The organism is Belliella alkalica (assembly GCF_022549785.1).
Lineage (GTDB): Bacteria > Bacteroidota > Bacteroidia > Cytophagales > Cyclobacteriaceae > Belliella > Belliella alkalica.
Genome location: NZ_JAKZGO010000018.1, coordinates 1 through 57,671 on the forward strand (window position 1 = coordinate 1; position 57,671 = coordinate 57,671).

General features: G+C 36.7%; 42 protein-coding genes and 1 tRNA gene (1 of these 43 running past the window's edge). 27 read left to right on the top strand and 16 right to left on the bottom strand.

Annotated features, from left to right (window positions below; genetic code table 11):
* Window positions 1–663 precede the first annotated feature (663 nt).
* From rfbA to MM213_RS16895, 7 genes are all read left to right on the top strand, one after another.
* Entirely contained in the window at window positions 664–1,542 is an 879-nt protein-coding gene (rfbA, locus tag MM213_RS16865; RefSeq protein ID WP_241414070.1) for a glucose-1-phosphate thymidylyltransferase RfbA, read from the top strand.
* A gap of 218 nt (window positions 1,543–1,760) precedes the next feature.
* Window positions 1,761–2,915: a glycosyltransferase family 4 protein gene (locus tag MM213_RS16870; RefSeq protein WP_241414071.1), complete on the top strand. Its 1,155-nt coding sequence runs from the start codon at window positions 1,761–1,763 to the stop codon at window positions 2,913–2,915.
* Window positions 2,916–3,175: 260 nt separating this feature from the next.
* On the top strand, window positions 3,176–4,324 hold the full coding sequence (locus MM213_RS16875; protein WP_241414072.1) for a DegT/DnrJ/EryC1/StrS family aminotransferase: 1,149 nt from the start codon (window positions 3,176–3,178) through the stop codon (window positions 4,322–4,324).
* Window positions 4,317–4,925 carry a sugar transferase gene (locus MM213_RS16880; RefSeq protein ID WP_241414073.1) on the top strand — a complete coding sequence of 203 codons (609 nt, stop codon included), beginning with the start codon at window positions 4,317–4,319 and terminating at the stop codon, window positions 4,923–4,925. Before MM213_RS16875 ends, MM213_RS16880 begins: the two co-directional genes overlap by 8 nt.
* A gap of 18 nt (window positions 4,926–4,943) precedes the next feature.
* Window positions 4,944–5,537, top strand: coding sequence for an acetyltransferase (locus MM213_RS16885; RefSeq protein WP_241414074.1), 594 nt, complete (start codon window positions 4,944–4,946; stop codon window positions 5,535–5,537).
* Between the two features lie 109 nt (window positions 5,538–5,646).
* Window positions 5,647–7,530, top strand: a complete 1,884-nt coding sequence (locus tag MM213_RS16890; protein WP_241414075.1) for a polysaccharide biosynthesis protein — start codon at window positions 5,647–5,649, stop codon at window positions 7,528–7,530.
* A 194-nt stretch (window positions 7,531–7,724) separates the two neighbouring features.
* The gene (locus tag MM213_RS16895) at window positions 7,725–8,126 is read left to right on the top strand and encodes a hypothetical protein (protein ID WP_241414076.1); all 402 of its coding nucleotides are present in this window, start codon (window positions 7,725–7,727) and stop codon (window positions 8,124–8,126) included.
* A 149-nt stretch (window positions 8,127–8,275) separates the two neighbouring features.
* On the opposite strand, the gene MM213_RS16900 is transcribed toward MM213_RS16895, so the two are convergent.
* Window positions 8,276–8,884, bottom strand: coding sequence for an alpha-ketoglutarate-dependent dioxygenase AlkB family protein (locus tag MM213_RS16900; RefSeq protein ID WP_241414077.1), 609 nt, complete (start codon window positions 8,882–8,884; stop codon window positions 8,276–8,278).
* Between the two features lie 300 nt (window positions 8,885–9,184).
* Window positions 9,185–10,285 (bottom strand): peptide-methionine (S)-S-oxide reductase MsrA, encoded by a 1,101-nt coding sequence (gene msrA / locus MM213_RS16905; protein ID WP_241414078.1) that lies wholly within the window; start codon window positions 10,283–10,285, stop codon window positions 9,185–9,187.
* 424 nt (window positions 10,286–10,709) lie between these two features.
* Between msrA and MM213_RS16910 the strand changes: the two genes are divergently transcribed.
* Complete coding sequence (locus MM213_RS16910; RefSeq protein WP_241414079.1) at window positions 10,710–13,406, top strand: M14 family metallopeptidase; 2,697 nt, start codon at window positions 10,710–10,712, stop codon at window positions 13,404–13,406.
* 900 nt (window positions 13,407–14,306) lie between these two features.
* On the opposite strand, the gene MM213_RS16915 is transcribed toward MM213_RS16910, so the two are convergent.
* Window positions 14,307–15,152, bottom strand: coding sequence for an OmpA/MotB family protein (locus MM213_RS16915; protein ID WP_241414080.1), 846 nt, complete (start codon window positions 15,150–15,152; stop codon window positions 14,307–14,309).
* Between the two features lie 329 nt (window positions 15,153–15,481).
* Complete coding sequence (locus MM213_RS16920) at window positions 15,482–18,358, bottom strand: triple tyrosine motif-containing protein (protein WP_241414081.1); 2,877 nt, start codon at window positions 18,356–18,358, stop codon at window positions 15,482–15,484.
* A gap of 245 nt (window positions 18,359–18,603) precedes the next feature.
* Between MM213_RS16920 and MM213_RS16925 the strand changes: the two genes are divergently transcribed.
* Genes MM213_RS16925 through MM213_RS16940 form a run of 4 tightly spaced genes read left to right on the top strand, consistent with a single transcriptional unit; the run spans window position 18,604 to window position 25,787 of the window.
* Window positions 18,604–21,684, top strand: coding sequence for a SusC/RagA family TonB-linked outer membrane protein (locus tag MM213_RS16925; protein ID WP_241414082.1), 3,081 nt, complete (start codon window positions 18,604–18,606; stop codon window positions 21,682–21,684).
* Window positions 21,685–21,689: 5 nt separating this feature from the next.
* On the top strand, window positions 21,690–23,162 hold the full coding sequence (locus tag MM213_RS16930; protein ID WP_241414083.1) for a RagB/SusD family nutrient uptake outer membrane protein: 1,473 nt from the start codon (window positions 21,690–21,692) through the stop codon (window positions 23,160–23,162).
* Window positions 23,163–23,172: 10 nt separating this feature from the next.
* Window positions 23,173–24,654, top strand: coding sequence for a PKD domain-containing protein (locus tag MM213_RS16935; protein WP_241414084.1), 1,482 nt, complete (start codon window positions 23,173–23,175; stop codon window positions 24,652–24,654).
* A gap of 11 nt (window positions 24,655–24,665) precedes the next feature.
* Entirely contained in the window at window positions 24,666–25,787 is a 1,122-nt protein-coding gene (locus MM213_RS16940; protein ID WP_241414085.1) for a glycoside hydrolase family 16 protein, read from the top strand.
* A 72-nt stretch (window positions 25,788–25,859) separates the two neighbouring features.
* On the opposite strand, the gene MM213_RS16945 is transcribed toward MM213_RS16940, so the two are convergent.
* Window positions 25,860–26,336 carry a DUF4199 domain-containing protein gene (locus MM213_RS16945; RefSeq protein ID WP_241414086.1) on the bottom strand — a complete coding sequence of 159 codons (477 nt, stop codon included), beginning with the start codon at window positions 26,334–26,336 and terminating at the stop codon, window positions 25,860–25,862.
* Between the two features lie 186 nt (window positions 26,337–26,522).
* Here MM213_RS16945 and MM213_RS16950 point away from each other — a divergent pair, with 186 nt between their 5' ends.
* From MM213_RS16950 to MM213_RS16970, 5 genes are all read left to right on the top strand, one after another.
* On the top strand, window positions 26,523–28,211 hold the full coding sequence (locus tag MM213_RS16950) for a potassium channel family protein (RefSeq protein ID WP_241414087.1): 1,689 nt from the start codon (window positions 26,523–26,525) through the stop codon (window positions 28,209–28,211).
* A gap of 93 nt (window positions 28,212–28,304) precedes the next feature.
* Window positions 28,305–29,462: a glycosyltransferase family 4 protein gene (locus MM213_RS16955; RefSeq protein WP_241414088.1), complete on the top strand. Its 1,158-nt coding sequence runs from the start codon at window positions 28,305–28,307 to the stop codon at window positions 29,460–29,462.
* Between the two features lie 37 nt (window positions 29,463–29,499).
* A complete protein-coding gene (locus tag MM213_RS16960) occupies window positions 29,500–30,552 on the top strand; it encodes an NAD-dependent epimerase (RefSeq protein ID WP_241414089.1) in 1,053 nt (350 codons plus the stop codon).
* Window positions 30,553–30,638: 86 nt separating this feature from the next.
* The gene (gene rfbB / locus MM213_RS16965; RefSeq protein ID WP_241414090.1) at window positions 30,639–31,685 is read left to right on the top strand and encodes a dTDP-glucose 4,6-dehydratase; all 1,047 of its coding nucleotides are present in this window, start codon (window positions 30,639–30,641) and stop codon (window positions 31,683–31,685) included.
* A gap of 165 nt (window positions 31,686–31,850) precedes the next feature.
* Window positions 31,851–33,713 carry a M1 family metallopeptidase gene (locus MM213_RS16970; protein WP_241414091.1) on the top strand — a complete coding sequence of 621 codons (1,863 nt, stop codon included), beginning with the start codon at window positions 31,851–31,853 and terminating at the stop codon, window positions 33,711–33,713.
* A gap of 134 nt (window positions 33,714–33,847) precedes the next feature.
* Here MM213_RS16970 and MM213_RS16975 read toward each other — a convergent pair whose 3' ends face one another.
* Window positions 33,848–34,024 carry a BF3379 family histone-like protein gene (locus MM213_RS16975; RefSeq protein ID WP_241414092.1) on the bottom strand — a complete coding sequence of 59 codons (177 nt, stop codon included), beginning with the start codon at window positions 34,022–34,024 and terminating at the stop codon, window positions 33,848–33,850.
* A 100-nt stretch (window positions 34,025–34,124) separates the two neighbouring features.
* Window positions 34,125–35,375, bottom strand: a complete 1,251-nt coding sequence (locus MM213_RS16980; protein ID WP_241414093.1) for an aminotransferase class I/II-fold pyridoxal phosphate-dependent enzyme — start codon at window positions 35,373–35,375, stop codon at window positions 34,125–34,127.
* Window positions 35,376–35,559: 184 nt separating this feature from the next.
* Between MM213_RS16980 and accC the strand changes: the two genes are divergently transcribed.
* From accC to MM213_RS16995, 3 genes are read left to right on the top strand one after another with little or no spacing between them, the layout of a single operon-like run.
* Window positions 35,560–37,062 (top strand): acetyl-CoA carboxylase biotin carboxylase subunit, encoded by a 1,503-nt coding sequence (accC, locus tag MM213_RS16985; RefSeq protein ID WP_241414094.1) that lies wholly within the window; start codon window positions 35,560–35,562, stop codon window positions 37,060–37,062.
* Window positions 37,062–38,363 (top strand): DUF1015 domain-containing protein, encoded by a 1,302-nt coding sequence (locus MM213_RS16990; RefSeq protein ID WP_241414095.1) that lies wholly within the window; start codon window positions 37,062–37,064, stop codon window positions 38,361–38,363. Before accC ends, MM213_RS16990 begins: the two co-directional genes overlap by 1 nt.
* Window positions 38,360–38,950, top strand: a complete 591-nt coding sequence (locus MM213_RS16995; protein WP_241414096.1) for a Maf family nucleotide pyrophosphatase — start codon at window positions 38,360–38,362, stop codon at window positions 38,948–38,950. Before MM213_RS16990 ends, MM213_RS16995 begins: the two co-directional genes overlap by 4 nt.
* Before the next feature lie 7 nt (window positions 38,951–38,957).
* Here MM213_RS16995 and MM213_RS17000 read toward each other — a convergent pair whose 3' ends face one another.
* The 4 genes from MM213_RS17000 to sdaAB form a co-directional block, all read right to left on the bottom strand.
* On the bottom strand, window positions 38,958–39,698 hold the full coding sequence (locus MM213_RS17000) for an energy transducer TonB (RefSeq protein ID WP_241414097.1): 741 nt from the start codon (window positions 39,696–39,698) through the stop codon (window positions 38,958–38,960).
* A 227-nt stretch (window positions 39,699–39,925) separates the two neighbouring features.
* On the bottom strand, window positions 39,926–41,221 hold the full coding sequence (locus MM213_RS17005) for an efflux RND transporter periplasmic adaptor subunit (RefSeq protein WP_241414098.1): 1,296 nt from the start codon (window positions 41,219–41,221) through the stop codon (window positions 39,926–39,928).
* Window positions 41,222–41,229: 8 nt separating this feature from the next.
* A complete protein-coding gene (locus tag MM213_RS17010; RefSeq protein ID WP_241414099.1) occupies window positions 41,230–42,579 on the bottom strand; it encodes a TolC family protein in 1,350 nt (449 codons plus the stop codon).
* Window positions 42,580–42,582: 3 nt separating this feature from the next.
* Entirely contained in the window at window positions 42,583–43,260 is a 678-nt protein-coding gene (gene sdaAB, locus MM213_RS17015; RefSeq protein WP_241414100.1) for an L-serine ammonia-lyase, iron-sulfur-dependent subunit beta, read from the bottom strand.
* Window positions 43,261–43,450: 190 nt separating this feature from the next.
* Here sdaAB and MM213_RS17020 point away from each other — a divergent pair, with 190 nt between their 5' ends.
* Together MM213_RS17020 and MM213_RS17025 are read left to right on the top strand one after the other, a co-directional pair.
* Window positions 43,451–44,245 (top strand): aminotransferase class IV, encoded by a 795-nt coding sequence (locus MM213_RS17020; RefSeq protein ID WP_241414101.1) that lies wholly within the window; start codon window positions 43,451–43,453, stop codon window positions 44,243–44,245.
* Between the two features lie 9 nt (window positions 44,246–44,254).
* Window positions 44,255–46,141 carry a DUF4153 domain-containing protein gene (locus MM213_RS17025; RefSeq protein WP_241414102.1) on the top strand — a complete coding sequence of 629 codons (1,887 nt, stop codon included), beginning with the start codon at window positions 44,255–44,257 and terminating at the stop codon, window positions 46,139–46,141.
* A 37-nt stretch (window positions 46,142–46,178) separates the two neighbouring features.
* Here the strand turns inward: MM213_RS17025 and MM213_RS17030 are convergent, their stop codons facing one another.
* Window positions 46,179–46,973, bottom strand: coding sequence for a thymidylate synthase (locus MM213_RS17030; RefSeq protein WP_241414103.1), 795 nt, complete (start codon window positions 46,971–46,973; stop codon window positions 46,179–46,181).
* Window positions 46,974–47,078: 105 nt separating this feature from the next.
* On the opposite strand from MM213_RS17030, the gene MM213_RS17035 reads away from it, so the two are divergent.
* Entirely contained in the window at window positions 47,079–49,397 is a 2,319-nt protein-coding gene (locus tag MM213_RS17035; protein ID WP_241414104.1) for an efflux RND transporter permease subunit, read from the top strand.
* A gap of 825 nt (window positions 49,398–50,222) precedes the next feature.
* On the opposite strand, the gene MM213_RS17040 is transcribed toward MM213_RS17035, so the two are convergent.
* Window positions 50,223–51,434: an exo-beta-N-acetylmuramidase NamZ family protein gene (locus MM213_RS17040; RefSeq protein WP_241414126.1), complete on the bottom strand. Its 1,212-nt coding sequence runs from the start codon at window positions 51,432–51,434 to the stop codon at window positions 50,223–50,225.
* 40 nt (window positions 51,435–51,474) lie between these two features.
* Between MM213_RS17040 and MM213_RS17045 the strand changes: the two genes are divergently transcribed.
* Window positions 51,475–52,692, top strand: coding sequence for an ABC transporter permease (locus MM213_RS17045; RefSeq protein WP_241414105.1), 1,218 nt, complete (start codon window positions 51,475–51,477; stop codon window positions 52,690–52,692).
* On the opposite strand, the gene MM213_RS17050 is transcribed toward MM213_RS17045, so the two are convergent.
* Window positions 52,679–53,425, bottom strand: coding sequence for a polyprenol monophosphomannose synthase (locus MM213_RS17050; protein ID WP_241414106.1), 747 nt, complete (start codon window positions 53,423–53,425; stop codon window positions 52,679–52,681). The two genes, MM213_RS17045 and MM213_RS17050, sit on opposite strands and share 14 nt — an antisense overlap.
* Before the next feature lie 99 nt (window positions 53,426–53,524).
* Between MM213_RS17050 and MM213_RS17055 the strand changes: the two genes are divergently transcribed.
* The 3 genes from MM213_RS17055 (at window position 53,525) to MM213_RS17065 (ending at window position 55,434) form a co-directional block, all read left to right on the top strand.
* Window positions 53,525–54,430: an ATP-grasp domain-containing protein gene (locus MM213_RS17055; protein ID WP_241414107.1), complete on the top strand. Its 906-nt coding sequence runs from the start codon at window positions 53,525–53,527 to the stop codon at window positions 54,428–54,430.
* 508 nt (window positions 54,431–54,938) lie between these two features.
* Complete coding sequence (locus tag MM213_RS17060) at window positions 54,939–55,160, top strand: hypothetical protein (protein ID WP_241414108.1); 222 nt, start codon at window positions 54,939–54,941, stop codon at window positions 55,158–55,160.
* Window positions 55,161–55,349: 189 nt separating this feature from the next.
* Window positions 55,350–55,434, top strand: a tRNA-Ser gene (locus tag MM213_RS17065).
* Between the two features lie 173 nt (window positions 55,435–55,607).
* On the opposite strand, the gene MM213_RS17070 is transcribed toward MM213_RS17065, so the two are convergent.
* Both MM213_RS17070 and MM213_RS17075 read right to left on the bottom strand, forming a co-directional pair.
* Window positions 55,608–56,963: a sensor histidine kinase gene (locus tag MM213_RS17070; RefSeq protein ID WP_241414109.1), complete on the bottom strand. Its 1,356-nt coding sequence runs from the start codon at window positions 56,961–56,963 to the stop codon at window positions 55,608–55,610.
* Window positions 56,953–57,671 carry the 3' portion of a sigma-54-dependent transcriptional regulator gene (locus MM213_RS17075; RefSeq protein WP_241414110.1) on the bottom strand. Its footprint extends 670 nt past the window's final position, so 719 of the gene's 1,389 nt are visible here — the last part of the coding sequence; the start codon falls outside the window, past its right edge; its stop codon occupies window positions 56,953–56,955. Before MM213_RS17075 ends, MM213_RS17070 begins: the two co-directional genes overlap by 11 nt.

The window sequence follows — 57,671 nt, forward strand, 5'->3', positions numbered from 1 at the left end:
CTTTACGGTGTTAGTTTTACCATAAAGCAAACGATAACTGATAAAATAATAGTGGTCAAAAATGTCATTCTGACAATACTGACCACTATAATAAAATGGTCAACATGGTCAGATTGACAGTGGTCAACATCACCGGAATCTTAACCCTAGATTACATTAACCTTCATTTAACGGGGTGGTCAACATCATCAGAAAAAAGTGGTCAACATCACCGGAATAGGTGGTCAAGATGGTTCGGAATATACAGTTAATCGTTAATCGTTAATCGTTCAGTCGTTCAACGTTAATACAAAAACCTCTATTAACGCTTAACGCTTTTAACGCTTAACGCTCTTAACGCTTAACACTTAACCATCAGTTCAGTCGTTCAACGTTAATTCAACAACCTCTATTAACGCTTAACGCTTTTAACGCTTAAAGCTCTTAACGCTTAACGCTTAACCATCAGTTCAGTCGTTCAACGTTAATCGTTCATCGTTCAACGTTCAGTCGTTCAACGTTAATTCAACAACCTCTATTAACGCTTAACGCTTTTAACGCTTAAAGCTCTTAACGCTTAACCTTAACGCTTAACACTTAACCATCACCTCCTCTCTTTTTCCCCAAAAAATGCTTTCATTTAAAAATAACCCTTTTGTATTGATTTGTTTTTAAATTTGTGGAATGAAAGGAATAGTATTAGCAGGTGGGTCTGGAACAAGACTCTACCCGATTACCAAAGGAGTATCAAAGCAACTTTTAGCTATTTATGACAAACCGATGATTTATTATCCGTTGTCTGTATTGATGTTGGCAGGAATCAAGGAAGTCTTGATCATATCTACCCCTCAGGATCTGCCAAATTTTATGAATCTGCTAGGTGATGGGTCGGAATTGGGAATGACCTTTGCGTATAGAGAGCAGCCTAGCCCTGATGGTTTGGCTCAAGCTTTCTTGATAGGAGAGGAGTTTATAGGAAATGATGATGTCTGTCTCGTGTTGGGGGACAATATATTTCATGGGCATGGGCTCACACAAATGCTGCAAAATGCTGTAAGGACTGTCAAAGAAGAAAAAAAGGCGACTGTCTTTGGTTACTATGTTCAGGATCCCAATCGATATGGAGTAGTGGCCTTTGATCGATCTGGGAATGTGTTGAGTATTGAAGAGAAGCCGGAGGATCCCAAAAGCAGTTATGCTGTGGTAGGGCTTTATTTCTATCCAAATTCCGTCATAGATATTGCCAAAGGTATCAAATCAAGTGAGCGAGGAGAGTTGGAAATCACTTCAGTGAACCAAGCTTATTTACAAGCTGAAAATCTTAAAGTGGAACTGATGGGAAGAGGCTATGCATGGTTGGATACAGGTACACATGAGTCTATGATGGAAGCTTCGAACTTTATCCATACAATAGAAAAGCGTCAAGGTTTGAAAGTAGCTTGTTTAGAGGAGATTGCATACGAAATGGGATATATCAGCGATGAAGAGCTATTAGCTTTGGCAGAACCACTGAAAAAGAATGATTATGGAAAATACTTAATCAAAAAAGTAGGTAGGAAATAATAAAAAATTGAATTTTTTATCTAATCTCATTATTATTAGTTCTTGGTACAAAGTCCCTGTAATTGCATTTGTAATGCATTTTAAATGATTTATTGCAATAGATAGATTTTTTTTCACTTTAAATAAGTAATTTTTGAGTACTATTGATTTGGATGTTTTTGTGATTTAATTTTGAATTTTAATTGGCTTCTGTTTACCTTTGTTTAAATTAGCTTTTTATGGTGACTTTTCTAGCAATATGCACGGCTTTCCTGATCGGGTTTTTAATTACTCCGGTTTTGATCCTTATACTGAAGAGATTAAATCTCATCGATGCTCCTGGGGGTAGGAAAATACATAACGGTTTTATTCCATCTATGGGAGGTATTAGCTTCGTTGTAGGATCAATTATATCTATACTGGCCTGGTTTTCCATGGAGCAGCTTATAGAAATAAGGTTTTTTCTAACGGCATTTGGCTTGGTTTTTATGCTTGGACTCAGAGATGATATGGTAGATCTCTCTGCCTGGCAGAAAATAGGTGGACAGTTAATAGCCGCTTCGATCGTAGTAATTTTTGGTGATATAAGATTCTCAAGTTTATATGGGTTTATGGGTATTTATGAAATACCAGATATCATCAGCTATATCATCAGTATCTTTACGATAATCGCTTTGACCAATTCTTTTAATTTGATAGATGGTTTGGATGGTTTGGCAGGTTCTGTAAGTGTGGTCACCTTTTTGTTTTTGGGATGGTGGTTTATGCAGGCGGGAATTGTTAGTTATTCGATGTTCGCATTTATATTGGTTGGTGCTGTGCTATCCTTTTTGATTTTCAATTGGCACCCAGCAAAGATCTTTATGGGAGATACGGGTTCACTGAGTTTGGGCTTTGCCCTCTCAGTCATGACGATATTTTTTGTAGATAGCAATGGTACTATGAATGATTATGAAGGGTGGAAATTTAGTRCCCCTATTGCTTCAGGTATTGCGCTTTTGATCATTCCAATTTATGATACCTGTAGAATTTTCACTAAGAGGACAATGAAGGGTAAATCACCTTTGGCAGCTGATAAAAGTCATATCCATCATTTTATGATGAGGATGGGGTTAAGACACGATCAGGTCACACTTACAATTGTGTTGATCAATACATTTTTTATATCGATAATATTCCTTGGCTCAAACTTGAATGATCACCTTCTTGTGCCAATTATAGCAGTAATTGCAGTAATACTGGGGCTGAGGCTAGATGTAATCACGCTTAGTAGGGTCAAAAAAATCCATAGACAAACACCACCTATTCTGTCATTGAGAGAAAGGAAGAAAAAGGTGGTTAGACCTACGGTAAACAGGGAGTTGCTCGAGAAGGTAAATATGACTCAAAATTAATTTCTCTTTAATAGATTCGTGGTTTTTACATTTTTTCAGTTACATTAGATTGAAAATACAGTATCTACAAAGTATAAGCAAACCAAATTGTTAATAGATTGACTTTCAAATAATTCTTTTCCTGATTTTTGATTGTGGTATTTCAATCATTTTCAAAAAAAGAAAATTTCTTTGTTGACAAAAGATAAGAGTGTCAAACTGTTAGTTTTGATTATTGCAAAATTGTGGGTAGTTCCTGAATTGTAAATCACCCAAATTAAATGTCGAAGCCTATTCTATTGTCCTCACCAAATCTGGAAGGGAATGAAAAGAAATATATTGAGGAAGTGTTACAGTCACCTTTTCTAGCTGCAGGAGGCTCTTTTTTGGAGAAGTTTGAAAATGGATTTTCCCCAATCATTTCACCTTACAATCTTATCGCCTTGAATTCAGGGACATCTGCTATACACATGGCATTGGTTCTTTTGGGGGTTTCAGCCGGTGATGAAGTGATTTGCCAATCATTTACATTTTGTGCCTCTGCTAACCCAATTATCTATCTTGGAGCAAAGCCGGTTTTTGTAGATAGTGAAGAAGATACCTGGAATATCTGCCCAATTGCTTTGGAGGAAGCGATAAAGGACAGATTGAAGTTAGGAATCAAGCCAAAGGCAATCATCGTTGTAGATCTTTTTGGGATGCCGGCGAAATATGATGATATATGTGCTATTTCTGAGAAGTATGAAATTCCAATTATAGAGGATGCTGCCGAGTCTCTTGGTTCTAGCTATAGAGGGAAATCTTGTGGTACTTTTGGTAAGCTGGGGATTTTTTCATTCAATGGCAATAAAATCATCACTACGGGAGGCGGTGGAGCGTTGATTTCTGATGATGTGAAATTACTCGAAAGAGGGAAGTACCTAGCAACTCAAGCAAGAGAGAAAATTCACTATTTTGAGCATCATGCTATAGGGTACAATTACAGAATGGGGAATGTCCCTGCAGCAATGGGGTTGGGTCAGTTAGAATTGCTTGATGAAAAGGTTTCAAAGAGAAGATCTGTTTTCACAAACTACGTCAAGTTATTGCATTTGTGTACTGGTCTTTCTTTTTTGGAAGAGATCGAAGGAGCTTATTCAAATCGTTGGTTGACGACGATTCAGATAGATGAGGAGGTTTCAGGATTTGACCGTGAGATGTTGAGAACTGCCTTGGAAAGTGCGCAGATTGAAAGTCGTTATCTTTGGCAACCTCTTCATATGCAATTGGCTTATAAAGGGATTCCGTATTATGGTGCTGACAATGCAGAAAATATTTTCAAAAAAGGTTTATGCCTTCCTAGTAGTGCTCATTTGACTTTGGAAGATCAGACAATAGTAGCCAAAGTGATCCTGAATCTCTATCAAAAAGCTTCTATATCAAATGTATAAGTTGTACGGCAAAAGGGCTTTAGATCTTATTATGGCGATCTTTTTGTTCCTGATATTCTCACCAATATTTGTTTTGATCTTTTGTTTGTTGTTTTTCACAAACAAAGGGGCTGTATTTTTTTTTCAAAATAGACCTGGTTTGAAAGGTGAAGTATTCAAAATCATTAAATTCAAAACCATGAAGGACGGGATTGACAAAGATGGAAATCCACTTTCTGATGCTTTAAGAATTACTAGAATTGGGTCATTGGTCAGAAAAACATCATTTGATGAATTACCACAATTGTTTAATGTGATTAAGGGGGATATGAGCATGGTAGGGCCAAGGCCTTTATTGGTAGAGTATCTACCTTTATATAACAGTAGTCAATTACAAAGGCACAATGAGAAGCCTGGAATTACTGGATGGGCACAGATAAATGGGCGCAATGCCATATCGTGGGAAAGAAAGTTTGAGTTGGATATTTGGTATATTGAGAATGTTAATTTTTTCTTAGATTTGAAGATTCTATTGTTGACATTTGGTAATGTGATAAGAGGAAAGGGTGTCTCACAACAAGGTCACGTGACAGTAGGGCGATTTTTGGGAAGTGAAAAATGAATAACTAAATCAGCAGATATGTATATCTATGGTGCATCGGGACATGCAAAAGCAATTATTGATTTACTGGAAGATCAGGATTTAGTCAAAGGAGTGTTTGATGATGATGATAATAAAGTCAGTATTCTCAGTTATGCCGTAAAACAACCAAAAAATGAAACATTGCCAGTTGATTACCCTTATGTAATTGGGATAGGGGACAATAGAATACGGAGAAGAATAGCTGTTGAGAACCTTGAAGGTAAAAAATTTTCAAGTGTTTTTCATAGTTCGGCAAAAGTGTCAAACTCAGTCAAAATAGGTGATGGGACTGTATTGATGGAGAACTCCATTGTAAAAATTGATAGTATAATTGGAGAACATGTCATTGTAAATACAGCATCTACAATTGATCATGATTGTGAAATAGGGGATTATGTCCATATTGGTCCAGGAGTGACTTTATGTGGTGGGATTTCAATAGGTGAAGGAACTTTGGTAGGTGCCAAGTCGGTGGTATTACCAGAAGTTACTATTGGAAAATGGTGTTTGATTGGTGCCGGTAGTATAGTGCACAAGGATGTGCCAGATGGGGCTGTATGGATAGGTTCATCCATCAAGCCTGCACTTTGATTATTGTCAATATTGTAAGAAGTTGAATATATTGATTATATTCAAAGGATCAAATACAGTCTATATTTGAATGATTAGAATGAAGGTGAATTTCAGAAATTTAAGAATCATGCCTAAGTGGGTGATTTCAATTCTTGATGCTTTCGTATTAGGTCTGTCAGCACTATTGGGATTTCTGATTAGGTATAACTTTGATTTTACCATTGCAGATATATTGGAGAATGCATTTGGGATTTTTGTCTTTGTGGTATCTGGTGTTTTTGTATCCTTGATTACCAAAAGTTATGATGGGATAGTCAGGCTAGTCGGGATCAAAGATGTTGTGATTTTGTTCAAAACCATAGTGTTAAATATACTTTTAATAGCGGGTTTGAATCTTTTTTCAGAATACTTCCTCAACGCAGAATATTTTGTTCCTACAGCAGTATTAATTATCGCCTCTTTACTTTCTCTGGTTTTTTTGGTGATATACAGATTCTTGTTTAAAGAGTTGTTGGTGTATTTAAAGACAGGGAGTAATGAAAAGAGCGACAGGGTTGGATTGATTTTTGGGGCCGGGGAAGCTGGTACGATTACCCTTGAAGTAATCAAAAGAGATAGCAATACCAATCTTTTTATTCATGGTTTTTTGGATGATGATCCAAAAAAAGAGGGTAAACAAATCGACGGGAAAATAGTATATAGAGGCCTTAGTAGACTAGAGGAAATTGTAAAAAAGTATAAAGTCACTGAGCTAATTATCGCGATTCAGGACCTTTCAGTCCAAAGAAAAAGAGAGATTACAGATGAATGCCTTAAGTTAAATCTGCATGTCAGCATAGTTCCGCCTATCAAGCATTGGGTGAATGGTGGGTTGCAATCACAAGCAATAAGAGATGTGAAAATTGAAGACCTTCTTGGTCGTGATCAGATTTCTTTGGATAAAAACAATGTTAATGAAGATTTGAAGAATAAAGTGGTCTTGGTGACGGGGGCAGCAGGTACAATAGGTAGTGAATTGGTTAGGCAGATTGCATATTATCAACCGAAGTTATTGATTTTATTGGATCAGGCAGAGTCACCTTTGTATGAGTTGGAGCAGGAGTTAAAGCAAAGCATGTTGGGACTTAAGTATGTGGCTATACTATCTGACGTGAGAAATAGGAGAAGAATGAATTTTGTATTGCGGACATATTTGCCAAATGTGATTTTTCATGCAGCAGCTTACAAACATGTGCCTATGATGGAAAATTATCCTGAGGAATCCATTAAGTGCAATATTTTAGGTACGCAAATTTTAGCTGATTTGGCGGTAATCATGAAGGTTGAAAAATTCGTACTCGTGAGTACAGATAAAGCTGTGAATCCAACTAACGTAATGGGTGCCACCAAAAGGGCAGCAGAGATTTATGTACAGTCATTGAATACATATTTGGAAGAAAACCATAAACAGCATTATACGAAGTTTATTACCACTAGATTCGGCAATGTGTTAGGCTCCAGCGGTTCTGTGATTCCTTTGTTCAAAAACCAAATTTTGAGAGGTGGTCCAGTGACAGTAACGCACCCTGATATTACCCGATATTTTATGACTATACCAGAAGCCTGCCAATTAGTATTGGAAGCTGGTGCTATGGGTAGTGGAGGAGAGATTTTTGTTTTTGACATGGGGCAACCCTTGAAAATTTTAGATTTGGCAAGAAAAATGATACAGCTTAGTGGGAAGAAAAATTATGAGGAAATAAAAATAGAGTTTACAGGTTTGAGAGATGGAGAGAAGTTGTTTGAGGAATTGCTCAATGATTCTGAGACTGTTAGAATTACACACCATCCAAAGATCCTTATTGCCAAGGTAACTCCAGTGAATTTTTCTAAAATAGAAGGGCAAATCTTATTATTGAGCAAATTGATTGAAAGTAGTTCAGAAAATGACCTCGTTTCACATTTAAAAGCCATAGTTCCAGAATATGTGAGTAGTTCTTCTAGATTTGAAATCCTTGATAGAATGAATTGATAGTTCGAGTATCCGTAAAGACTCACCTTGAGTAAGGGGAGGCTTCAAAATTTACAGATACTTGGTCATCTTCACCACATCGCACAATCGAATACAGCTGATTGAAATGTACTTTACGAAATTATAATTGCTACAGGAAATAAAGGGGACACACATAAAAAAAACCTAAAATAGACTCTTTAAAAAAAGAAAGTATGAACAAATATGTAAAAATCGGGATTTTCGTCTTAGTCGTGGTGCTTTCAGCCGTCGTTTATTGGAGATACTTTTTTGTCTTTAGTGAAGGGGTAAAGGCTGGGAATTTAAATTATTTTGAGAAAAAAGGTTTTGCTTTCAAAACATGGGAGGGAAGATTGGTTCAAGAAGGTTTCCAAAGTCCTACTGCCGGTGCTTTACAAAGCAATGAGTTTAGATTCAGTGCACAAGGTGATGAAGTAGCCCAGAAATTGGAAAGGGCAAGTGGGAGATTTGTAGAACTTCGCTACAAAGAATATCTTCACCCAGTTCCTTGGAGAGGTGCAAGCAATTATGTAGTGATTGAGGTTTTGGACATTTCGGAATCCAAAAAAGGAACTGAAGGAGCTCCATTTAATTAGGTCAAATTGAAATTCAAAAATGATGGGATTCAGTTGTTTCCCTCAATTGGATTTCTTTTCGCAGATATGATAAAGTGTGTCAGCTTCAGATAAATCTGCTGTGATGTAAGCTTAATACATAGTGGATATGCTTATGGTATTTAGCCAAATTATCCAAGAATCTTTCTGAAAGTCAGATTGATTCTTGGATTTTTTATTTTTTTGCTTTTGGGCAACTGATGTTCCCAATACTGCTGTGTATCTCCTTGCATCAATAGTAGAGATCCATGCGCTATATTTATAGATTTTTTGAGCTGCTTTTCATCATATTTTCTAAGCTGAAACTCCCGGGTAGTCCCAAAACTTACTGAGGCTATCAGTGGTCTATTGCCCAAAGACCTTTCGTTGTCTCGATGCCAACCCATGCTGTCTTGCCCATCCCTGTAATAATTAAGCAAAACATGTGAAAATTCAGTTTGACAAAGTTCTTCAATACTATTTTTTATCTTTATCAGGTGGTGATTCCAATCTTTGGCTTGCATTTCTATTCCTGAATATTTGTACGCTATTTTTGGATCTCCATAGAGGGCTGTTAATCTTGGTTGCATGATCTTTTTACCAAACATCCAAATGGGTTCTTGAATCCATTCAATGTCTTCTTGTAGTGCTAAAAACAGTTCATTACTTAAAGAATCGGGAAAGAAGTTTGGGTAATAGATAACGTCTCCCTTATTTTTAATCACCTCAATAGGCTGTCTGTCGTTAAATAAACTATTCATATATGTTTTATATGTATATCCGTTTTCATATCAGTAGAATCTAAATAATTGAATTAACCTGTGATTTCGAACCAATATCAATAAATATCTATTAGTATCAGTTTGCCAAAAAACAATCATTTAATTGATTAGTGGCATGATTGCGGATAATCATAATGTTTTAATATGTATTTCATTTTAAAACAAGTAATTAGATTTCATTCGGAAAATACCTTGAATTAAGCTGCTGTCCACAGTCGTCAGCAACGTAATTTTATCTGAAAATCTACCTTCTGATGTCATTGCAGGTAATCGTAAAATTTAATCTACCAACCACAGATATTGTCCATAGCCTTCTGTTTCCATATTATCTTTTGCGACAAAACGCATTGCAGCTGAGTTCATACAGTATCTCAAATTCGTTGGTTTTGGTCCATCGAAAAACACATGACCAAGATGTGAGTCACCAAGCTTACTTCTGACTTCTACTCTTATCATCCCATATTCTCTATCTGTGGGCTTGTCAATCAATCTTGCATCAATAGGCTTTGTAAAGCTTGGCCAACCTGAATAGGACTCGTACTTGTCAGAAGAACTGAAAAGTGGTGCTCCCGATACTATGCACACATAGATCCCTTTTTCTTTATTTTCATTGTAAAGGTTAGAAAATGAAATTTCAGTCGCATTGTTCATTGTTACTTCATACTGAAGTTCATTGAGTGTCTTTTTTAATTCGGCTTTAGATGGTCTTGTATATTTTTCCTCTGGCTTTGAAGGCCAATGTTCAGCTATGAACGCATCCCTTCCAGATCCTTTACGATAAGCATAGTATTCCTCTGGATTCTTTTTGTAATAGTCTTGGTGATATTCTTCAGCTTCATAGAAAGTGTCAAATTTCACAATTGGCGTGACGATTGGTTTTTTGAAAATTCCTGATTTATCAAGTTTTTTCTTAGAGTCTTCAGCTACTTTTTTTTGTGTAGAATTATGGAAAAATATTGCTGATTCGTATTGGGAGCCTCTATCATAAAAAGATCCACCTGCGTCAGTAGGATCAAATTGCTGCCAAAAGATATCAATAATCTCTGAATAACTGATTACTTCAGGATTGTATGTGACTTGTACAGCCTCTTTGTGACTTGTTTTGCCTGCGCTGACATCAGCATAAGTAGGATTTTTTTCTTTTCCGCCAGTATATCCTGAAACTACTGAAACTACACCCGCAACATTTTCGAATGGAGCTTCTATACACCAAAAACAACCACCTGCAAAAGTTGCCAATTCCACAGGGCCTTTGAATTTTTCTTCCAAATCATTATCCTTTTCCTTCACTGAACCATTTTTGGCTTCAGAACAAGAGGCTAGAATCATTGTAAATGAAATTGTGAGAAAGAATATAAATTGATGAATTGTATTTTTCATAAAAGGAATAGATTGATTAGTTATGGTAATTCTTAAGTTTTTTCACTTACAAGTTACAAACAGATAGTTCAGCTGAATTGTTGCAAAAGGATATCTCAATATACGTTCCTTCATACAAAAAGAGATCTAATCACGGATAATAGGACCCTTGGTCTGTGTCCCCAAAGACCAAAAAATGACTCTCAAATACCTTGGTCTGTGTCCTCACAAACCAAAGAATGATTCCCTCAGTCAGTGTCCTCACAGGTCAAAATATTTAAATTAAAATTTGCTAACCTTATACCAAAACTTAAGAAAGCAATTTCCTTGACCTTCAAGCAAGTTTATTCCATACCAATCAAACCTAATTAACTCCGATTATAGATGGGCGTTTTGATGTGGAGGATTCAGCCTGTATTTTTAGAATAGCAAATAAAATAATACTATGAGAAAAATATACATCCTGTTGATTTTTGTGATGATATCTGTTACTGTGAGCAATGCGCAGCAGATTCCTACACCCAAAGAGCATTTTGGATTTGAGATTGGCGATGACTATCAGCTTGCAACTTATGAAGCCACAGATGCTTATTTTAGAAAAGTGGCTGCGATCTCAGATCGGGTTAAGTTTGTCGAGATCGGCCCTACAGAGGAAGGCCGTCAGATGCCAATGATGATTGTGACTTCTCCAGAGAACCATCAAAAACTGGACAGATATAAAGAAATCTCCCAACTCCTAGGTCGTGCGGAAGTGTCTGAATCAGAGGCAAAAAAACTTTCAATTGAAGGAAAACCGGTAGTTTGGATAGATGGAGGATTACACTCCACAGAGACTGTTGCTTCACATCAGTTGATAGAAACTTATTATCAATTAGTATCCAAAGATGACTCTGAGACACTACAGCTTTTGGATGATTTGATCATTCTTTTGGTGCATGTAAACCCAGATGGCCAAGAGATTGTGACCAATTGGTATATGGGACAAGAGGATTTGGAGAAAAGGAATATGAGAAGTCCATACATGTATCAAAAATATGTAGGACATGATAATAACAGAGATTTTTTCATGAATAATATGAAAGAATCAACGAATATTTCCCTTCAGCAATACGTAGAATGGATTCCTCAGATTATCTATAATCACCATCAAACTTCTCCTGCTGGCACTGTAGTGGCAGGACCTCCTTACAGAGATCCTTTCAATCATGTTTTTGATCCATTGATCATGACAAGTTTGGATGGGGTTGGTGCTGCAATGATCAATCGCTTGAATGCAGAAGACAAGCCTGGATATACAAGGTTGAGCGGTTCTGTATTTTCTTCTTGGTGGAATGGTGGGTTGAGAACGACTCCTTATTTTCATAATATTATAGGTATTTTGACAGAAACTACCGGAAGTCCTACACCTTCCAATATTCCACTTGTACCAGATAGGTTGATACCAACCCATGCTACACCATTTCCAATTGAGCCTCAGCCTTGGAATTTCAAAAAATCCATAGACTACTCAGTTTCGATGAACTATGCTGTATTGGATTATGCCAGAAGAAATTCGGACGCACTCTTGTTCAACATTTATAAAATGGGAAAAAATGCGATAGACAAGGGGAATACCGATTCTTGGACAAAGTACCCAAAAAGAGCTGCTGCGATCACCGAAGCATATAATGCCGATAAAGATTCAGAATCAAACAACTTCAGGAGAGGAGTGATGCCAACTGAATATTTTGATAAAGTATTTAAGGATCCCACATTACGAGATCCGCGTGCTTTTATTCTTTCATCAGACCAAAAGGATTTCCCTACAGCAGTCAAATTTATCAATGCTTTGATAAAATCTGGGGTAATGGTTCATAAGGCTTCTGCAGATTTTTCACATAATGGTAAAAATTATCCAGCAGGTTCATACATCGTCAAGACGGCTCAGGCCTTCAGGCCGCATGTATTGGATATGTTTGAGCCCCAAGACCATCCAAATGATTTTCAGTATCCAGGAGGACCTCCTGTAAGGCCTTATGATGCCGCAGGATGGACACTTGCATTTTCTATGGGTGTTGAATTTGATAGGATTTTGGATGATTTTGAAGGATCTTTTGAGCAAGTTCCCTATGGTGAAATCCAATCCATGCCAGCCCAAAAACTGGCTGATGGATCAGGATATTTGATTGATGTAAGAGTCAACAATTCATTTATAGCTGTCAATGATCTTTTGAAAGCAGGAGTAGAAGTACAGAGGACTACTTCCGAGGTGGAAGGAATGCCTGAAGGCTCTTTCTTTGTAGGTTCCAGAGGCAAAAAAATATTAGAGAAAGCAGCTCAAGAATATGGTATCAATGCAGTTCCAACTTCAAAGCCACAATCTACAAAGAAGGTAAAGGCTTCAAGGATTGCTTTGTTTGACTACTACGGTGGCTCTATGCCATCGGGATGGGTAAGGTGGATGCTTGAGCAATATAATTTCCCTTTTGATGTAGTCTATCCACAAGAGATTGACAAAGGTGATTTGAACAAGAAGTACGATGTAATTCTATTCGTAGGTCCAGGAATACCCGGAGTTGGAGATTATCCATCAAGAAATCAAGCCAATCCAGACGATATTGATTCGCAATATCATTCCTTGTTAGGTACTTTGTCAACTGATAAATCAATACCGGCGATAAAGAAATTTATGGAGAATGGTGGTGATGTAATTGCTGTAGGTGCTGCGACTACTTTGGCTTACCACTTGGATCTTTCTGTAGAAAATGCCTTGGTAGAAAAAACAGATGATGGAAGGGAACGAGGGTTGACAGGAGATAAATATTACATACCAGGGAGTATTTTAAAAGCAAATATCAATCAAAAAAGTGCGGTTAATTATGGAATGGGGGAGACAGCAAATATGATCTTCAACAATTCACCAGTATTTAGATTGTCTGATGAAGCTCAAGCAAAAGGCGTAAAGCCTCTAGCATGGTTTGACGAAACTTCTCCACTAGTGAGTGGTTGGGCATGGGGTGAGTCATATTTGAAAAATGGCATAGTCGCTTTTGAAGCACCATTTGGAAAAGGAAAGCTTTACGCTTTTGGAACAGAGATCACCTTTAGGGCACAAGCTCATGGTACTTTCAAAATGCTTTTCAATAACCTATATGAAATGTAATAGATATGCACTAGTTCAAATGATCATGCGCCAAGTATTTTGGCATCATATATAAATTAAACATATAAATATAAAAAGGGCTTTTTCGGTAGAAAAAGCCCTTTTACGTTAATTAAGGTATGCAAAAATTAGCATATTAAAATTGAAAGCACTGGAAAATAGATGACACTCTTCAGCGAAGAATTTTTGACGTTTTATTGAGTTTTTGTGAAGACCTTCGAGGTTTTTTGAAACCTCAAAGGTCTCTTTGTCAATCTAAAATCTGAAGTTAGGGACTCGTTTTATTGAGTTTTTGTGAAGACCTTCGAGGTTTTTTGAAACCTCAAAGGTCTCTTATTCAATCTAAAATCTAAAATTAGGGACTCGTTTTATTGAGTTTTTGTGAAGACCTTCGAAGTTTTTTGAAACCTCAAAGGTCTCTTTGTCAATCTAAAATCTAAAGTTAGGGACTCGTTTTACTGAGTTTTTGTGAAGACCTTCGAGGTTTTTTGAAACCTCAAAGGTCTCTTATTCAATCTAAAATCTGAAGTTAGGGACTCGTTTTATTGAGTTTTTGTGAAGACCTTCGAGGTTTTTTGAAACCTCAAAGGTCTCTTTGTCAATCTAAAATCTGAAGTTAGGGACTCGTTTTATTGAGTTTTTGTGAAGACCTTCGAGGTTTTTTGAAACCTCAAAGGTCTCTTATTCAATCTAAAATCTGAAGTTAGGGACTCGTTTTTTTGAGTTTTTGTGAAGACCTTCGAGGTTTTTTGAAACCTCAAAGGTCTCTTTGTCAATCTAAAATCTAAAGTTAGGGACTCGTTTTACTGAGTTTTTGTGAAGACCTTTGAGGTTTTTTGAAACCTCAAAGGTCTCTTATTCAATCTAAAATCTAAAATCTAAAATTAGAGACTAGAAACTCTATTCCATCAAAGCAAAAAACTTATCCAAATCTGGGAGAATAATGATTCTTGTTCTTCTGTTTTTGGCCATATTTTCTGGGCTATCATTGTCAACCAATGGTGCATAGCTGCTTCTACCTGCTGCGATAAGTTTTTCTGGAGCCACATTGTATTTTGATTCCAAAGCTCGCACAATAGAAGTAGCGCGTTTTACACTAAGATCCCAGTTATCTTGTAAGACAGCAGTTGATATACTTCTTGGGTCAGTGTGTCCTTCGATCATTACTTCCATACTTGGTTCTGAATTGATTACTTCAGCCAATTTTTTCAACAATCCATCTGCATTTCTGCTTACTACATAGCTACCGGTGTTGAATAACAGTCTATCAGAGACTGAGATCATCACTACGGTTTTATCAATGTCTATCGTGATGTCTTCATTTTCTTCCGAAGATCCATCTGAGATAGATTTCTTCAAGTTGTATGATATCGCCAGGTTTACAGAGTCTTCCATAGTTTTGGCATTTGCTAATTTCTCAGGATCTACATTTGCCAAAGTAGCCTCTAGCTTTTTTCTGCTATTGTTAGACATAGGTACAGAACCGTCGAGACTAAATTTTGAATCGCTTGTTTTCCTCAATGAATTGATTTTGGCGTTGTATTCCTCGACTCTTTGTTCGATTCTTGCAAATCGCTCTTCCAAAATCCTATTTTCCTCTTCTAGTTTTTCCTTTTCTGATTTTGTTTCAGCAAGGTGAAATGATGTAGTATTCAAATCATTTTCAAGTGCTACATATTTCTTTTTGGATACACAGGATGCCATCAGTGATCCTGAAACTAAGGTGATTAAAATAATTCTTTTCATGTGTTTGTAATTTTTTTTAGTTGTCACATGGAATCTCGTATGGTTGATAACGATCGCATTTTGATACGTTTTCACCATTCTCGATTTCATAAGTTGGTTTGTTTTGATTTTTATGCATCATGCCAAAAACAAAGCCACACAAAAACATATTGTAATTTTTGTCATAAAAATGTTATCTTGTAAGGGTATTTAGTCTAAATTATCAACTTTTTATGGTAAAAAATATTAAAATTTTAAGACCCTTTGTGATGCATTTAACAAGATACAGTCGATTATTTCAGGATGATTTTACTTGTCAAATGAATGTCAAGGAAGCAGCTAATTACTTCTTAAAACTTTAAAATATATTCTTGTAAATTTTCAGATCTTTCTAGATTTAGTTTTTTCCGGAGTCTATATCTCGCGATTTCTACACCTCGTATTGATATATTCATCAAATAGGCAATTTCTTTTGTAGACAAGTTCATTCTGAGGTACGCACTCAACTTTGTTTCTTGAGGGCTGAGGCTGTTAAATTCTTTCTTGAACCTAGACATAAAGTCTCCATGAACTTGGTCGAAATGAATTTCAAACTGCTCCCAATCCTTATCTTCGGCAATGTTTTTTTCGATGTTTTTGATTACTTTCTGAAGTTCATTTTTCACTTCCTGATTTCTGCTCTTTTTGATTATAGAATTTAGATTGCTCCTCATGTGATCAATGAAGCCATTCTTTGTGATCAAATGCATCGTTGCAGTAGCTAGTTCTTTATCTTTGTTTTGAATTTCGTGTTTGAGTTTTTCTGTTCTCAATCTTTCCACTTCTTCTTGGGTGACTTTGAGTTCTGATTCCTTCTCTTCAATCACTCTTCTTGATGCTGTTTTTAGTTTTTGAGCCTTTTTCTGATATCTTTTTTCTATTGTTCTATAACCTAAAAATATTCCTACCAAAACAATTATTGAATATAGAAAGTAAGCGATTGAACTTCTATACCAAGGTGGTAAAATCCTGAAACTAAAACTAGCCTCTGGGCTGATTTCATCATATAGATTTTTACTTCTAACGTGAAATGTGTAATTCCCTTCTCTCAGGTTTGTATAGGCTTTTTCTCTTTTATCCACCCACTCTCCATAATCATTTTCAAGTCCTTCTAGCCAATATTGGAATCTCAAGTCTTTTTCATTATTCAGCGTTGGGTTGGTGCTTTCAAATCGAATATTACCCTTTCCGTAGGGTATTATTGGGATGTTTTTATTTGATTGATGTAATTTTTGAGTGTTGTCTATGGTCGAATTCCCATGGAAAATAAGGGAATCTGAGGCCCCTGTTAGATATACGGCACGGATTAGTGTTGAAAAATTTGTGGTTTGATACTTATTTTCATTGAGGTTAAATCTAATAAACCCTTCATTTGCACCAAAAAGAATTTCATTTCCTCTGATTATAGAAATATTTTGTAAATCATCATTGAGTAATGGTAGGACTTGATTGAATACTTGATAAGTTTTTGTGTATGTACCATCTACGTTTTTTTCCAGCACACCAATTTCAGTTTCTCCAATAAAATGGATATTTCCTATTTGGTCTTCTACCATGTAATGGATTAAAAAACCCTCATCCAAGTAGGGAGTGAAAAACTCATCTCTTTCGAATCGATTTTCATCTTCTTTAAACTTGAATATGCCTGCTTGAGATGTAAAAAAAAGTCTATTATTTATTTTCCAGACGTTGTTTAGGTTACTGGTGTATAATCCCGATTCTGCACCGAAGAATTCCACGTCCACATTTTTCAATCCTTCATCGAGTTTCAATCTGTATACGCCTTTGTATCCGTGAGCTATCCAAATGTATCCTTTTTCATCTTGCTCGACTATTCTGCTAGAGCCTGAAAAACCATTGATCTGCCTTAGGTATTTTATCCCTTCAGCAGTCTTTTGATATAAATGTAGTCCTGAGTAACTTCCTACCAGAATCAAATCTGAACTCCCCTGTAAAAGTTGAAAGTTCCATATTCCATTTGGACCTTCAATTTTTTTTGCTATTCTATCTTTAATCACAAAAACACCATCATTGTGAGCTACCAATAGATCATCTTGTATAGATTTTATTTGATATACTTGACCATTGGAGTTTGTTACTAGTTTGACATCTGACCATCCTTGATTTTTTTGGTCCTGAAAATACACACCATTATTGGTGCCGTAGTAGATGGTTCCTTTGTCAAAGGCGCTATTGTATCCTGTTCCATTCAATCCAGAATACTGATTTATTTTTCTAAATGGTAAGCCTAGCTGAACCATTGTAAGACCATTGTTATGCCCCAACCACAGATTCCCAGAGAGATCTTCAAATAGTGACACAATGGAGTTGTTATTGAGTCCATTGTTTTTATCGAATTGAAGAATCTTCTTTCCATTCAAATCAAAAATCATCAAGCCATTCAGTTGTGTACCTATAGCAATATGACCGTTCTTTAACAATAAAGCAGTATTGATAGTCCATTTTTTACTTTCATCCCATGCTGAATTGAAATTTCCATCCAATGAAAAAATACCATCATCCCTAGTGAATATCAAATAGCTTTCAGAATTTTCTTTTAAAATACCAGTAACTAACTTATCGCCAAAAACATCATGGTTTGTTACACTTATAAGTTCATTATTTTGAAGTGTTTTCAAACCTTTCCCTTGTTCATTGATGTACAATTGGTTATTGATAAAGTGGAAACTTTCAAAACTTGATTCACTTGATATGCTATATTTATATTTTTTGTCTTTGCCAAAAATGAATATTCTTTCAAATGTGCAGAAGAATAACTCGGTATTTGATATATATACTTTCCACACCTCTTCCAAATTTTGAAACATTTCAGGTAGTTCAGCTTTAAGGGACTTAAATATAAGATGGCCAAATTCATCTGGGGAAAAGTAGCCAAAATCTCCTTGACCTGATACATAAACTACCCCATTCTGATCAATTTGAACATGTCTTGTTTTGGCACCATTTGGGATTGCATATCTTCTCCACGTAGTGCCATCGTGTTCTAAAAGTCCATAGTTGTTGGCAATATATAGTAGTCCAGAGTTATTTTGAGTTATAGCATAGTTTTGAATTCCTCCTTGATATTCCTGACTTGAATAATACCTTGAAAAAGGCAAACCTAAGGTTTGACAAAGACAGTTTGTCCAAAAACTAATTAATAAAATGAATACAAATGAAAATTTCATTCTGATATACTATTGATCACTAGAGCAAGTTAATAATTTTTTGTTGATGTATTATAAACACATAATTTATGAGTTTTTTAAAAATTTCAAATGTCCCTTTTATTTCATTTAAATCGATACTTTTCCATTAAGTGTAGTGTTTTTGTGAAATCCATAAATTCAAAATGATGTATTTATGATGTATCTGTATTTTTTGTTTTGAGGAGGTATGTATTCAACTTGGGGTATCAATAAATCCAAAACAAATGAGAAAAATTTTATTACTGTGTTTTGCTTTTGCTTTGAATTTCGGAGCATGGGCACAATCTACTGTAACCAAAGGGACAGTTACAGATGAAACTGGTTTTCCGATTCCTGGAGTTAGCGTTCTCAAACTTAAATCGACCATTGGGACAGTAACAGATCTCGATGGCAATTTTAGTATCAATGCCACCACAGGTGATGAATTGCAATTTTCATTCATTGGTTTCAAATCGCAGACAATAGCTGTGGGAAGTAACTCCGAAATCAATGTAGTGCTAGAGGAAGATTTAACTAATCTAAACGAAGTAGTCGTTATTGGATATGGATCTGCCACTAAGAGAGAATTGACAGGGGCTACTTCTCAGGTGAAAGGAGAAGCTATAGAAGCTATGAATATGCCTAGAGTGGATCAAGCGCTTCAAGGGAAAATAGCCGGAGTCAACATCACTACCAATTCAGGTGCGCCAGGGGGTACATCAAACATCAGGATTAGAGGTATTGGCACCTTTGGTGACAATGATCCACTTATATTGGTGGATGGTGTAATCTATGATGCTGCCGGCCTCAATGCTTTAAATCCTAACGACATTGAATCAGTGAATGTGTTGAAGGATGGTACAGCAGGTATTTATGGTGTTAGAGCTGCAAATGGTGTGATTTTGATTGAAACCAAAAAAGGAAGTTTAGGATCAAAGCCACGACTTGATTTTAATGCCTATTATGGGGTGCAACAAACGGCCAGAAAACTAGACTTACTCAATGCAAGGGAATATGCAATCCTAAAAAATGAAGCTTTTGCTGCTGGTGGACAAGCTTTGCCTTTCAATAATACTGAATTGGGAGAAGGTACTAATTGGCAAGATGCTGTTTTCCAAGAAGCACCTATTCAAGAGTACAATATGACTGTGACTGGCGGTACTCAGAAAACTTCCTACTCTATTGGAGGATCCTATTTTGGACAGCAGGGAATAGTTGGAGGTCCGAAAGCTAATTTTGAAAGATACAATGCAAGGATCAATTTCACTACAGAAATAGCACCGAAAGTCAAGTTTACAAATGTATTGCTGTTTACTAGAGAAGAAAGCAGCGGCTTACCGCAAGGTGGTATAGGATCTGTTCTTTATAATACAATCAATGCATATCCTACTGAGACTATCAGGGTAGGGAATAGGTTTTCATATCTAGAAAATGTAAATGATATCATTAATCCCATTGCTCAGATGGAAAATACCTACAACAACACTTTTGTAAACAAAATTGTAGGTAAAGAAGAGATTGAATATAAAATCAATAATAATTTCACATGGACAGGTAGAGTAGGATATAACTATGCCATGGTAGATTCTAAGAGTTTTAACCCATTGGTATGGTACGGCCCTGGAAAGTTTGCCAATTCGGCAAGGAACGAAAACCTTGACCCGGTATTGGTAGATGTTGGAGGATTGGAAATTGAAAGAGGCGCAAGTGTCAATGAATCTAGAAATACCTTTTTAGATTATAACTTGGAGACATTCCTGAATTATGACAATAAGTTTGGCGAAGATCACAGAGTCAAAGGTATGTTTGGGCTTTCATTGGTGGGAAATAGAAGTGAAGGCTTGAATGGTGTAGGCTTCAATATCCCAAACAATGATTTGAACTTTGCGGATATCTCTGCCAACCAAGCTCCAGGTGGTTTCTTGAATAATGTTGGATCATTTCAAAGTAGGCAGAGACTCACTTCTGCTTTTATCAGAGGAGAGTATGATTACAAGCAGCGATATTTTGTCTCTGCAATCTTGAGAAGGGATGGTTCTACTAACTTTGGCCCAAATAACAGAATTGGTTATTTCCCTGCTATTTCAGGTGCTTGGTTGATATCAGACGAACCATTTTTCAATGTGAAAGCAATTGACTTTATGAAACTGAGAACAAGTTTTGGTGTGTCTGGAAATGACCAAATTGGATTATTCAGATACAGAGGTTTGTTGAACGGTTCTGCCACTTATGTTTTCAACGATTTGATCATCAATGGTGCAGCTATTGGTAATACAAGTAATCCGGATTTGAAATGGGAAACTACCTATCAGACAAATATTGGATTGGATTTTTCATTGTTCAATAGCATAGATTTCACAGCAAATTATTTTATCAAAAATACCAAAGATCTATTGTTTCAACCTGATGTTTCTGCTTTACTCGGATCTTACGGCCCAGGAGGTTCTCCACCTGTAATCAATGCCGGTGATGTATTGAATAGGGGGATTGAATTAGAACTTGGCTATGGAACCAACAGAAGTGAAGGGGTGAATTTTAGGTTTGATTACAATGTTACTTTCTTGAAAAATGAAGTGACTGCAGTTCCAGAAGGGTTTGAATTTATTCCAGGTGCTGCTTTTAGTGTTGGAGGTAATGTTGCAACTAGGTTCCAAAAAGGATTTCCAATTGGCTACTTTGTAGGATATCAGACAGATGGTATTTTCCAGACAGCAGAGGAAATTGCTTCCAGTCCAGTAGTTCAGCAAGGTGCACAGCCGGGTGATTTGAGATTTGTAGATCAAAATGGAGATGGAATTATCAATTTTGGTGATGATTCTGACAGAACTATGATTGGTTCCCCAATTCCTAATATGATTATGGGATTCAATTTTAATGTGGATTTCAAAGGTTTTGATGTTGGGGCAAATGTATATGCTGCTCTTGGTCAGGATATCATTAGAAACTATGAAAGACAGCAGCCTTTTGCTAATCAGTTAGCTTATAACATCGACAGATGGACAGGCCCGGGAACCTCCAATGAAGTGCCTAGATTGACTACAGGAGCTACTAGGAATACTGTATTCTCAGATTTCTATGTGGAAGATGGGTCTTTTGTTAGATTGAGAAACGTCCAGCTTGGCTACACAATTCCAAATACGATTTCCCAAAAAATAGGTATTCAGTATTTCAGATTTTATTTAGCGGCCAATAACCTTGTTACCTTGACAAGATATCAAGGATTTGATCCAGATGTGGGGTCGGGTAATCCACTTTTTGCAGGTGTCGATAATGGGATTTATCCTCAGGCACGCACATTTATGGCAGGTTTAAATATTAAATTCTAAAAATCATGAAAAATACTAATAAATGGTTTCTATTCATGTCTTTATGGATATTTACCGCTTGTGACAGTTTGTTGAACATTGACCCTGAGTTTACTCAGGATGCAGAAAACTTCTTCAATACGCAGGAAGATTTTGAAAGGGCTATCATAGGAGTGTATGATATGATGCAGCCAGCTTACTTAAACATATGGATTGGCGAGATAGCATCTGACAACTCTATCGCTGGAGGAGAAAGTGTAAATGATAGCAGGGGTCTTCATGAAATAGAAAGCATGACTCATGGTGGTGTCAATGATGAACTTAGAGCAGTGATGCGTGTCAACTATACTGGCATCGCTAGGGCAAACTATATCTTCGAAAATCAAGATAAAATAGATTTTTCCGGAAAAAATGTAATTCTGGCAGAAGCAAAGATGATGCGTGCATATTTCTATTTCAATTTGGTGAAATATTTTGGAGATATGCCACTGATAGTGGGGAGAAGAATTTCTATCAATGAAATTTCAAATACCCCAAGGGCGCCAAAAGCAGAAATTTATCAACAGATTGAAGCTGATTTGAGAGATGCAATAGCTACACTTCCTCCGACAGTTGCAGAGACAGGAAGGCTTACAAGCGGAGCAGCCAAGGCGTTATTGGGTAAGGCTTTACTTTATCAGAATAAATATGCTGAGGCAGCTACTGTTTTAGGGGAGTTGATAGACAACAATCAGGGAGGTTATTCTCTGTTTTCAGATTACAGTACTCTTTTTTATGCAAATAATCAAAATGTCGCAGAGGATGTATTTACCATTCAGTTTAGTGGACTTCAAGGGGGGGATTACGGTTGTCTTATTTGTTTGAATGGGAATGCAGCAGTTGGTTTTCATAGCATAAGATTATACAACGGCCCATTATATGCTGATGGTAATAGCTACAACCTACCTACCCAAGATTTATATGATTCTTTTGCAGATGGTGATATTAGAAGAGATGCTACGGCTCTAAATCTCGATGAATTCATCGCTGCACAGCCAAATGCCTCTGAAATCACTTATGCAATTGGTGGAGGTGGTCATACAGGTTTTTTTAATAATAAGTATATCAAAAGGTTAGACGAAAGAGGTCTTCCAGATGATGATCTCACAAGTCCTTTGAATTACAGAGTTATCAGATGGGCTGATGTGTTGCTAATGGCAGCAGAAGCATTCCAAAGATCAGGTAACGACGGCAGGGCAAGAACTGAGTTGAATAAAGTCAGAAGCAGGGTTTCAATGCCTGCAATCAATAGCTCAGGTGATGCGCTTTATCAAGCTATTCTTGATGAGAGAAGGTTTGAGTTGTCTGGAGAAGGTTATAGATTCTTTGATTTGGTAAGAACAGGTCAAGCTGCTAACAGAATCAACGGATTTGTTACTGGTAAACATGAGTTGTTCCCTATTCCTCAGGTTGAAATAGATCTAGCAGGTGGTATTTGGAATCAGAATCCTGGCTATTAAATAAAAAAAAATGAAAAGATATCTAAAATATTTATGGTTAATGCTGCCAATTATTGCTTTGGCAGCATGTGTTGAGGAGTATTCCTTGGAAGGAAATCCTCCAACAGAGGCTGAGGCTAATTTCAGTTTTCAGCCGACAGCGACAAGCAATAATATTCTCCAATTCACAGCTGATAATGAATTTTTTATCATGAATTGGGACTTGGGTAATGGAGCTTCTGGCACAGGCAAAACTGTAACTGGAACATACCCCGTGGCAGGTACCTATACTGTTACTTTGACAGTGTTTAATAATGCCGGAAATGTTTCTTTCAGTAAAGAGGTGGTAATCGCAGAAACAGATCCTTTGTTGTTGGATAAGCCTTTGTTTAATGCACTGACAGGTGGAGCATCAGCAACTGAAGGGAAAACGTGGAAAATTGACGCTACTCGTCCTGGTCATTTTGGTCTTGGACCAAATCCATCTGCCGCAGGTGATTTTCCTGAGTGGTATGCAGCACAAGCAAATGAAAAAGAAGGTTCAGGAATGTACACTGATAGATATACATTCTTTTTGGATGGCTTTAATTTCAAAATGGAAACCAACGGTTTTGTGTATCTAAATGGAGCACAAGGCAGCAACTTCCCTGGCGCATTTGACCCTGGAGTTGGAGATTTGTCTGCACCTTATGAAGCACCAGATAACTTGAAATGGAGCATAGTTGAGCCAGAAGGAGCTTACCCTGAGCTGACTATTTCACAAGGAGGGTTTATTGGTTATTTCGCAGGTACCAGAACATATCAAATAATCAAAATAGAGGAAAATGAACTCTTTTTGAGAATGGTAGATCAAGCAAATAATGACTTTGCTTGGTATCTCAGGTTGATTCCAGAAGATTTTGATCCTGGCGTAGAGCCAGAGCCAGAACCAGAGCCTATAGATCCTAAAGAATTTAGGATTGAAAGTCTTATTGGAGATGGTACCAAAACTTGGAAGTTAAAACCCGCTGCAAGAGCATTTGGCGTAGGTCCAAGACCAGGTAGCGACGAGTTTTTCCCAAATGGAAATGATATCTCTGGTGATAGAGCCTGTTTGTTCAATGATCTTTATATATTCGGTGAAGGAGGAGTATATACATACGATCCTCAAGGTGACATATTTGCAGAGAATTACATGGGTACAGGTAGCGAGGGGTGTCAGCCGGCATCTAATCTCGTAGGTACACCAGGTGAAGCTTGGGGGCCGGGAACACATACATTTACTTTAACAGAAGCCACAGAGACAGAGACGGCAAAGATAACTGTGACAGGTACTGGTGCATTTATCGTATTGGCTAAGGCTTTCAATGACGGTGAATATGGAGCTGGTCCTCCAGTCGCGAATAGGTCTGTGACTTACGATGTTATTGATTATGTAAATGAAGGTGGGCAGGAAGAATTGACAATTTCAATCAATGTAAATGTAGCCGCAGGGGTATTCTGGACTTTTGTCTTGATTCCTGATAATGATTAAAGATGATAGTTATGTTCAAAACAATTCAATTCTGTTTCCTTTTTCTTACACTTGTTGGGGTAAATTCATGTACTCAAGACGAAGCTGAAGATCAAGTAACGCTTCCAAGTAACTTGGTGGTGAATGTTACTGAGTTAGAAAACGGAATAGTGAAGGTTAATTTCTCTGCTGAAAAAGCAAATTTCTTTAGGGTAAGTTTTGGAACAAGCAGCAGTTCTCCAGAGCTTGTATCAGGTACTGAAGCTACTTATAGATATGAGCAAGTAGGGGACTACACAATTACTGTTCAAGCACATGCTACCGAGGCTGACTTTATTAAGAAAGAAGAGGTAGTGTCTATCACTGAACAAAATCTTGGGATAGGATTTCCAACATCTGGATTTGAATCTCCTATGGAATATGATGGGTACTCCTTGACTTGGAATGATGAGTTTAACGGTACGACTTTATCAAGTGATTGGGTTTTTGAAATAGGTGATGGCTGTCCGGGCTTATGTGGCTGGGGAAACAATGAACTTCAATTCTATAGAAGAGAAAATGCAGAACTTAAAGATGGTTTTTTGGTAATCACAGCTAAGCAAGAGAGTGCTGGAGGAAAAAATTACACCTCTTCACGATTAAAAACCCAAGGAAAGCAGGTGTTTCAATTTGGTAGAATAGATATCCGAGCGGCATTGCCAAAAGGACAAGGCATTTGGCCTGCTTTCTGGATGCTAGGTGAAAGTATTACTGATATTAGCTGGCCTGCATGTGGAGAAATCGACATCATGGAAATGATAGGAGGAAACGCAAGTGGAAGGGATGATACGGTACATGGAACGCTTCACTGGGATAATAATGGAACTTATTCATACAGAGGGGGATTGAAAACCCTCTCTGGAGGGTCCAAATTAGCAGACAATTTCCATGTTTATTCTATCATTTGGGAGGCAAATAAGATCACTTGGTTGCTCGATGATGTAATGTTTCACGAACAAGACATCAGCCCTTCATCTATGGATGAATTTCGAAAACCATTCTTTCTATTGATAAATATGGCTGTTGGGGGAAATTGGCCAGGAAATCCAGATGGAACGACGGTTTTCCCACAGCAAATGGCTGTAGATTATGTTCGTGTTTTTCAGAAAGATTAAAACCTAGCCTAACTTGTAGCTATTCTATTTATTGGATTTGTAATAAGGGCTGTTGGATTATTCCTTCAGCCCTTATTTTTTTCTTGTAAAAATGGCTACGATCAAAGTGGTAACAGTGCCTGCTATTGGGGCGAAAATAACACTTTGATATAAATAGCTTTCCAAATTGAAATATGCTTTGGCTTCTTCCATTGTCATCTGACCTGAACTCACAACATAATCGATTACATTTGGGAAGTACTCAGGGGTGATATACATCGAAGTGATGTATTGAGAAACAGGAGTTAGAAATGTTACAAAAAGCGTAATGATCAGACCTGTAAAAACACCTTGTAAGTAGGTCATTTTCCCTTCATAGAAATTTTTTCTCTTATCCAATAGCGCAAATATGTAAATGGCTATAGAAGGTAGAGCAATCAGATTTGTATAAATTGCATGCTGTGATATATACTTGTCATGTAATCCAAAGGACTTCTCTAGTAAGATCCAAACCAAGCCCATTAGGATAAAAAGTACAGCCCATTTCAGTTCGATTTTTAGGTTATTCATATAAACTTCATTTTTATGTGTTGAGTATTTTAAAAATACACATAATTATGATTACTAATTCAATCGATTGTAAAATCATGTATTGTTTATAGAGTTGTATATCTGAAGATAATCTGTTTCATGTTTCTGTAGATAATACTTATCTTTCTGCAATAGAAAATTTTAAGCTTTTAATCTTCTTTTAATATGAAATTTCTTTCAGCTCAGGTAACATTATTGTTAAAGAATAAACCGGATCGTAGGAATCTAAAGATCCTATTTAGGTTCATTATAGTGCTTTTTGTGATGATTACTGTTTTTTCTGTAATCTTTCATTTTTTGATGATTCAGGAAGGGCAATCTTTCTCTTTTATCACAGGTTTTTACTGGACTTTGACAGTGATGTCCACATTGGGTTTTGGAGACATTACTTTTCATAGTGATGCAGGCCGTTTGTTTTCTATCATTGTATTGCTTTCTGGAATGCTGTTTTTATTGGTTTTATTTCCATTTACTTTTATCAACTTTTTTTATTCACCTTGGATGAAAGCTCAAGAACAGGCAAAAGTACCAAGTGAACTACCTGAAAACACACGAGGCCATGTGATTTTGACAAGATACGGAACGGTGACAGAGGCTTTGATCAAAAAACTTGATAGATTCAACTATAAATATGTGGTTTTGGTTGAAGATTTTGCAGAAGGATTGCGCTTGCGAGAACTTGGAGTAAAGGTGATGTTGGGAAGTTTGGTCGATCCAGAAGCATATAAGGCTGCACGTGTAGAAAAAGCGGCTTTGGTAGCTACTACTGAATCAGACGTATTGAACACCAATGTGGCATTTACTGTAAGAGGGATTTCAAAAACCGTCCCTATTATTTCAACTTGTAGTTTTGAGCATTCTGATGATATACTCAAACTGGCAGGAAGTAATCATGTGTTGCATTTGGGTGAAATTATGGGATTGTTTCTCTCTCGTCGCGCCAATGGTGGTGATGCCCGAGCCCATGTTATAGGTAGATTTGATGATTTGCAGATTGCCGAGGCAATGGTTACAGGTTCGACTTTGGTTGGTCAGATGTTGAGAGAAACTAATTTGAGGCAGGAGATTGGTGTGAGTGTAGTTGGTGTTTGGGAAAGGGGTAAATTCAAGTCTCCTCAACCTGATACGCTGATATCAGAGAGTACAGTTTTGGTCTTGGCTGGATCAAACGAACAAATAAATAGCTACAACAAGACACACGGAGTCAAATCAGAGGTCAATTCTCCAGTGATTATCATAGGTGGAGGAAGAGTAGGAAGAGCAACGGGTAGGGCCCTGGCAAAGCGAAATATAGATTATAGGATTGTTGAGAAAGATGTTACAAGGATTTATGATAGAGAAAAAACAATTTTTGGAGATGCAGCAGAGTTTGAAATTCTAAAAATTGCAGGGATAAATGATTCTCCATGTGTAATTATAACCTCCCATGATGACGATGTCAATGTCTATCTAACTATTTATTGTAGAATGTTGAGGCCTGACATTCAGATTATTACTAGATCCACACTTGAAAGAAATTTAGGAACCATGCATAGGGCAGGTTCTGATTTTGTGATGTCTTATGCATCTATGGGAGCCAACACTATTTTGAATCTATTACAAAGGTCAGATATACTGATGGTAGCAGAAGGGCTTGATTTGATCAAAGTTCGTGTCCCAAAAAAATTGGAAGGGAAGTCAATTTTGGAATCTTCAATTAGAAAGGAAACAGGTTGCACTGTAATTGGGGTTCGGAATGATGAATCAACACAGATCAATCCTGAACCTGAAATTGTTTTGAAAAAAGGGCATGAAATTATTTTGATAGGTACTGTTGAGTCGGAAAATAAATTTTTTGAAATCTATGGTAAGTAGTCCGTTTTTTGCATTTATGTAAAATAACATACCTTTTTATTCAAATTAAAAAAGAATAAAAGCTTATCTTTGAAGTTTTAACCCAGAAATTTAATGCCAAAATTAATTCGAATAACTACTGTTCCTTTATCACTCAAACTTTTGCTTTCTGGACAGATGAAATTTATGAAGGATGCAGGTTGGGAAGTGCTGATGGTGAGTGCAGATGGAAGAGAGATTCATGAAGTTTCAAAAAGAGAAAATTGCCCACATCATATCATCCCATTTACTAGGCGTATAACACCCATTTGGGATTTATATTGCCTGTGGTTGTTGTTTAGGCTATTCAGAAAAGAAAAGCCTGATATTGTCCATACCCATACTCCAAAAGCAGGTTTACTGGGAATGATTGCAGCCAAGTTTGCAGGTGTCAAAATTAGGATCCATACTGTGGCAGGAATGCCATATATGGCTGCCGAAAAGAACAAGAAGAGTCTTTTGATGAAGGCAGAAAAATGGACATTCAAATATGCTACTGAAGTCTGGCCAAACTCAGAATCACTGATGAAGTTTATACTTTCGGAGAAGTTGGTAGATGCTTCAAAATTAAATATCATTGGCTCCGGATCTAGCAATGGTGTAGATCTCAATGTTTTCAACAGGCACTCGTTAAAAGAAAACCATCTTGTAGCAGCGACTATGCGGATTTTGCCTGGTGAAAATGAATTTATCATCCTCGGAGTGGGTAGATTGGTGAAAGATAAAGGTATCGAAGACTTGGTAAAGGCATTCTTAGCTTCCAAGATAGTCAATAAGTCAAAACTTGTTCTATTGGGTTCTTTTGAGCAAGAATTAGATCCTATTGATGATCAAATTTTGAGACAGATTCAAGATCATCCCAAAATCATACAGATAGAATGGACAGATCATGTTTCTCATTATATGGCAATCTCAGATATATTAGTACACGCATCGTATAGAGAGGGGTTTCCCAATGTCTTACTTGAAGCAGGAGCAATGCAATTACCAATAATTTGCTCAAATATCATAGGAAACAAGGATGTGATAAGTGATAGGAAATCCGGTTTGATGTTTCCTGTAAAAAAAATCGATGTGATAAAGGATGCTTTGGAGTTTGCATATGTGAAGAGGGAATATATGCAAGGTTTGGCAGATAATCTCTACCATGAAGTAAAAGAAAAGTATGACAGGAAAGTCATACATCAAAAAATACTAAAAGAGTATTATAGGCTTATGGACCAAGAGGTGTAGGTCTGTTTGCTTTTTTATAAATATAATAATTTGACTCATGAAATATTTTATCACAGGAACAGCTGGATTTATCGGTTTTCACCTTACAAATGCTTTGATCAAAAGAGGTGATGAGGTTTTTGGAGTAGATAACATCAACGACTATTATGATGTAAATTTGAAGTATAATAGACTTGAAGCAGCAGGGATTATCCGTGAGGAAGTAGCGTATGGAAAAGCTGTAAAATCAGAGAAACTTCAAGGGTACACATTTATGCAATTGGATATCGCTGACAAAGAACAACTTTTGGAGGTTTTTAAGAAAGAAGAAATTGATGTTGTTGTCAATCTAGCAGCTCAAGCAGGTGTTAGGTATTCTTTGGAAAATCCAGATGCGTATATTCAGGCAAACATTCAAGGGTTTATGAATATATTGGAAGCTTGTAGAGCTTATCCAGTAAAGCACTTGGTGTATGCATCATCAAGCTCTGTATATGGATCCAATACCAAGATGCCATTTGCCACGACAGATAATGTTGACCATCCTGTGAGTCTTTATGCTACCACAAAAAAAGCCAATGAATTAATGGCACATACTTACAGCCACTTGTTCAATATCCCGACGACTGGTTTAAGGTTTTTCACTGTTTATGGACCTTGGGGTAGACCTGATATGGCCTTGTTTCTTTTTGCTGATGCGATTGATAACGATAAGGCAATCAAAGTTTTTAACCATGGTAAAATGAAACGAGATTTTACTTATGTAGATGATATTGTGGAGGGAATTGTGAGAGTTTCCGATAGGCCGGCTTCTCCAAATGAAAACTGGGGAGGTGACAACCCGGATCCTGGAAGCTCGAAGGCTCCATTTAAAGTTTACAATATAGGAAACAGTAATCCTGTCGAGCTAATGGATTACATCAAAGCTTTGGAAAATGCTATGGGAAAAGTTGCCGAAAAAGATATGTTGCCAATACAACCGGGCGATGTACCAGCTACATTTGCAGATGTCAGCGACTTGATCAGAGATACTGGATATAGCCCAACCACTTCAGTAGTTGAGGGAGTAGCAAAATTTGTAGACTGGTATAAAGCTTATTACAAAAAGTAACCTTTTTATAAGGCAAAAAAACAATTGGGAGATTGCAGGATCCCCATCTCCATGTTTTTAAAATACATTCATAATTATCAACGAAAATGTCTAAAAGTATACTAATAACAGGAGGGGCCGGATTTATCGGAAGTCATGTAGTCCAGCTTTTTATTGAAAAATACAGAGATTACAAAATTGTAAATCTTGACTGCTTAACCTATGCAGGTAACCTAGAAAACCTAAAAGCTGTCGAAAATGCTCCAAATTACATTTTTGAAAAAGTTAACCTTTTGGATATTGACGAATTGAAGAGAGTTTTCGAAATGCATAAGATCACAGATGTCATTCATTTGGCAGCTGAATCCCATGTAGATAGATCCATCTCTGACCCACTTGCTTTTGTGAATACCAATGTGATCGGAACTGTGAATTTGCTTAATGTGGCAAAGACCTACTGGAAAAATCTTAAAGATCACCTTTTCTATCATGTTTCTACGGATGAAGTTTATGGTTCTTTAGATCATGGTGGGTTTTTTACTGAGACGACACCTTATGATCCTCAGTCGCCATATTCTGCATCAAAAGCTGCCTCTGATCATTTTGTAAGGGCTTATGCGAATACTTATGGTTTGAAAACCGTGATTACGAATTGTTCCAACAACTATGGGCCCAATCAGTTTCCTGAAAAACTTATTCCACTTTGTATCCACAATATCAAAAATGATAGACCGCTCCCCGTTTATGGAAAAGGAGAAAATATTAGGGATTGGCTATTTGTGGTAGATCATGCTAGGGCTATTGATGTGGTGTTCCATCAGGGGAAAGTTGGAGAGACTTACAATGTCGGGGGCTTCAATGAATGGAAAAACATTGATATCGTTAAATTGCTTTGTCGAAAAATGGACGAAAAATTGGGCAAAGAACAAGGTACTTCAGAAAAACTGATTACTTATGTTACAGACCGGGCAGGTCATGATATGCGCTACGCCATAGATGCAAGCAAAATCCAAAATGAATTGGGTTGGGAGCCAAGCTTACAATTTGAGGAAGGTATTTCAAAAACAATTGATTGGTACTTGGAGAATGAAGAATGGCTCAATAATGTAACTTCTGGTGATTATCAGAAGTATTACCAAGAGCATTACAAATAATAAAATAGTAAACTAAGATTTATTAAGTTTTTGGCAAATCCCAATGTTAAGATCATCACATTAATGAAGTAATTCTAAATGATATGCTTTAAAACATGTATATTTTATCAACGGCTTGTAAGTCAAATGTATTTTAGATTATTTTAGCAAAAAAACCTAAATAATATGATTAAGAGATTAAGGTTTGCTGTAGGTTTGCTTTCTCTTCTGGGGATCACAACGCTTACGCACGCACAGAAAGACCGCTTTCAGCAGAAAGTTAAATATGAAATGGATGTGAAAATGGATGTTGTGAAAAACCAATATACAGGGACACAAAAGCTTCATTATACTAACAATTCACCTGATACATTGGATCGGGCATTCTATCATTTGTACTATAATGCTTTTCAGCCTAATAGTATGATGGATGTGAGATCGAGAACGATAGCTGATCCAGATAGAAGAGTCAGAGATAGAATTCAAAGTCTTTCTCCAGAAGAGTATGGGATTTTGGAGGTCAAATCATTGAAAATGAACGGGAAAACCGTAGATTTTGATCATGAAGAGACGATTCTTGAAGTTAACCTAGCAGAACCAATTTTGCCAGGAGAGACGGTGGTTTTTGATATGGAATTTTTTGGTCAAGTTCCACTTCAAGTGAGAAGGGCAGGAAGAGACAATGCTGAAGGAATCCGCTATTCGATGTCGCAATGGTATCCAAAAATGGCCGCCTATGATGTAAGAGGTTGGCATGCAAATCCATACATCGGAAGAGAGTTTTACGGCAATTTTGGAGATTTCGATGTGAAGATCACCATTGATAAAGATTATCTATTGGGAGGAACTGGATATCTTGAAAATGCAAATCAAATAGGAAAAGGTTATGAAGATGCAGGTGTAAAAGTGCCTGCTACAAAGTCAAAAGAATTGACTTGGCATTTTACAGCTCCAAATGTTCATGATTTCATGTGGGCAGCAGATCCAAAATATACATTGGTAAAAGAACAAATGGAGAATGGGCCAATGGTTCATTTGCTATATGTAAAAGATGAAAAAACAGAGGAGAATTGGGGGAAATTGATGCAATATACAATTGATGCCATCAAATATTGCAGTGAGAATTTTGGGAAATATCCTTACGATCAATATTCAGTAATCCAAGGCGGCGATGGAGGGATGGAATATCCTATGGCTACATTGATTACTGGACATAGAAACCTAAGGAGTTTGGTTGGTGTGACTGTTCATGAACTTATACATAGCTGGTATTATGGTGTATTGGGATTCAATGAATCCTCTGAGCCATGGTTGGATGAAGGGTTTACAACATGGGGTACGAGCGTAGTAATGGATGCAGTTTTTGAGAAGGATCCTAACTTTGTCCATAACGGAAGTTATAGATCATATTTTAGGTTAGCAGGAGCAGGCTATGAAGAGCCTTTGACGACCCATGGTGATCATTACAATTTGAATTCAGCTTATGGCCCTGGTACTTATAACAAAGGAGCTGTTTTCGTAGAGCAAATGGCTTATGTAGTAGGCAAAGAAAATTTTGACAAAGCCTTGTTAAAATTGTGGAACGATTTCCAATTCAAGCATCCCAATGGGAATGATGTGATCAGGACTTTTGAAAAAGTCAGTGGCTTGGAATTGGATTGGTATTATGATTATTTCATTGCATCTACCAAGCAGATTGATTATGGTGTGAAGTCAGTAGAAGCAGCTGGGAAGGATACTAAAATCATTTTGGAGCGAAAGGGTATGATGCCTATGCCTTTGGATGTGGTAGTCACCTACCAAGATGGATCGCAAGAGTTGATTTATTTGCCTTTGGTAATCCAAAGAGGAGAGAAGCCTGAAGAATCAGGGATGCCTAAAAGAGTCTTGACACAAAAGTGGCCTTGGACAGATTATACAACTGAGGTGAAATTGGCTAGACCAATTTCAGAGATCAAAAGTGTAGAAATCGATCCTAGTATGAGATTGGCGGATGTAGATAGAGAAAACAACAAGATAGAAGTCTCTGTAGAGATGGAGAAGAAGTAACCAACAAGCATACAAGCGTTTGTAAGCCGTCGAAGAATTGTCTTTGACGGCTTTTTTGCTTCTTCTTAAAAATGGAAAATAAAAAAAGGCAACCAAACGATTGCCTTTTTTTATGCTTTTTTGAAATGCTTAGATCAGCCAGCATTCTTTTTATCTTGAACTTCCTTACGAATATCCTGCGCCAAGTTCTTAAGGTCTTGCATACCTTTTCTAACTCTTGTTCCAGCAGCTTGGTTGCCTTTATCGTAGAATTTCTCGAAGTCAGCTTCAAGACCCATTACAAGATCTTTAATTTCGCTAAATTTGCTCATAGTAAAAATTAATTTTAAGGTTGATGATAAGTTTATTTTTTGTTCAATATATGCAAAATGTTTATAAAAGAACAGTTTAAAGCTATTTTTTGAGGTTTTTTTATTCCCCAAATGAAATAGCAAGATCCGAACTCTTGTAGAATCCACTAGTTAGTTTTTCCTTTACTGCCTCAAACGCTGCTATCGTTTCACTGACATCTTCCAATGTATGGACAGCTGTAGGAATTAGTCTTAGAATAATCATGCCTTTAGGGACTACCGGATAGATCACCACAGAGCAGAAGATATTGTAATTCTCCCTCAAATCCTTACTCAAAGTAGCAGCTTCTCCTACAGTACCATTCAACACCACAGGGGTCACCGGTGAGTTGGATTTGCCAATACTAAATCCTTTTTCAATAAGACCTGATTTTAGTGCATTTACGATTTTCCAAAGGTTATCCTTCAATTCAGGCTTAGTCCTAAGCAGTTCTAATCTTTTCAACGCGCCCTCTACCAATAACATCGGCAAAGATTTGGCGTAAATCTGTGAACGCATGTTGTATTTTAGGTAATGGATCACATTCGCATCTCCGGCGATGAATGCTCCGATAGAAGCCATAGACTTCGCAAAAGTAGAGAAATAAAGATCGATTTGACTTTGGATACCTTGCTCTTCACCTGTACCTGCTCCAGTTTGTCCCATAGTGCCAAAACCATGTGCATCATCCACCAGTAGTCTAAAATCAAACTTCTCCTTCAATTTCACAATTTCAGCAAGCTTACCTTGATCACCAGTCATTCCAAAAACACCTTCTGTGATCAAAAGAATTCCACCGCCAGTTTCTTCAGCTAGTTTGGTGGCTCTTTTTAGTTGTGTCTCACAGTTTTCGATATCATTATGAGGAAATACATACCGCTTACCCAAGTGCATTCTCAGTGCATCAATGATACAGGCATGGCACTCACTGTCATATACTACTACATCTTTTCTATCAAGCAATGAATCGATTACTGACATGATTCCTTGATAGCCATAGTTCAATAGGTATGAGCTTTCTTTACCAACAAATTCGGCAAGTTCTCTTTCCAACTGCTCGTGAAGATCCGTCTGACCAGACATCATTCTCGCTCCCATCGGATAAGCTGCTCCCCATTTTGCAGCGGCATCAGCATCTGCTTTTCTGATTTCAGGATGATTAGCCAAACCTAGATAGTTATTTAGACTCCAAGTCAAGACATCTTTGCCCTTAAATTTCATCCTCGGAGCAATCTCTCCCTCTAATTTTGGAAAAGTAAAATATCCTTCTGATAATTCCGAATGCTTGCCCAATGGGCCAAGATTGGTATTTAATTTTTCGAATAAATCCAAAGTTTAAAACGTTTAAGTTTTACAATTTACTGCTTGCGGAACTTTCCGCTAAACTCGCCAAAAGTAACACATTTTGCCCACCTCTGCAAAATTTGACCCTCAATTCAAATAATCTTTCACATACTCGCTAAATTTTCTTTACTTCGTGGGTTATGCTTTTTATGGATATTAATAAAACCCAAATATGAAAAAAATTCAAAAGCTTTTGGTTGCAAATAGAGGTGAAATCAGCCTTAGGATAATGCGTACTGCCAAAGAAATGGGAATCAAGACAGTAGCTGTGTATAGCGAGGCTGACAGAAATGCTCCTCATGTGAAATTTGCTGATGAAGCCGTTTGCTTAGGACCTCCTGCTTCTTCCAAATCCTATCTTCTGATGGATAAAATTATTGAAGTATCCAAAAGTTTGAATGTAGATGCAATCCACCCCGGCTATGGATTCCTGTCTGAAAATGCTTCTTTTGCCCAAAAAGTAACTGATGCAGGAATCATCTTTGTAGGGCCATCTCCAGCTGCTATAGAAGTGATGGGGTCCAAGCTTGCCGCAAAGCACGCGGTATCAAAATATGATATTCCGATGGTGCCTGGTACTGAAGATGCGATTTCAGATATCCCAGCTGCCAAAGTTAAAGCAAATGAAATAGGCTATCCCATTTTGATCAAAGCTAGCGCTGGTGGAGGTGGAAAAGGAATGCGAATAGTCGAAAATGAAGAGGAGTTTGAAGAGCAGATGAATAGGGCTATTTCTGAAGCAGAATCTGCTTTTGGGGATGGTGCAGTTTTTATAGAAAAATACATAACTTCTCCCAGACACATAGAAATACAAGTGTTGGGAGATATGCATGGAAATGTCATTCATTTGTTTGAAAGAGAATGTTCAGTACAAAGAAGGCATCAAAAAGTAATTGAAGAAGCTCCATCTGCCGTAGTATCTGACCAAATGCGTAAAGCAATGGGAGAGGCAGCAGTGAAAGTTGCAAAGGCATGTGATTATTATGGTGCTGGTACTGTAGAATTTATTGTTGATGAAAAATTGAATTTTTACTTTCTGGAGATGAATACCAGGCTTCAGGTAGAGCATCCTGTCACTGAAATGATTACTGGGAAAGATTTGGTGAAGGAACAGATTCTGATCGCCGAAGGTCATCCATTGAGCTTTTCCCAAGAGGATTTGAAGATTCATGGACATGCAGTAGAGGTGAGGGTGTATGCAGAAGATCCAAGAAATAACTTTTTGCCTGATATCGGAAATCTGCAAACTTACATCAGGCCTCAAGGATCCGGTGTTAGGGTAGATGATGGGTTCGAACAGGGCATGGATATTCCAATCTATTATGATCCAATGATAGCAAAGCTGATCACACATGCAGATACTAGAGAATTGGCAATGGACAGGATGATTAGGGCGATTGAAGAATATCAGATTACTGGAATTGAGACGACTTTGGGCTTCTGTAAGTTTGTGATGGAGCATGAAGCCTTTAGGTCAGGGGATTTCGACACCAAATTTGTAGAAAAGTACTTTACACCTGAGAAATTGGACATTCAGTGGACTGAAGAAGAGCTTGCTCTACTTTCCGCAGCTGCTGTTTCACTTTATGAAAAACAGAAAACAGACTTGCGCAGAGTGAATTCATTGCAGAATGATGCATTGCCAAGAACCAACTGGAAAAACAGACTACTTTAATGGCAGAGATATTACCTATCAAGGCTTGGAGATACCATGAGAAATTCACCAAGCAGATTGAGGATTTGACTTCTCCACTATTTGATGTAGTATCAACCAAACAGCGGGAAGCTCTTTACAACAACCCATTAAATAGTATCCATCTATCAGTTCCTTTGGGAGAAAATCCCGCACAGAATGCAGCACAGTGTTTGGAGAAATGGAAAAAGGACCAAGTACTTGTGCAAGACAAAGTGCCAGGAATCTATGTCTATTACCAATATTTCAGATTGCCTGGACAAGAACAAGAATCTTGTAGAAAAGGGTTTGTAGCTAATATCAAGGCGTATGACTGGGAAGAGGATGTCGTACTTAGGCATGAAAATACCATTGCCAAAGCTGTAAATGACCGAGTTGAACTTTTGAAAGCAACCAAGTTTCAGCCAAGTGCAACACATGGACTATATGAAGACGAAAGCCATTCCTTGGAGGCTTTTATGGATAAGGCAATAGAAGATCCACTCTATGATTTGGAGGATTATCAAGGTGTCAGAGAAGTTTTGGCAGTCATTCAAGATGCTGAAATAATAGCAAAATTCATCAAGGTAATCAAAGACAAGCAAATCATTTTGGCTGATGGTCACCACCGATATGAAGGAGCAATTGAATATCGGAAATCGAGTCTGGAGAATAATCCTTCACATACTGGTTTTGAATCATATAATTACCATATGATGTACTTCACAAATGCACATTCCAAAGATTTGAGAATCCTTCCAACACATAGGATTTTTACGGGGTTTCAATTTGAAGAAGAAGCTCTTTTGGAGCAGATTAGTGAGTTCTTTTTTGTTAAAAAACTGAATGATGTAGAAGAAATCGAAGAGCTAATTTTACAAAAAAAATGGGCTTTTGGATTGATTATAGGAGAGAATGCTTACAAGATTAGGTTTTATGAGGAAAATATTGACCTGATGCCATCAGAGATTCCTGAAGTGATCAGAAATCTTGACTTGATGGTATTGCATTACTTTTTTGTGGAAAAAGTTTTGGGGATACCTTTGGAAAAACAGCGTTATTCAGATCAGATTGAATATGAAAGGAATCTAAGAAGATGTGTTTTGAAGACTATTTCTTGGAAAGCTTCATTTTCATTGATCACGAAGGATATTTCCATGAATCAAGTTTTGGAAGTCTGTAAATCTGGACACACCATGCCTCAAAAATCAACATATTTCTATCCAAAAACACTTTCAGGACTGCTGTTTGCGTCGATTGAAGAAAGTGAGTTTGCTTTTCCTTACCAAATGTACCAGTCATGATCAATTTAAAGAATCACCATGTAGTTTTGGCCTCAAAATCACCTCGCAGAAATGAACTTTTGAAAGGTTTGGGGATTGATTTTACAGTGAGGACCAAGGATACTGATGAAAGTTTTCCATCTGAGATGAACCCTTTTGAGGTAGCAGGATTTCTTTCCAAGAAAAAGGCTGATGCATTTTTGGAAGAAATTGAAGCAAATGAAATTTTGATTACTGCAGATACAGTAGTGATAGTGAACAATCAGATTTTGGGAAAACCAATTGATAAAAATGATGCCTTTGAAATGATCAATTCATTATCTGATGGGGTTCATGAAGTTGTCACGGGTATCACTCTTACTTCAAAGACAAAGCAAGTGACACTTCAGGATACTGTCAGTGTAAGCTTCAAAAAACTGGATAAGGAAGAGATTGAATTTTACATCGAGACATTCAAACCATTCGATAAAGCAGGAGCTTATGGCATTCAAGAATGGATTGGTTATATAGCGGTGGATAGGATAGAGGGATCATTTTACACAGTGATGGGATTACCGGTACATTTGGTATATGATCAGTTGAGAAATTGGGAAAGAAGCCAAGTTTAAATTGACTTTAGGCTCCCAATTTAAATCGTATAGGCATATTTATATTATATACAATAGGCTTGCCATCTAGCATGGCTGGAGTCCATTTGTGGGGGTAATTTTTGATTACTCTTAGGGCTTCTTCATTTAATGAAGGATGGGCATCTTCAGGGTTAATCAACTCAATATCTGTTAAATCACCGTTTTCCGTGATATTAAAGCTAATATTGACAGTCCCTTCTACTCCATTTTTTTTCATATCTTTAGGATACTTCAAGTGCCTTCCAATATACTCATTCCAACCTTGTCTACCTCTATAGGGTTCTGGTTCTATTGTTTTGAGATTGGGAATTACTTTGCCTTGATTGTCAAAATGAGCTTCTTCGATAATCATTGGTCCTACCGATTTGATGGTTTTGGTTAATTTTCCATCTGTATTATAAATCTCAGTATATTTATGATTGCTATTTTTATTGATTGTGTTTTTTTGAATGATATTTCCTTCTTTGTTATAGATTGTTCCAGTCTCAATTACACTGCTATTAGATTTATCCTGCTTTGTTATCGTTTCTTTCACTAAAATGCTATCCATGGAATAGAATTTTTCTGAGCTCATTTCATTGCTAACATTCAATTGTGAAAAATATAAAGGTTTATAAAGCTCAATATCATTAATTTGAATAAAAAACTTATTATAATATTTAGATTCCTGAGCGAAACTTACCATGCAAAGAATGAATGCAAATATTGTAAATATTGATTTTTTCATTTGAAAAGAATTTGATTCAGGTTCTGATTTTATAAAAAAAACTTCGTTATTCCAAATTTGTATTGAAACAAGTATGAAAAAGTAAAACGGATTGAAGAAAAAGTGAATTTTCTTTCCACATCAATTGCCTTTTATCAGGTACCCTTTTTTACAAATACACAAAAATTAGAAAAGCAGGGTTCAAACTTGACCCTGCTTTTTTGATATACTTTTTTAATTGTGTTAACTTATTCAGTCTTTTTAGTGACTTTAAGCAAATCTTTATCTTTCAGTTGTTTGCTGATCACGAAATATGGGCCTGAGATTATTTCTTCTCCTTCGTTTACACCTTCTATGATTTCAATATTGTCAAAATCCGAAATCCCTGTTTTGATTTCTTTTTGAACTGCTCGGCCATTTTCGACAGTGTATACCAATTCTTTTAATTTTGAAGTACCGTCTGGACTTACATTTTTTTGATCTTCTCGTGTAGTCACTGCAGCAAGTGGTACAGTTAATACATTCTCTTTCTTCTGTGTAATGATATCAACACTTGCAGTCATTCCTGGACGGAAAGGAAATCTGTTCTTCTCAGTTACTAGTTCAGCATAAGATTCGTTGATGATTCTTATTTTTACCTCAAACTCTGTTACAGCGTCGATACTTGCTTTGGTATTTGCTGAATTTGCGATTGAAGTCACGACTCCTTTGAATTTTTTTGCTACAGAAGCATAAGAATCCACATCTATCAAAGTAGTATCACCTAAACTGATTCTGACAATGTCATTTTCATTTACATTTACCCTTACTTCCATTTTGCTCAGATCAGCAAGACGAAGCATTTCGGTACCAGCCATTTGCTGTGTTCCTACTACTCTTTCTCCTTTTTCAACCAACAATTTAGAAACTGTACCATTTACAGGAGAATAAACATTAGTCAATCTAAGGTTTTCGTTGGCTTCATCTACAGTAGCTTGAGAACTTTTGATAATGTATTCTGCTCCCAATACTGTTTGCTTAGCGGCTTCCAGGTCATTTTGGGCAGTAAGGAAATTGGATTGTGCCAATTCCCAATCTGAATCAGAAATTACTTTATCATTGTACAATTTTTCATTTCTCTTATAGTCTAAATCTGCTCTTGTGTACTGAGCCTCAGATCTCTTCAAATTGGCTTGAGCTTGAGCAAGGTTTGCTTTCTGTTGATTGAGATTAGCTCTTGCTCTATCTAGTGCAGAAATGAAGTTGTCAGGTCTGATTTTGACCAAAAGATCACCCACTTTGACAGAATCACCTTCCATTACATTCAACTCTATAATTTCCCCCGCTACGTCCGGACTAAGTTTCACTTCAATTTCCGGTTCGATGACACCAGATGCAGAAACTTTCTCAATGATACTCGATTTTTTGGCTAGCGTAGACTCTACTGCTACTTCTTTTTCACCACCGATCCAGCCGGCAGATTTTCCAATGATTGCGAAAACAACAAGTACTCCTACTATAGCAAGTAAGATATAAAGAACTTTGTTTGACTTTTTCTTTGCCATGATATTGATTATAAATTAAGCGGGTTACCGAGATAAAAATCCAAAACTTTTACTCTAAAGATATATGTATATTTAGCTGTTACGAGGTCAGCTTGTGCATTGAACAGGTTATTTTGTGCTAATTGAAAATCAGCGAAATTGATAGCTCCTGCATCAAATCTTTGTTGTGATATTCGGAAAGATTCTTCCAATGCTGCTACTCTCACCAAAGATGATCTATATGCTTGGTCTGAGGCTATTGCATTTGTGAATGCAACTTCAATATCCTGTCTCAATTCATTTTTGGTCTCAAATGCAGTGATCTCACTTAGATTTTTTTGTAGTCTTGCTCTTTGTAGGGAGGATTTATTTCTGAAATTCGAGAAGATTGGAATATTCAAGCTGATATTTGCAGCTTGAGAAAGGTTGTTTTCAATTTGCGTAATAAACTCAGGTCTATCAAATCCAGGTGTTGTACGATCTACATAGTTTGAGAATAAGTTAGCACCGATCCCTAGAGTTGGATAAAAAGCTCCTTTTGCAGCCCTCACGCCGTATTCAGCACTTTCTACTGCTAGTTCGGCTGCTTGGATTTGAGGTAAAATCTCTTTTGAAAGATTGTATATTTCATCCACACTTTGACCTGATAATGCGATATTTTCAACTGACAAGTCTGGGGCAATTACTTTAAAATATGGGTCAAAAGGTAATTGCATTGCTTGTAACAAATTCAGCTTTGCGCCTCTCAATGTGTTTTCAGCGTTTAAAACTTCCAATTCATTTGTTGCATTCTGAGCCTGTAGATCTAGTTTGTTTGCCAAAGGCAGCGATCCAGCATCTACGAGCTTTGTAGTATTGGTAAGCTGCTCTTTTGTTGAAGCTAGTTGATTTCTTGCTATTTTGAGTTGCTCTTCGGAGAAGATTACATTGATAAAGAGATTGATCACATTCAAAGTGATATTGTTTTCAGTAGTTTTTACATTCAACCTGCTTACTTCAATATCAGTTTTTGCTTGTTTGATAGAATTGGTTATTTGCTGTCCAGCAAATACGGTCATATTCGTATTCGCTGAAAGATTGACATTACCGATTCTGTTTGTTTCAAAGAGGTTGGTTACTGGGTTGATAGAACGTCCCCATCTATATCCAGAACTTGCACCAGCTGAGAGGGAAGGTAATCTTTGACCTTGGCTTTGTAGAAGCGTAGCTTCGTTTAGGGCTAGATTTATTTCACTTCTCTTTAAAGTAAGGTTGTTTTCCAATGCGATCTCAATGCAAGATTGAAGATCTAAGGAATTGTAATTGCTATCCTGCGCTTTTAATTCAAGATTTGATAAAAAAAAGGAAAGCAATAATGCTAAAGTGTATTTGTTTTTCATTCTTTATAAGTCAATATCTGGTATATATATGATTTCTTTTATCCATTGTAAGCTTTTTAAATATTCTATAGTAATAGGCTGAAGACCTGAATCCATCTCAATCACATGACAAGCTTGGTCATTTTTTCCTTTTCTTGAAACAGACATTGTAGCGATATTGGCCTTTTCTTGTGCAATGACACTGGAGATAAATGCAATTGCTCCAGATACATCATTGGCTTTGATGATCAATGTGTGGGATTGAGCAGAAAAATCAGCTATGAATCCATCTACAAACGATATATTAATCAATCCACCTCCTAAGCTCTCACCGATCACTTCTACTTTTTGCTCACCTTTTGTGAGATTCAGTTTTATAGTATTTGGATGATACACTGATGCATTTCCTATTGATTTGAATTTGTAAGTAAGCTTGTTTTCCTCTGCCAATTCAAAAGCTTGCTTGATTTTGGGATCGTCAGTTTTAAAGTCCATTAAGCCTGCGATGATTGCTTTATCACTTCCATGGCCCTCGTAAGTCCTCGCAAAAGAATTGTAGAAAGTAATATCCGCATGGTCAGGTTTTCCCCCCAAAACTCTGATAGCTGCCCTGGCAATTCTAACCACCCCGGCAGTATGTGAAGAGGAAGGTCCGATCATTACAGGTCCAATCATATCAAAAACACTACTTTTACCACTCATAATGATTACAATTTCAATTACTGTGCTAAAATAATACTTTAATTTTAGTACAACATGTAAATAAAGTATAGTGAGCTGAAATAGGCTAGTATTATTGAGAATTTAATTAATTTTAACGCGAAGTTTTATTTACAAAACAGAAACTTGTCCGTTAACGCACAGAAAGATGACCGATTTTGAAACAATTTATTTGAAAAAGAGAAATTTGTCCGATTGGGTAAGAGAAGACGTGCATTTAGCTAATAGGGCATTCTTATTTGCTGATGGTTTGTTTGAAACTATGGTGTTTTCAAATGGAAAAATCCGTTTTGGAACACTACATTTTGAAAGACTGCTGGAAGGTTGCAAGGTTCTTGGTTTGTCAACCGAAGATTTAACTTCCATAGAATTGTTGGACGAATTATTGGCGAATAGATTTGGACAAGGTTGTACTTTAAGAATTAGATGGAATGTCTTTAGAAGTGGGCAAGGAAAATACACTCCTCAGACGGATTCCATTGAAGAATCAATTCAGATTCAAAGTTTTTCTCCCGCACCTTCAATCAAGCATTTGGCATATTTTCACAAAGAAATTTTTTTGAACCATTCACCTTGGAGTCATTGCAAGACACTCAACGCACTCACTTATGTCATGGCAAATAGGGATAGGGCAATTATTGGTATGGATGAGGTTATTCTGTTAAATTATGATAAATATGTATCCGAAGCAGGTGCTGCAAATATATTTTGGTATAAAAATGACGTTTTTTATACTCCTTCCTTAGGTACAGGCTGTATTTCAGGTATTGGAAGAAGGATAGTGATAGAAGATTTGAAAAGCAGAAATATAGAAATCATTGAAGGCTTTTTTGAAAAAGAAGTCCTTTTTGATGCAGATTCTGTTTTTGTTAGTAATGTTACAGGTATCAGTTATTTGTCTAATTTAGAAGGGGAAATGCTAGGGCAACAAACTTTCAGTGACTTGAATGCACTTTTCAATTTTTGAAATCTACATATGAAAAACAAAATAGCACATCTTTTTCAGAATTTCGGTAAAGTTTTCAAGACTTACCCAACGACAATTGGTTTTGCATTATTGGCAACAATCTTCGCGATATTGGCATCAGAGGTGTCTGATTACTCGATGCATCCTAATACTATTCAGAAGTTTCCCTTTATTAGTAAGTTGCCATTTGTAAAGCTAACTATTCTATCACTTCTGGGGATCTCTCTTTCTTTTGCTCTGGCAATGGTTGGGCAAATCAAAAAATGGATTTGGCTAGAAGGTCTTGCAGTTTTGGTTGTGGCGGGATATTATTTTTTKTTTCCAAATGATGAAACTAACTTTACCAGTTATCACATCACTTTGATTTTTGTTTTTGGTATACTCCATCATCTTGCTGTATCAATTTTACCATTTCTCTTCTCCCGAAAAGATGAAATAGGTTTTTGGAGTTACAATAAATCACTATTCACCAATTTGGCACAAACAGCCCTTTTTGTGGGAGTGCTTACTGCGGGCTTGCTTTTGGCAATTGCGGCAGTTGAAAACCTTTTTAATCTTCGATTTGGAAGTGGAAAGCTTTACCTTTATGTGACATTCTTCTCTGGTATTTTCGGTTCCTGCTTCGTTTTCCTGATTTTTGCACTTGATGGGTTCAAAGAAATGGTCAATGATCAACTTGTTCCTTCAGTTCAGAAATTCTTTGTTCAGTACATTATTATTCCATTATTGTTGATCTATTCAGTCATTTTGTACGCATATGGAGCCAAGATTTTGATAGACTGGTCCCTTCCAAAAGGATGGGTCAGTTACATGGTAATTGCTTACAGTTTCTTGGGATTTATTTCTCTTTTGCTGATTTTTCCTCTTTCCAAACAAACTACCAAAGCATGGGTTCGTTGGTTTGATCGGATATTTTACTATTCTTTACTTCCATTTTTGATTCTCCTTTTTGTAGCTATTTTCACAAGGATTTTTGAGTATGGAGTCACGCCTAACAGGTATTTTGTCTTGATTCTTGCTTTGTGGATCTCGATGGTAAGTCTTTATTTCATATTTTTCAAAAATCCCACGATCAAGACCATCCCTATCAGTTTGTTTGTATTTGGCTTGATCAGTATTGCTTTGCCATATTTCAACGCCTTCAGTGTATCAAATAGAAGTCAGAAAAACCAATTCAGAGCTTTGATCGAGAAATTTGATTTGCTGAAAAATGGGAAGATCAATTTTGAGAAAGAAATAACTAGTGACAATTTGAATCAGTTAGGGAATGTTACTTTTTTCCTGTACCAAAATAAGCAAGGTGAATTTCTTGATTACTACCTCGAGAATACGTTGTCTGATTCTATTTTTTCTAAAAAGTATGCCTCAGCTTATGATTTTCGGAAAGAATTCAAGAACATTATCTTTGAGAACAATTATCAAGATTATTATGAGATAACGTTCACATCTGAAAGTTTTAAGCAATCAAAATTTTTGGATGTCAGTGAATATGATTTTATGTACAATTCATTGTCTACTTATCAAAAAAATAGATTGGAGATCGGTGGCGAAATTCTTGAAATTAGCCAAAATCATTGGAAAAATTCAAAACCGAAAAGTATGATTTTTGACCTTATCGACAATAATGGAGTATCCATCGAAAAGTATGATATGATTGGTTACTTAAAAGAACTGTATGAATCAAATTCAGATAAAAACAAGACCGGAAATAGGCATTATAAACAAGATATTATTCAGGAGTTTAGCTTAGGACCTTATGATTTTACAGTACTTTTTTATGAAATAAAGTTTTCTGCAAACTATTCTGTGGAAGAAAATGAAGATAGGTGGGATTTTAAGAATGTATATTTTTATCCCCAATATGTAGTTTTAGTAAAAAAGAAAAGCATTGATTAAAGGTTAAAAATCTTTTAATCAATGCTTTATCATCAAATCAAACGGCAACAGCTGCTTTGATGTGCGGATGGGGATCATAACCTACAAGTTCGAAATCTTCATATTTGAAAGAGAAAATGTCCTTTACTTCGGGATTGATTTTCATAGTTGGCAACGGCCTGCATTCTCGGGAGAGTTGTAGCTGCGTTTGTTCCAGATGGTTGCTATACAAATGTGCATCTCCAAAAGTATGGATAAACTCTCCAAGCTCTAGGTCACAAACCTGCGCAACCATCATGGTGAAGAGTGCATAAGAAGCAATGTTGAAAGGTACACCCAAAAATACATCTGCACTTCTTTGGTAAAGTTGACAAGAGAGTTTGCCTTCCGCTACATAAAACTGGAAAATAGTGTGGCAAGGAGGAAGCGCCATATTGTCCACATCTGCTACATTCCATGCACTCACGATATGTCTTCTGCTATCCGGTTTTGTTTTGATTTGATGAATTAGATTTTTGATTTGGTCTATTTCACCACCTTTTCCATCAGGCCAATGCCTCCACTGATAGCCATAGACAGGGCCAAGATCTCCATTTTCGTCAGCCCATTCATTCCAAATGCTTACTTTGTTGTCATTGAGGTATTTGATATTCGAATCACCATTGAGAAACCAAAGCAATTCGATGATGATTGAGCGGAGGTGACATTTTTTGGTCGTGACCAATGGAAAACCCTCTTGAAGGTTGAATCGCATTTGATAACCAAATACACTGATTGTTCCTGTGCCTGTTCTGTCTCCTTTTTGGACACCATTGTCCAAAATATGTCTCATCAAATCGTGGTATTGCTTCATTTTTGGCTTTGAATTTATTAGAAGTTGGCAAGATAAAAAGATTATAAATAATCAGAAAGGCGAATTTATGGTTTATATCTTTGGACTCGATAATTAATCTAGAATATGTTTGAAAGAAAAGCTTCTTTATTCGGACTCGGAATTGCCTTGTTGATCAGTGTAATATTGGTTTTACTACGCCCACAGGTGGTTTTTGATTATGATTTTGAGCAGTTTTTTCCGCAGGAAGATGAAGATTTGACTTTTTACCAAAATTTCAGAGAAAAATTCGAAAACGACAATGACTATCTTCTAATTGCATTGGGTACGGAAAATGGGGTTTTTGATTCTGTTTTCTTGGATAAAGCAATGAATGTTCAAAAGGAATTAGAGGGGCTTGAATTTACAGAAAGTATCGTGTCATTGTTGACCTTAAAGGAGCCAATTATCAATGCTTTTGGCGTAAGATATAGATCAGTTTTGGATTGGGAAAGTGAAGAAAGTTTGCAGGAATCCAAGCAAAACTTAGTATCCCATCCACAATACTCAGGAAATCTGATCAGTGAAGATGGTCGATATTTATTGTTGGTTTTGAGAAATGAGCAGCTGATATCGAAGGAGGATGGAGATGTATTGTATCAGGAAGTAAATAAGATACTTGGCGATTCTGATTTTGATAAGTTTTATACAGCTGGAAAAATCAAAGCGCAGGGCGAATTTGTGGATTTGCTTCAGGAAGAATTTGCTTTTTTTCTTTCTATTTCCATCGTATTGATCATGTTGCTTCTGCTCTTTATTTTCAGGACTTGGTGGGGGGTATTGTTGCCATTGATAGTCTTGTTGTTTGGGATAGGCTGGACTATTGCGATCATTCTTCTTACTGGAAAAGCTTTGGATGTAATGTCTGTGATGCAGCCGACTATTTTGTTGGTGATTGGATTGAGTGCATTAGTGCATTACTTGACGCTTTTTATGTACAAACTCCGCCTTGGAATCCCAAAAGACGAAGCTATAAAATTGACATTCAAAAATCTGTTTTTGGCAATTTTTCTGACTTGTTTTACCACAGCATTGGGTTTTTCGACTTTGTATTTTACAAGTGCGATTAGTCTAAAGTTGTTTGGAATTTATACTGCTTTGGGAGTGATGGTGATGTTTGTCGCAGTTATTTTGATTACACCAGGTTTGTTGTACTTTTTCAGTCCTTCCAAAGTGATGAAAAAAAGCAATCCAGTGGGTTTTTGGCAACGAACATTGGCAATTACTTTCAGATGGATCATGAATCATAAAGTATTGGTATTGGCCTCTTTTTCCATTGTATCCGTACTATCAGTTGTCGCTTTGGTCAATTTAAAAATCAATGGCTACTTATTGGATAATTTGCCTAGGGAACATGAATTGGTACAGGAGTTTGAGTTTTTCGATAAAGAATTTGGAGGATCCAAACCACTTGAGTTTTTTTTGGAAGTGGGGGAGGAAGGAGATCAGATTTTCCAATATGAAGTTTTGAAAGAAATCGAAAAACTTGAAGAATTTGTTCAGGAATCGTATGAATCAGGGACAATCATTTCTCCTTTTTCACTTGTAAAACTACTCAACCAAGCTCAAAATTCAGGCAACAACAAAGCATTTGCCATGCCTTCGCAAGGACAGTATCAGAGGTTGAAACCTTATCTCAGTCAGGCAATTAGTCAGGCAGACTATTCTTTGATTTCTGAAGATCAGAGACAAGGGAGACTTTCCACAAGAACAGCAGACATAGGAAGTTACAAAAGTGCTAAGATCAAGAAAGCATTGGAATCTTTTGTCGATAACGAAATAGACGGGAAACTCCTCAAAGTAAGACTTACCGGAACTTCCAATTTGATAGACAAAAGCCATGTGACGATTTCAGATCAGATGACAAAAGGTTTGGGTGTGGCTATTCTTTTGGTGGGCTTGATAGCTGGGTTTTTGTTCCGTTCATGGAGAATTTCTTTTTTGATATTGCTGCCAAATGTCCTGCCTTTGTTGTGGATGTGCGGAGTCATGTGGCTTCTAGATATTGATTTGAAATTGACAACGGCAGTGATATTTACAGTGGCATTTGGGATCGCTGTAGATGATAGCATACATTTTATGACTAAGCTTCAAACAGAATTGAAGAAGGGTAGAAGTATGCTTTATGCATTGAAAAGGACTTATTTGGAAACTGGAAAAGCGATTGTTTTGACTTCTATTATTTTGGTGTCAGGCTTTTTGGTTTTGACCTTAAGTGAATTTGGAGTGACATTTTATACAGGTCTTTTGATCAGCCTTGCATTGGTATTTGCAGTTTTGGCAGATTTGATGTTGTTACCGATTTTGTTACTTCCGATGCAGAGAATTTGGAATAAGAGGAGGGTGGGTTTTCGCAAAGAAGAGAGAGAAGAGAGAAGCGAGAAGCTAGAGGCTAGAAACGAGTGAGAAATGAGACTTAAGACGTGAGATTTAAGACAGAGACAAGATGCAAGACTCAGGAGAGAGACGAGAAGCTAGAAGCGAGGAACGAGAAAGTAGATTGTGATACACTAGTAAAGATTAAGGGTACGAGATACAAATAAGAAGATACAAGCCTGAAATGCTTTTACATTTCAATGACTTGTCCGCTGTGTCGGAGACCTCGGTGAAACCGGGGGATGAAAAAACAAGTATGGCGTCACACGACGCTGAAGGGTCGAACAATGAATTATTGATAATTGAATATTAAGTAGCGAGAGACGAGAAGGTAGAGTGAGATACATTAGTAAAGATTAAGTGTACGAGATACAAATAAGAAGATGCAAGCCTGAAGGGCTTTAACATTTCAATAGCCCTCGGAGAAACCAGGAGGATGAAAAAACAAGTATGGCGTCACACGACCATGAAGGGTCGAACAATGAATTATTGATAATTGAATATTAAGTAGCGAGAGACGAGAAGGTAGAGTGAGATACATTAGTAAAGATTAAGTGTACGAGATACAAATAAGAAGATGCAAGCCTGAAGGGCTTTAACATTTCAATAGCCCTCGGAGAAACCGGGGGGATGAAAAAACAAGTATGTGGTCAAGCGACCCTGAAAGGGTCGAACATTGAATTATTGAAAATTGAAGATTAAGAAACGAGAGAGAAGACAACGAAGGAGTTGCAATCAACCATGAAGGAGATGATTTTTTTATTTGAAAGAAAAAATAAGACTTGACAAAGAAGTCAGAATCGATAAGTCTTCGAGTGCGTCGCCGCGCACTCGAAGATTTATTTTTCAAAGGTTTTAATATAGCAAATAAGGTTTACTTTGTTCCTTGAATTTTTGAAGATCTGATTGCCAAGAGGCTTTGATTTCTTCGGCTGATTTACCTGCAAGGATGTCCTTTCTGAGTTGGTCGGTTCCGGCTAGTTTGTCGAAGAAATTATTGAAGAATTTTTCTTTTTTACCAGAGATCTGGTAAGCATCGATCAAATATTCCAATGTGAATTGGTGCGTAAGTGGTTCGTTTCTAAGGTCCTTTCCATAGCATACTTTGTTTTGATGTGGAGGAGTTTTGGACATCCCTTCGATACTTACTGGTTCGAAAGAAAATTCCCCGTATTTTTTATCTGGATATCCATAGACTTGAAATGGAAAGTACGTTCCTCGTCCTACCGAAATATCTGTGCCTTCGAAAAAGCAAAGTGATGGGTAGAGTCGGATGGATAGATCATTTGGCAGGTTTGGGGAAGGCTTTACAGGAAGATTGTAGGGCATTTCCTTTGTCCAATTTTCTACTTTTACAATACTAATGTCTGCTGTTACCTTGTTTTTCAGCCAACCTTCACCGTTTATCATTTGGGCAAGCTCGGCTACAGTGAGACCATGGACTACAGGTATTTGATGCACGCCAACAAAGCTTTCAAAGCCTTTTTTCAATACTGGACCATCAGTATATTCCCCGTTTGGGTTGGGTCTATCCAATATCAGCATTGGGACTTGGTTTTCGGCAGCACTTTCCATGACATAGTGCATTGTACTGATATATGTGTAAAAACGCAATCCTACATCTTGAAGGTCGTATATTATCAAGTCTATATCCTTCAATGCAGCAGCAGAAGGTTTTTTATTGTTTCCATATAGAGATTCCAATGGTAGGCCAGTTCTGCTATCCACTTCATTGTTTACCACTTCACCTGCATCTGCATCACCTCTGAATCCATGTTCGGGTACAAATACTTTGACTACATCGATCCCTTCCATCATAAGGTAGTCCACCAAGTGGATATTGTCTTTTGTGGTAAGAATACTCGTCTGGTTTACAACCAAGCCTATTCTTTTACCTTCAAGCAAGGATAAATATTCCTCAGGTCGATCTGCGGCAGGCAATATTGTAAGAGGCTTTTCTATAGTTTTTTCTTCTGAATAATGATTGGTTTTCGTTTCTGGGCTTTTACAAAATGCAAAGCTTTGAAGTAAAAATGAGATTAGGAGTAAGATTTTCAATTGCTTCATGTTAATTTGCGCTAGATTTCCATCAAAATAAAAAATTTCGTTGAACATATCCTATTTCATTGCCAAAAGAATCAGTTTTAAGAGAACCGGAGGATTTACCGGGACAATTCATCGAATTGCTGTAGCCAGTGTCGCAATAGGATTGGCAATCACGATGATATCATTTATGATTCTTGGTGGATTCCAAAATGAGATATCCAATAAAGTTTTTTCTTTTACGGGTCATTTTCAAGGGTTAAAATTTGTTTCCGGAAATGCTTTTGAAGAATCGCCCATCTCTACCAATTCTGATTTTTTCAAAAATCATAAAGACCTTGAATTCATCAAACATGTTCAGGTCTTTTCCCATAAACCTGGTTTACTGAAAGGAGACGAAGAAGTAGAAGGTGTCTTGATGAAAGGGGTGGGGCCTGATTTTGATTCATTAAGTTTCAAAAGCTCCATCATTCAGGGACGCTTTATCCAATTTTCAGACTCTTCTGCCAGCAATGAGATTGTGTTGAGCAAAAAGATAGCCAACAAGTTATTGCTGAATCTTGGCGATCAGGTGACGATGTATTTTGTCCAAGAGCCACCGAGATTTAGGAGGTTGACGATCGTAGGTATTTACGAGACTTTTTTGGAAAATTTTGATGATAAAATCCTCCTCGGTGATATCCAAACTATCAGGAATCTCAATGGCTGGACTGATGATCAAGTTGGAGGGTATGAAATATTTGTAGATGATCCCAAGAGAATGGATCAATACTCAGAGCCTTTGTATGATTTTTTGGACTTTGACTTGAAGCTTATCAAAGTCACTGAGAAATACATGGAAATTTTTGATTGGTTGCTTTTGTTGAACAATAATGTCTATGTATTTCTTACATTAATTCTGTTTGTGGCGGCATTCAACATGGTTTCTATATTGTTTATCTTGATCATGGAAAGAACACAGATGATTGGTGTGCTAAAAGCTGTCGGTGCAAAAAATGCACAAATCAGAAGCATTTTTGTATGGAATGGTGTGAGAATTATCGGTAGGGGGTTATTGTTGGGAAATGCGATTGGATTAGGTTTTGGCTGGCTTCAAGATCAATTTAGGATAATCCCATTGGATCCTGAAAATTACTATATGAGCTTTGTCCCAATCCATTGGAATTGGCAAGTTTTTATCGTTTTGAACTTGGTGGTTTTGTTGGTTACGACTTTGGTACTTTTCATACCGGCCATGCTGATCAGCAATATCAAACCGATCAAATCAATCAAGTTTGATTGATAGGTTTGTAGGTTTTGAAGAAACTTCGAAATTTCATATAAAGGACTCCTAGTACAGCCTCTTTGAAGATTCCTCTGCTCATTTTTGAAGTGCCTTTCGTCCTGTCTGTAAAAATAATTGGCACTTCAACAATTTTGAACCCCAACTTCCATGCAGTGAATTTCATTTCAATCTGGAAAGCATAGCCTATAAATTTGATTTTGTCCAAATTCATAGCTTTCAATACATTTATTGAGTAGCATTTGAACCCAGCAGTTGTGTCTTTGATGGGAAGTCCAGTAATAAATTGAACATATTTACTGGCAAAAAATGACATCAAAACCCTTCCCATTGGCCAGTTTACGACATTCACACCTGTAATATACCTAGACCCTACAGCCATGTCAAAACCATCTTCAGCACAAGCCTTGTGGAGTTTTATCAAGTCTGAAGGATTGTGGGAAAAATCCGCATCCATTTCAAAAACATATTGATACCCCTTTTCGATAGCATATTTGAAGCCCGCAATATATGCTGTACCCAAACCAAGCTTTCCTTTCCTTTTTAGTAAATGGAGTCGCTCTGGAAAAGCATTTTGCAACTTTGTAACAATCAATGCAGTGCCATCCGGTGAATTATCGTCAATGACCAAAAGCTCGAAATCACCCTCTAAATTCATGACAGCATGAACCATGTCAAGAATATTTTCCTGTTCATTATAAGTTGGGATGATTACTAGTTTTTCTTTTTTCATAAATTCAAGTTTCAAAAATAGGATTAATTGGTCGTTTTATTAACGAAAAATAGATAAAATGATATACTTTCAGATTTTAGTTTGACAAATACATGTAATATGAATCCCAAAATAGCAGTTATCACTTATGAAGCGAAAAGATCTTACACTGCTGATGGTATAGCAGATGAAGATGAATTGCTCAAAGAAATCTTAGATCAACTCAATCTAGTGTATACTTTTGAGATCTGGTCAGATCAGACAGTAGATTGGGAACAATACGATATACTTTTGTTAAAATCCCCATGGGATTATTTTGATAGATTTGATGAGTTTCAGAAATGGTGCTCGAAAGTTGCCACACAGAAAATTCCTTTAATCAATAACATTGATATAGTATTGTGGAATGCGGACAAGCATTATTTGAAAGAGATTGAGGCTGCAGGTTATTCCATTGTGCAGACATATTTTCTTGAAAAGGGGAATTCATTAATGGGGTTTGAAGAATTTTTCGATCTATTCCACACCGATAATTTGATTATCAAACCTACAATTAGTGGGGGTGCAAAAAATACTTTTCATGTTAACAAGGAAAATTGGAGAGAGATCGTTTTTGTGGTGGAGGATTTGCTCAAGATTGAAAGTTTTATGGTACAGCCATTCATTGGTGAGGTAGTAAATGTAGGGGAGTATTCATATATCTTCTTTAATGGAAAGTTTTCACATGCTGTATTGAAAAGTGCCAAAAGTGGAGATTTTCGAGTACAACATTTTTTCGGAGGCCAAATATCGACCATACAACCAAGTGAAGATCAATTGGGTTATTTGCAGAATTTGGTCAATGATTTTGCTAAAGGGACTCTATATGCACGTGTGGATGGGGTATGGAGGGGAGGTGAGTTTTTGTTGATGGAGCTAGAATTGATAGAGCCATATCTTTTTCTTTGCAAATCTCCATCTGGATTGGACAACTATAAGTTTGCGATCGAAGATTACATAAAGTTTCAACTTGGACTTTCTTTATGAGTTATATTCTGAAGCTACTTTCTTTTAAGTTTTCTATAGAAAAAAATTTTCGGAAAATATGATAGGCTATCCTTAAGCTCAGCTGTATTCCCCTTCCTGATTCTTTTGATATCTTCATGGGAGACCGTGTAGCCTAATGCAGATAAGAAGAGAAATGCATTGTATGGCAAAATCTGTCGGTAGTTGTAAAGTAGGGGATGTTTAATTTTTGTCCCAATAAAATTTAGATTATAGAAAAAAAAGTAAAATTATTTTTTCCTGAAGATTCAATTGCCTTGCCAAGAAATGTGTTGAAATACAAATAACAATTTATGATATCCATTTACTTTTTTATGTAAATCAATATGTTTTATTTTCTTAGTTTTAAATTATTTTCTTGTTGTAATTCAGTGTTTTAGCATTTTTTATTGTCCAAATTTTATATCAATTTAGAGTTACAAAAGGTATTTGAGATGAATGAAAAATACCTAATAATGACAAAATAGGAATGTAAAATTTATATAACAGGATGAAGAGAAAGATAAAAATTGTTTTGGCAAATGTTTTCGCATTGCTGTCAGTGGTGGTATTTCTTCTACTAGGAAATTTGTTTGGGATTGATTTTAGGAATGAAACCACTCCTTTGTTGGCAAAAGCATTGCTAATGATCATACCTCAAATTGGGTTTGTCTATTTGTACTGGATGTCTCTCAAGGTTGAGGATGAAAAAGAAAGTGATTATTTGAATTGAACAAAATTAAAATAAGTAATACTCCAAAAATTTTTCTTACAGGAAATCAAGCAATTAAGAATTAGGTAATTTTTTTAAGTTGCTACTATTTGGAAAATAAAGTATTCAAGCTACCTTTGCAAACCGAAAGACAAACATTTGTCTCAAGGAAATAGAAAGAAAAAGTTACTTTCTATATTGACCAATAATAGAGGAGTGGCAGAGTGGTCGATCGCGGCGGTCTTGAAAACCGTTGTACCGTGAGGTACCGGGGGTTCGAATCCCTCCTCCTCTGCTTTTAGTTAATCAAATCTTTCGAAATGCCCCAAATTTTAACGTTTGGGGCATTTTTTATTTTGTGAGAATTCGAATAACATTATATTTTTCCTATTTTTTGGGGAAAAGCTGGATTGCTATTCTTTAAATGTCTTTTTATGAAAGGTTATGCATATTTTTTATACTTCTTACCTAAATAAATCGCAATGTAAATGATGTTTTTTCATGGGGAATAGATGAAACTTCTAAACTACCATTGTGTAAGTTCATGATTTGCCTAGAAATTGCAAGCCCTATTCCTGATCCCGTTTTCTTTGTTGTAAAAAAAGGCACGAATATCCTCTCTAATGCCTCTGGTACTATTCCTTCACCATTGTCTATCACTTGTATGTACGCATGGTGGTTAGTATCTATTCCTGCATTAAGGAGGATTTCTTTCTTTGAAGAATTTGCTAAAGCCTCTTTTGCATTTTTAATCAAATTGATCAATATCATCTGTATAAGTTCTTGATCTAAATTGATTTCAAATGGTTTGTCATTAAGTTTAGTTTTAAGGACAATTCCATCTTTGGATAATTCACTTTTAAACAAAGCACTCGTGTTTCTCAAAAGATCTTCAATATTGATTTTTTTTAGTTTGGGCAAAGGAATATTTGTGAAATCTCTATATGCATTGACAAAGTCAACAAGCCCTTTGCTACGATTTGAAATTGTAAACAAGCCTTCTTTCAAATCAGTAAAGCTTTCTTGGTTGATTGCATATTGCTCATCTTCTAAAGGAGTTGTATCCTCACTCAATATAGTACCCAGTGAACTTGCCAAGCTTGCAATAGGCGTGATCGAGTTCATGATTTCGTGCCTCAAAACAGAGGTGAGGTTTTGCCATGCCTCCAATTCCTTTTTCTGCAATTCTGTGTTGATGTTTTGGAAAGAGATCAAGGTCCATTTTTCCCCATCTACGATAAATACGGTCGATTGGAAATTCAAGTGGAGGTCTGTATTGACCTTGAAGGAAAAAGTATTCCCCGGGTTTAGTTTTTTGATGACTTGCAATAGTTCATTGGATAACTTCCCCAAATCATTGATGTCCTTGAACTGTGGGATCTGAAGGAGCTGTTTGGCAGCACCATTGATGATTCCGATTTTTCCATTGGTATCAAAAGAAATGATCCCGGTATTGATCTGCTGAATCATGATTCGGAGAAAAAGCATTTGTTCTTCTTTTTCTGCCCGAGTTTTTTTGAATGCAGAGATAACTTCATTGAATGAAAGGTTTAGTTCTCTAAAAGATTTTCCCAGAGAATCATCTTTTGTGAAGGTGGAGGAAAAGTCTGAGTACCGAATAGATTCCAAAAACCGGCTGATTTTTCGATTGGTTTTATTGCAATAACTGATAAGATTCCATGTCAGGATAGATACTAAAAGCAAGAAAAAAAATCCATGAACCAAGGAGTCATATTTGAGGTAAATCCAATTCCCAATGAGCGCTACGATGATGATCAAGGTAACCCTAAGGATGATTCCAATATTAAAAGATTTAAAGCCCATACCTTTCTAGTCTTCTATATAATGATGACCTAGTAAGCCCAAGTTCCTCAGCAGCCCTTGTGATATGCCCGTTATGCTTTTGCAATGCTTTTCGAATCAATATTTTCTCTACATCTTCTATATTCAAATGCTCCAAAGAGACAAGATCTTCTTGTTTCTCTGGAGAAAGTTGCTTGTGTACAAAGAGATCCTCTTGTTGCAAAATGCTATGGGAAGTCATGATAACTGCCCGCTCTATGCTATGCTGCAACTCACGGATATTGCCAGGCCAATGATATTTTTGCATTCTTTTGATAAGGCCATCACCTAATTTACGTATGTCTTTTTGATATTTTTTGGAGTAGGTTTCTATAAAATGATTTGCCAAGATTGGAATGTCTTCCAACCTTTCACGCAATGGCGGTAGGGTGATTTCTATGGTATTTATTCGATAGAGTAGATCTTGGCGAAATGAATTCTCATGGATCATCTGATGGATTGGCATATTGGTAGCTGATATGAGCCTAATGTCAACTGATACAGGTTTATTAGCTCCAACTCTAGTGATTTCCCTATTCTGCAAAGCAGCAAGTAACTTTGATTGTAATGCCAATGGAAGATTTCCTATTTCATCCAAAAACAAGGTGCCTGAATTTGCCTGCTCAAATCTGCCAGTTCTATCATCTTTGGCATCAGTAAATGCTCCTTTTTTGTGACCGAAAAGCTCAC

Bases quoted from the DNA above. Each gene is read 5' to 3' on its own strand.
- rfbA (WP_241414070.1), top strand. From the start codon at position 664: ATGAAAGGAATAGTATTAGCAGGTGGGTCTGGAACAAGACTCTACCCG.
- MM213_RS16875 (WP_241414072.1), top strand. From the start codon at position 3,176: ATGTCGAAGCCTATTCTATTGTCCTCACCAAATCTGGAAGGGAATGAA.
- MM213_RS16880 (WP_241414073.1), top strand. From the start codon at position 4,317: ATGTATAAGTTGTACGGCAAAAGGGCTTTAGATCTTATTATGGCGATC.
- MM213_RS16885 (WP_241414074.1), top strand. From the start codon at position 4,944: ATGTATATCTATGGTGCATCGGGACATGCAAAAGCAATTATTGATTTA.
- MM213_RS16890 (WP_241414075.1), top strand. From the start codon at position 5,647: ATGCCTAAGTGGGTGATTTCAATTCTTGATGCTTTCGTATTAGGTCTG.
- MM213_RS16895 (WP_241414076.1), top strand. From the start codon at position 7,725: ATGAACAAATATGTAAAAATCGGGATTTTCGTCTTAGTCGTGGTGCTT.
- MM213_RS16900 (WP_241414077.1), bottom strand. From the start codon at position 8,884: ATGAATAGTTTATTTAACGACAGACAGCCTATTGAGGTGATTAAAAAT.
- msrA (WP_241414078.1), bottom strand. From the start codon at position 10,285: ATGAAAAATACAATTCATCAATTTATATTCTTTCTCACAATTTCATTT.
- MM213_RS16910 (WP_241414079.1), top strand. From the start codon at position 10,710: ATGAGAAAAATATACATCCTGTTGATTTTTGTGATGATATCTGTTACT.
- MM213_RS16915 (WP_241414080.1), bottom strand. From the start codon at position 15,152: ATGAAAAGAATTATTTTAATCACCTTAGTTTCAGGATCACTGATGGCA.
- MM213_RS16920 (WP_241414081.1), bottom strand. From the start codon at position 18,358: ATGAAATTTTCATTTGTATTCATTTTATTAATTAGTTTTTGGACAAAC.
- MM213_RS16925 (WP_241414082.1), top strand. From the start codon at position 18,604: ATGAGAAAAATTTTATTACTGTGTTTTGCTTTTGCTTTGAATTTCGGA.
- MM213_RS16930 (WP_241414083.1), top strand. From the start codon at position 21,690: ATGAAAAATACTAATAAATGGTTTCTATTCATGTCTTTATGGATATTT.
- MM213_RS16935 (WP_241414084.1), top strand. From the start codon at position 23,173: ATGAAAAGATATCTAAAATATTTATGGTTAATGCTGCCAATTATTGCT.
- MM213_RS16940 (WP_241414085.1), top strand. From the start codon at position 24,666: ATGTTCAAAACAATTCAATTCTGTTTCCTTTTTCTTACACTTGTTGGG.
- MM213_RS16945 (WP_241414086.1), bottom strand. From the start codon at position 26,336: ATGAATAACCTAAAAATCGAACTGAAATGGGCTGTACTTTTTATCCTA.
- MM213_RS16950 (WP_241414087.1), top strand. From the start codon at position 26,523: ATGAAATTTCTTTCAGCTCAGGTAACATTATTGTTAAAGAATAAACCG.
- MM213_RS16955 (WP_241414088.1), top strand. From the start codon at position 28,305: ATGCCAAAATTAATTCGAATAACTACTGTTCCTTTATCACTCAAACTT.
- MM213_RS16960 (WP_241414089.1), top strand. From the start codon at position 29,500: ATGAAATATTTTATCACAGGAACAGCTGGATTTATCGGTTTTCACCTT.
- rfbB (WP_241414090.1), top strand. From the start codon at position 30,639: ATGTCTAAAAGTATACTAATAACAGGAGGGGCCGGATTTATCGGAAGT.
- MM213_RS16970 (WP_241414091.1), top strand. From the start codon at position 31,851: ATGATTAAGAGATTAAGGTTTGCTGTAGGTTTGCTTTCTCTTCTGGGG.
- MM213_RS16975 (WP_241414092.1), bottom strand. From the start codon at position 34,024: ATGAGCAAATTTAGCGAAATTAAAGATCTTGTAATGGGTCTTGAAGCT.
- accC (WP_241414094.1), top strand. From the start codon at position 35,560: ATGAAAAAAATTCAAAAGCTTTTGGTTGCAAATAGAGGTGAAATCAGC.
- MM213_RS16990 (WP_241414095.1), top strand. From the start codon at position 37,062: ATGGCAGAGATATTACCTATCAAGGCTTGGAGATACCATGAGAAATTC.
- MM213_RS16995 (WP_241414096.1), top strand. From the start codon at position 38,360: ATGATCAATTTAAAGAATCACCATGTAGTTTTGGCCTCAAAATCACCT.
- MM213_RS17000 (WP_241414097.1), bottom strand. From the start codon at position 39,698: ATGAAAAAATCAATATTTACAATATTTGCATTCATTCTTTGCATGGTA.
- MM213_RS17005 (WP_241414098.1), bottom strand. From the start codon at position 41,221: ATGGCAAAGAAAAAGTCAAACAAAGTTCTTTATATCTTACTTGCTATA.
- MM213_RS17010 (WP_241414099.1), bottom strand. From the start codon at position 42,579: ATGAAAAACAAATACACTTTAGCATTATTGCTTTCCTTTTTTTTATCA.
- sdaAB (WP_241414100.1), bottom strand. From the start codon at position 43,260: ATGAGTGGTAAAAGTAGTGTTTTTGATATGATTGGACCTGTAATGATC.
- MM213_RS17030 (WP_241414103.1), bottom strand. From the start codon at position 46,973: ATGAAGCAATACCACGATTTGATGAGACATATTTTGGACAATGGTGTC.
- MM213_RS17035 (WP_241414104.1), top strand. From the start codon at position 47,079: ATGTTTGAAAGAAAAGCTTCTTTATTCGGACTCGGAATTGCCTTGTTG.
- MM213_RS17040 (WP_241414126.1), bottom strand. From the start codon at position 51,434: ATGAAGCAATTGAAAATCTTACTCCTAATCTCATTTTTACTTCAAAGC.
- MM213_RS17050 (WP_241414106.1), bottom strand. From the start codon at position 53,425: ATGAAAAAAGAAAAACTAGTAATCATCCCAACTTATAATGAACAGGAA.
- MM213_RS17055 (WP_241414107.1), top strand. From the start codon at position 53,525: ATGAATCCCAAAATAGCAGTTATCACTTATGAAGCGAAAAGATCTTAC.
- MM213_RS17060 (WP_241414108.1), top strand. From the start codon at position 54,939: ATGAAGAGAAAGATAAAAATTGTTTTGGCAAATGTTTTCGCATTGCTG.
- MM213_RS17070 (WP_241414109.1), bottom strand. From the start codon at position 56,963: ATGGGCTTTAAATCTTTTAATATTGGAATCATCCTTAGGGTTACCTTG.